The following is a 54,836-nucleotide window of genomic DNA, read 5'->3' on the forward strand; positions in this document are numbered from 1 at the left end:
CCGTATCGAGCGAGACGTCCGCCTCGAAGCCACGGGGGGAGCCTCGCGGGTCGTCGTGACCACGACGGTGACGAACATCGGGGGGCGTGCCGTGCGCTTCGGGTGGGCCGAGCACCCGGCATTCGACGCGACGCTGTTCTCGGACTCCTGCGTGGCGCTGGCCGGAGGTCCGGTCTCCATCGTCGACCGCGGTTCCGGTCGGTTCGATGACCTCGACAACCCCGCCGGATCCGCCGTGCTGACCAGTGCGTCGACGGGCTACGAAATCGCACTGGAGTGGGATGCCACGCTCTTCGCCCGCACCTACGTGTGGCAGGAGCGCGGCGCGGTGCTCGGCTTCCCCTGGCACGGTCTCGTCGACGCGGTCGCCGTCGAACCGGCGTCGCAGCGGCACGACCACCCCACCGACGAGCTGGGCGAGATCGCGCTCGATCCGGGCGCGGCCCGGCAGACGGCGGTGACCCTCACGGCGCGCGAGCGCCCGTGAGCGGGGTCGCCCCCGGGCGCGCGGTCCCTCGGGCGCGGCGCGACGGCGGCCCCGCGCGTCAGAGAGCGTCCGGCACCCCGCTCAGCCCTGCAGCACCGGGTAGTCCGTGTAGCCGCGCTCGCCGCCGCCGTAGACCGTGGCCTGGTCCACCGTGTTCTCGTCGGCGCCCTTCTCCCACCGCTCGACCAGGTCGGGGTTGGCGATCGCGGGACGGCCCACGGCCACGAGGTCGGCGATGTCGTCCTCCACGACCGACACCGCCTCGTCGCGCGTGGTGACGCTCGAGAAGCCCGAGTTGATGATGAAGGTGCCGCCGAACGCGCGGCGGAGGTCTTGGATGAGCTCGCCGGCGGGGTCGGCGTGCAGCACGCTCAGATACGCCAGACCCAGGGGAGCGAGACCGGCGATGAGCGCTTCGTAGGTGGCGCGGGTCTCGGCGTCATCCGTCTCGAGCACGTCCTGGATGTTGTGGGCCGGAGAGATCCGGATGCCGACGCGCTCCGCGCCGACCTCGGCGGCCACGGCTCGCGCGACCTCGATGACGAAGCGGGCGCGGGCCTCGGGCGAACCGCCGTAGGCGTCGGTGCGCTGGTTGGAGGCGGGGGAGAGGAACTCGTGCAGCAGGTAGCCGTTGGCGCTGTGCAGCTCGACGCCGTCGATGCCGGCATCCACTGCCTTGCGGGCGGCGGCGACGAACTCGTCGCGCACGGTCGCGAGCTCCGCGGTCTCGAGGGCGTGGGGCGTGGCGTAGGGCACCTTCGAGCCGTCGGCCAGGCGGGTCTCGCCGTCGATCGCGATGGCGGAGGGGGCGACGATGCGGTCGGTGCCGGTGATGTCGGGGTGGGTGACGCGTCCGCCGTTCATGAGCTGCATGAAGACGACACCGCCCTCGGCGTGCACGGCATCCGCGACCTTCGCCCACCCGGCGGCCTGCGCGTCGGTGACGATGCCCGGCTGACCCGGGTACGCCTTCGACTCGTCGCTGGGGTAGACGCCCTCGGTCACGAGCAGGCCGATGCCCGCGCGCTGCGCGTAGTACTGCGCGACGATCGGGCCGGGGACGCCGTCGGCTCCCGAGCGGAGGCGGGTCATCGGGGCGAGCGAGACGCGGTTGCGGACGTCGACGGCGCCGACGGTGGTGGGGCTGAAGAGGCTCATGGGAGTCCTTTCGTGGGGAACGAGGGGCACGCGGGTGCAACTCGGGGCGCGGGGTGTGCATTCCGTGAATGCACGTCTTCTCACCGCACTCATGGTGCGAACGCGATGAGGATCCGAGACGTCTCGGACGGGTTGCCGCCGCGCGCCCGTGACGTACGCATGGCCGAAGCGGCCGCGCCGTGAGGAGGTCACAGGATGACCAGGACGCACGGGCCGTGCAAGCGGAGTCCTCGGCTCTGACTCTCGCCGACGTCGGCGGGATGGAACAGGTCAAGGAGCGGTTGACGGCGTCATTCATGGCTCCGCTGCGCAATCCCGAGCTGCGACGCCTTTGCGGGAAGCATCCCCGCGGCGGGCTGCTGCTGTACAGACCCCCGGGTAGCGGCAAGACCACGCCCTCCGGGCGTCCCTGACCTTCACGGGTGGTTGGGTGCCGGGGCGTTTCGCTTTTCCCGCCCGGTCGACAGAATGAGCGGCATGAATCGCTACATGCTGCTGGATGGCCCGCTACGAGGCCGCGCTGTCGACGAGCTACCTGAAGGCTACGAAGTGTCCGAAACCTCAGATCGGATCGGGGTTTGGATCAAGACCCGAGAGGATTTCGACGAGCTGCACGCCATCCTCGAGCTGATGACCTCAGCGCAGGCGCGTCTGGACACGCAGACTCGTGGAGAGGCTCCGGATGGCACGCCCATCGTGGCGAACAATGACGAAACTCGTCAGGCAATCAGCGACATGCGCGAGGCTAACGCACGGCAAGACCGTCTGCTGCGCCGGATGGCACCCGATCTCTACTGACCTCGCTCGCCCCCGGGGTCCCTCACCTTTGGGTGGGCGGACGCCGGGGCCATATCGTCATTTCGGCCGTACCTAGTGGGAATCTCATAGGCTGACCGTTATGCCGCAGGACGCATCCAAACAACGCAAGAAGGCGTTGAAGGACGCGCAACGCGCAGTTGACGCAGAGCTCACGCGTGAGAAGGGTGACTACGTACCCCCAGATCGGACCGAGTGTGTCGAGAAAGAGTGGCATCAGTCGCTAGACGACAGTGGAGACATTCGGATTGAGATCCGCGTGTGGCGGCACGAAGGTCGAATGGTGGACTTCGTCCTGCTGATTCAGGTCGGTGACTGGAGTCAAGACGGCTCATGGGAACAGGTCGCCCGAGTAGACTGCAGTGGAGGTCGCTGTCACATCCACCCGCCGGAGAGTCCCGATGAGCACAAGCTCATTCATCGGCTCGACACGGTGAACGACGTAGAAATCGCATACCGCGCTGCTAACAGCATCGCCATGACGGTTGCGGCTATGATCCGGGATAGGAGGTCGTGAACATGGAAATCGCGTCCGAACTCGACAAGTTCCGAAACTCGATCAACATCAACCTTGCCGTCGGCGCACTCGCCGACGAAGAACTTCCGGTCGTCAACAACGACGGACACCACCCTGTCGTCGCCGCCCTCAGCGACGAGCTGCTCGCGGTGCTCCTCGGGCGGATCGAGAAGGTTGGTGGGTACGCCAACGTCTTCGTGAGCAGCGAGAACAGAGTCACGATGCTGGCCTTCATCGATTCTTCGTGCGCTATCGGTGCCGCTGAAGCCGAGGATCTCGCCTCCGACGGGGAGCGGCCTGGCGTTGATGCGACCGTCGAGACGTTCCTCGACTACCTAATGATGAAGCCGAATGGCGTTCGCCTACCCGCGCGTCTGGACGATGAGCGGCCCTACATTCCGGCACCGAAAGACATCCAGTTCGCTTCCGTCTGACGATCGACAGGAGCCCTCGACTACTTCACTACGAAGCGGCCGGGGCTTCTCGCCCGAGTGTCAGCGGCCCCCTGTTCGCAGTCGACGCCGCAGACACCAGGGCGGCAGTCCCTCAAGATGTGCTCGTGCGATGGTCCGCAGGGGAGGTCCCGTCCTCCCGGGCGCTGACCGAGTTCGACCGTCGTGTAGCTGTGAACACCGCTACAGACCGCCTACCGCCCTCTTCCCTCTCCCCGGCGCCGGGCGGCCCGATGTCCGGGGTCGGTTGTAGCGCCACTCTTCACGAGCGGGCAAACGCTTCGCATTCTCTCGGACGGAAAAGGGCCCCGACCGAGTAGGAACGAACAGACTCTACGCCGACGCGATCGACCGCCCCATGGGCGACAAGATCTCCGTGACGATCTCCCGCAGCGGAACCTGCAGGAAGACCAGGTCGTCGGGGGAAAGGGGCCATGGATCGTATGCTCTCACAGGTGGTGAGATCGTCGGTCATCCTGCGTCTGAAGGGAGCAAGTCACCGCCCCCTTGGTCATCGACGAACAGCTGCGCCGATCGCGACCGTGTTGAGCAGGATGAGAGCGAGCATGATGATGGCAAGCTCCACGAGAACCTCCCTTCGAGAGGTGGGGATTGATGAGGACGGAGAGAAGACCGCCTAGGTAAGGGCGAGTGCCCACGGTCTTCTTTCCCTGGAGATACCGCCCCGCTCCCAGGGCTGCTCGCCCTGCTCGCGAATCACACCGACCTGTACGGACGGGTCAGGGTTCCATCGGTCGCACATCAAACCCGGCCTCGCGTGCTCTTATGACGGCTCGCTCCGCGTCGAGCTGCACCTGTCATCGCCCGGTCCTACGACATGTCGCCCAATCACCGGCCTTTCTACTCCAATCGTCCTGACCCAGCGGTCACTCAGACATCTGGGTCGGATCTCAGCCCCCATACGCCCGTACGCTCGCCGCGCCGTCCGAGCGCGGGTCGCTCCCGGCATCCAGGCCCCCGTCGGGAGCCACGACGACGAGGTTGGCGTGGCCGACGAGCTCGTCGGCATCCGGAGTCTCGATGACGTGCAACGGCGTCTCGGCCAGCGCCTCGCGCGCGGGTGCGGGCAGGTCTCTCTCGACGTAGATCACCGACGGCCTGTCGCCGTCGCGCTGCGGGCCCACGATCGCGCGCGGAGCCGACACCGCCTCCTGCGCCGTCGCCCCCGCCATCGCCCGGAGCAGTGTCTGGGCGTGGATCTGCGGCTGCCCCTGGCCGCCCATCGTGGCCGAGACGAAGCGTAGGCCCGATGCGTCGGTGACCATCACCGGCATGAGGGTGTGGAGGGGACGCTTGCCCGGGGCGAGGGCGTTCGGCGACGACGAGTCCAAGGAGAAGCCGGTACCGCGGTTGTGCAGGAGGATGCCGGTGGACGGCTCCACGACGGCGGCACCGAAGGCGTGGTACACGCTCTGGATCAGCGAGATGGACCATCCCGACGAGTCCGAGACCGCGATGCCGACCGTGTCGCCTCGGGGGCGGCGGAAGCCGGGCAGCACGGGTTCGTCGCCGCGCGACGAGGCGTCGCCGTCGAGCAGCTCGGCGATGTCTCCCGAGGTCACTCGGGGGTCGGCGAGGAGCTCGTCACGGACGAGGTTCGCCGCGAGGAAGCGCTCCATCATGCGTCCGAAGTCCGCGCCCAGGGGGTCGGTGATCCCCTGGTGCTCCAACTCCCTGAGCACCCGGAGCAGGACGAAGCCATGCGTGTTCGGCGGGCTCGTCAGCACGCGATACGACCCGAATGAGGTCGTCAGCGGCTCGACCGACTCGGGGTGGAAGAGAAGCAGGTCCGCCGTCCCGATGCGCGAGCCGAGGCGCCCGAGGCCGTCGACGAACGCGGCGGTCAGCTCGCCGTCGTAGAGCGCGGCCGCGCCCCCGTCGCGAATCGCCTCCAGGGTGCGGGCGAGCACCGGCTGCACGAGCGCGTCACCCTCGACCGGGAGGCCGTCGGCGAGGAACGTCTCGCGGAAGCCTGCGTCGAACCCGATCGCGCCCTCCTCCTCGCGGAACGCGGCGGCGAGCGAGCGCGACACGGCGACCCCCTCGCGCGCGGCGACGATGGCGTCGTCGAAGATCTCGCCCCACTCGCGCTGACCGCCCATCCGGCGCAGCGTCTCCCACCCGCGGACGGCCCCCGGCACGGTGACGGTGTCGATGCCGCGGTACGGGAGCATCTCGCCGTGGGCCTCGCGCATCGCGTCGCTGTCGACGGTGGATGCCGCGGGGCCCGAGGCGTTCACGCAGCGCGTGCGCCCCGAGGGATCGCGGACGAGCGCGATCAGGTCGCCGCCGATGCTGACGTTGTGCGGGTAGACCACGCAGAGGGTGGCGGCGGCCGCGAGGGCGGCGTCGATCGCGTTGCCGCCGCGCGCGAACGCTCGCTCGGCGGAGCGGGTGGCGTCGGCGTGCGGGGTGGCGATGGCGCCGGTCAGGGGCGTGCGAGACATGGGGGTTCCTCAGTGGATCGTGCGGGGAGGGGGAAGGGTCAGAGGATCTTCGAGAGGAAGGCCTGCGTGCGGGGGTGTTCGGGGGCGGTGAACAGCCGGCTGGGCGGGGCGACCTCGATGATGGTCCCGGCATCCATCACCACGACACGATCGGCGACCTCGCGGGCGAAGCCCATCTCGTGTGTGACGACGACCATGGTCATGTGGTCGCTGGCGAGCTCCTTCATGACGTCGAGCACCTCGCCGATCATCTCGGGGTCGAGGGCGCTGGTCGGCTCGTCGAAGAGCATGAGGCGGGGCTTCATCGCGAGCGCTCGCGCGATCGCGACGCGTTGCTGCTGACCGCCCGAGAGCTTGCTCGGACGCGCGTCGGCCTTGTCCCCCAGCCCGACGCGCTCGAGGAGCGCCTGCGCTTGGGCGACGGCTTCGCGCTTGTCGACCCCGCGCACGCGCACGGGAGCGTGCCAGATGTTCTCCAGCGCAGTCATGTGCGGGAAGAGGTTGAAGTGCTGGAAGACGAAGCCGATCTCCTGCCGTTGCTGTCGCAGCATCGACCGGAGCGCCGGAACGCGTCGACCGTTCGGCGCGATGCGGTAGCCCATCGACTGGCCCGCGACGGTGAGCTCGCCGGTATCGATGGTCTCGAGGCCGTTCATCGTGCGCAGGAACGTCGTCTTGCCCGCGCCCGAGGGGCCGACGAGCACGACGACCTCACCCTGCTGCACGTCGAGCGAGACGTCGTCGAGCACCTGGCGTCCGCCGAGGGCGCGGGTGACGTTCTTCGCGCGGACGATGGGGTCGGTCATTTCAGGACTCCCGAGTCGGAGAGGGCGGTGACGGGGGTGAGGGGAGCGGAGCGCCGCCCCCCGAACAGTCGCTGCCAGGGCGACGCTGTGGTGACGATGCCGACCCGGGCGTTCAGCTTCTTCTCGATCGCACTCTGAATCACCGTCCAGATCGTGGTGAGCGCGAGGTAGTAGATCGCCACCACGGCGAAGATCTCGAAGGTGCGGAAGGTCGCGGCGCTGATGCTCTGGGTGACGAGGAACATCTCGGAGACGCCGATGACGCTCAGGATCGACGTGCTCTTCATGAGCCCGTTGAAGGAGTTGCCCAGCGGCGGGACCATCAGACGCAACGACTGGGGCAGGATGATCCAGCGCATCGCCGACATCCCCGACATCCCGAGAGCCTGCGCCGCCTCGGTCTGGCCGATGGGGACCGAGTCCAAGACCCGCGCGGATGATCTCCGAGATATAGGCGCTCTCGTTCATGATCAGCCCGACGATCGCCGCCTGGATGGCGGCTTTCACCAGGATGCCGCCGAGGTCGACGTCTTGGAAGCGGAACACGTTCGCCGCGGCGAAGCCGGTGTAGATGATCACGAGCTGCACGAGGAGCGGGGTGCCGCGGATCAGCCAGATGTACAGGCTCGCGATGACGCGCAGCGGCGCGAACGTCGAGCGTCGCATCATGGCGATCACGAGTCCGACGACGAGCGCCCCGGCCATCGCGAGCACCGAGATGAGGACGGTCAGCGCGAGACCCTGCAGGAACGGCGGGCCCGGGGTGAGCAGGTTCTTCCAGAAGAAGCCCCAGTCGAAATTCATCGTCAGTTTTCCCCGGTGTAGGCGAGCGAATCCTGTCCCCACGCGCTGAGGATCTTCGTGTAGTCGCCGGTGGAGACGAGGTCGTCGAACGCGGTCTGGATGGCGTCGTGGAGGGCCGTGTTGTCCTTCAGCGTGGCCGCACCGATCTCGATCGCGTCCGTCGGGTCTCCGACCATCTCGATGCCCGCCGTGCCCTGCTTCTGGTAGTAGCCGATGAGCTCTGCGGCGTCGAGGTAGGCGTCGAGCTGACCGCTGACCAGCTGCTGGAAGCCCACCGTCGCCTGGTTGTTCGTGCTGATGTCGAGAGCCTTCTTGCCCTCGGACGTGCACGTCGTCGACTGCTTCTCGGCGAGATCCTGCGCCGTCGTGCCGACGGTCACCATGACCTTCTTGCCGCAGAGCGAGTCGTCCAGACCCGTGATGCCGTCATCCGCGCCCTGCTTGACGGCGACACCGGTGGCCGAGGTGAGGTACGGCACGAAATCGACGACCTCTTTGCGCTCGGGCTTGATGTAGAGCGAGGCCATGATGACGTCGCACTGCTTCGCCTGCAGGCTCGGGATGAGCGCGGCGAAGTCCACGGTGACGAAGTCGGGCGTGAGACCGAGGCGACCCGCGACCGCCTTGGCCAGGTCGATCTCGCTGCCGATGAGGGTGCCCGACTCGTCGGTGCTGATGTTGGGGGGCGACCCCAGGTTCGTGGTGCAGACCGACAGCGTGCCCGCCGACCGTAGGGCGGTGGGGGCGACGGTGGCGATGGCGGATGCCGTGTCTGCTGCCGGAGCCGGGCTCGAGGAGCACGCGGCCAGACCGAGGGCTGCGATGCCGGCGACCGCAGCGACCGCGGCGATGCGAGTGGTGGTGTGCATGAAATCTCCGTCGATGCTCGATGCTCCGTCACCTCGGGAGCGACGTGAGGAGCAGGCTATCAATTGATAGGTAGTGCGTCTATCAATTGATAGATGGCGCGTGTTGCGACCGCATTTCACGACGGTGTCGCGCCCGAGAAGAGTCGAGCGAGACGGGCGGACGCGACGGCTACTGCGAGAAGGAGACGGCCCCGTCGAGGCGGAACTGGGTGGCGGCACGCACGGCGTCGAGACGGAAAGGGTCGACGAGGACCGCGCGGAGGATGAAGTCCGACACCTGCAGGGGGCGGTGGGCGACCGGCGCCGACGCGTTCGTCTCGCGCTCGCGCATGCCCTCGAACTGCAGGCCGGTGATCGCCCGCTGGACGAACTCGGCGTCCACGTCCATGAACTCGCCGGCACGGATGCCCTCCACGACGAGGGCTCTCACTTCTTCGTGGAAGCGCGAGATCTCCTCGCGCTGACGCTCGAACTCCGGTTCCGTGAAGATCGCATCGCTGTAATACCCGCGCGCGTCGTACGGGAGCGTCAGGTAATCGTGCGAGCTGATCGTCAGGAAGTAGTGGAACCGCTCGGCCCACGGGGCGTCGAGGGCGCGGGCCTCCTGCAACCGACCGAATGTCTGCGCGAGGTCTGCGTCGACCAGCTCCGACAAAATGACGTGCTTGGCGGAGAAGTGGTAGAACAGCGACGGCTGTCGGATGCCGACGGCATCCGCGATCTCTCTCGTGGTGGTGCCGTGATAGCCGTGTCGGCCGAAAAGGCGGGCGGCGTGCACCAGGATCTGCTGCCGCGTGCCCCCTTCCTCCATGCGGCGATCCTATCGGCCGATCGGCCGGGCCCTCGCGCGGCCCCGGCGCGCGGGCGGCGTCACATGAGACACAGATGAGAACGCCGCGGAACCCCTGGCATCCCGTTCTCTGTCTGACTAGCGTTGACTCCCGTTCGCGAAGCAGCGCAGGGGGGAACGCATGCCAACATCGTCGACGCCGGCCGGCAGCTACTCGATGAACACGGAGTCGCTCCGTGCTCTGCAGTCGTCGCTGGCCGAATCCGTCGCCTCGATCGAGCGCGAGCTCGGCTCGCTCGGTGAGCGGCTCGATGCGCTCAGCGGCGAATGGTCGGGCGAGGCCTTCGACGCGTACCAGCGTGCCCAGTTCCAGTGGGGGGCGTCGATGCGGCGGCTCAACACACTGCTCGACAGAGCGGGCGGGCTGGCCGGGGCCAGCGTCGACCACCACCTGGCTGCCCGGACGGAGGTGGCGGCGCTATGGACGTGAACACCGACCGTCAGGCGAGGATCGCCGGGCTCCGTGCCGGGGCCTCATCTCTCCGGGAGTCCGCAGAGCGACTGGGCGCGGCTCTCGCCGACGGGCTGCCCGCCGAGGTGCCCGACCCGGGAGTGCGCCTCTTCTTCGGGGCTGACGGCGTCGTGGAGTCCGTTCAGATCAACGATGAGACGCGGGCGTCGTCTACCGGTGCCGAACTGCTCCACAAGGTGACCCTGGCGTTCGCTGCGGCACCCGTGCCGGCGGCCATCACGCGCCGTCTGGTGCGTGACCCCGAGGCGCTTCGGGCCATTCGCGAACGAGGGGTCGCAACGGTGCCGGCGACGTACACGAGCGTGGACGGCGCGCTGACCCTGGTCGCCGTGCTCGGTCGGCCCGTCGAGGTCCGCGGGGTGGAGGGAGCGGTCCTCTCCCGCCCCATCGCAGACCTCAGCGCATCGATCGTGGCGCTCGCGCGACGGGCGGCGACGGAAGAGGGGGTCGTCGACGCATGAGCGATGTGGTCGTCAACATCGACGTTCTGACCGGCGACGCCGAGGGTGTCTGGGAAGACGCGAGCGAGCGTCTGATCACGGCGAAGGGAGCGTGGCCCGACATCGCCACCCCTGATTTCTCCGCGCCGTTCGGCGCGGCCGCCATCGCCGAGGCGTACCGCTCGGCGCAGCAGTCTCTCTCGGCGTACCTCGACGGTGGGAGCGAGGAGTTCCTCCGCTTCGAGGAGAAGCTGCTGCGCGCTGCGATCGTCTACGGACAAGCACACGGAATGTCGGCCGCGGAGATCACGGCACTGGAGGCGGAGATCGACGGATGAGTTACGTTGACGACATCAAGCACGACATCGAGGACTTCTTGCGCCAGGCGGATGAGAATCTCGACTGGATCAGCACGAACGGGCCGGTCATCATCGACCACCTGCTGAACATCTACCTTGCGGCCTGGCCGATCGCCGGGCCTGTGGTCAACCCGATCGCCGACCAGGCCAAAGAGGCTCTGGCCGAGTACGTCACCAACGGCAAGGCCGCCGTGGCGGCGCTGCGCATCGAGGTGCAGTTCGTCGGCAGCCCCGACACCCTCCGCGCCGCCGCGGACAAGATCGACAGCGCCATCATCGCTCCCGCCCGCGAGCTCGCCGATCGGTTGGTGCTCGGCAACATTCCGTCGGCTCTGCCCTCGAACTACGATGACGGCGTGGCGAGCGAGACATACCGCGCCAAGATCGACGGGCGAGACGCTGCGGTTCGCGACATCGACACCTACGCGGCGCCCATCGGACAGAGCCTGCGCGACCTCGCGGACGGGATCGAGGACTACTACCGGAGCCTGCGCGACTTCGTGCTCAGCCTGCTCGGCGCCATCGTGTCTCTCGTGCTCATCATCGTCGGGTGGGAGACCATCGTCGTCGGGGTCATCGGCGTCATAGGCTTCGTCATCTCCCTCGTCGGCCTCATCAGTAGCGGAGCGGATCTCATGAATTCCACAGACAAGACCAGGGATGACGTCATCGGGGCGTTCACCGCGGCGATTCCCGCGTGGCCGGCGGTGCTCCGGTGATGCGTGCGCCCTGGGATCGTCCCGGCGAGTCGTCGAAGCAACGCGCAGCCCGGATCGTCCTGTTCAGCGTCACCGTGGTCTGCGTCGTGGTGATGGTGTCGTTTCTGGTGTACTTCGTCACGCGCTCCGCCGAGATCGCGGGGTTCTGAGCGCGATGCCGTCTCTGCCTCGCTGATGGCGCGCGCCCCTGAGAACCGGCCCGCCGATCCCACGTCGTCGGCATCCGCGCTGACCCACCGGATCGACTACGCCCTCGACGAGCTCGACGACAGCGCCCTCTCGGCCTCTCCGCTCGCGCTCTTCCAGCGGTGGCTCGCCGACGCCGCCGATCTGCCCGAGCCGAACGCGATGGTCGTCTCGACCGTGGATGCCACCGGCTCACCGACCTCGCGCACGGTCCTGCTGCGCGGGATCGACGACGACGGCGCGCTGTGGTTCTTCACCAACCGCCTCTCGCGCAAGGGGCGCGCGCTCGCCGCGAACCCCGCCGTGTCGATCCTGTTCCCCTGGTACGCGCTCCAGCGCCAGGTGATCGTGCTCGGCACGGCGACCCCGCTGCCGCCCGAGCGTGACAACGCGTATTTCGCCTCGCGTCCGCGCGGTTCCCAGCTGTCGGCCTGGGCGAGTCGCCAGTCGGAGCCGGTGGCATCCCGCGCTCTTCTCGAGCAGCAGATGACCGAGATCGGCGCGCGGTTCGCCGGCGGCCAGCCCGTGCCGCGACCGCCCCACTGGGGCGGATACCGCGTGGAGCCGCGCGAGATCGAGTTCTGGCAGGGCCGTCCGTCCCGGCTGCACGACCGCATCTTCTTCACGCGCGACGGCGACGGGTGGGCGGCGCAGCGGCGGCAGCCGTGACACACGTGTCGTTCCGCCGTGAGGTCGGGGCGCTCTGACCCACGCGCGGGCCACTGTCCAGAGGCAACCGAGGGGCGACCGCGAGTGCGACACTGGCGAGGACACTGACCACCGAGGGGGCGCGATGGCGAAGAAAGACGCGAAGAATCCCGCGATCGACGAGAAGGCGTTCGTCGACGCGACCTCCGAGGCGCGCTCGCGGTACGGCCGCTTCAACCTGGCCATCGTCGGCAGCTCGGGGGTGGGGAAGTCCTCCCTCGTGAACGCCGTGTTCGGCCGCGACTGGGCGAAGGTGGGCCGGGGGCTCCCGGTCACGCGCGGCGTGCAGTTCTACAGCGACGACTCGCTCGGGATCTGGGACGTCGAGGGCTTCGAGATCGGATCACCCGTTCCCCCGGACCAGCAGCTGCGGAACCACCTCGACGCCATCGCCGTGCAGTCCGGCGACCAGCAGATCTCCGTGGTCTGGTACTGCGTGAAGGCCAACGACGACCGCCTCACCCCCGCCGACATCGCGATGATCCGCGAGCTGGACGCGCGGGGGCTCCCCGTCATCCTCGTGCTCACCAAGGTCGACTGGATCAAGAACCCCGTCACCGGGCAACGCGGCGTCGCGAAAGACGTGCAGGCTTTCGTCGACTGGCTGAACGACCCGGTGGACACGGCCACCGGCCAGCGGCTGCACGTGCCGTATCGCCGCGTCATCCTCACGTCGACCCGCGACAGGCACGGGAAGGGCAAGGGACACGGTCTCGGTGACCTTGTCACGGAGACGTTGAGCCTCGCCCCCGAGAGCGACAAGGACGCCTTTCGCATCGCGCAGCGCCTCAACCTCCCCTGGAAACGCGAGATGGCGCGGCCCATCATCGCGACGGCGGCCGCAGCCGCCGCGGGAGCGGCGACCGTTCCGCTTCCTGTCTCGGATGCTCTCACTCTTGCGCCGATCCAGCTCACGATGATGGGGCGGATCGCCGCCATCTACGACCTCGAGGTCAAGACGATGCTCTCGGCGGGTGCACTCGCCCAGTTCGGCGTGCAGGTCGCGGGGCGGGCCCTGGCGACCAGCTTCCTCAAGCTCATCCCCGGCGCCGGAGTCGTCGTGAACGCCGCGGTGGCCGGGGCCCTCACCGCAGCGACCGGCGAGAGCTGGATGAAGATCTGCGAGCTGCTGCACACCGGCAAGATCGATGTACGAAAGCTCGACCAGGAGTGGGCGAAACACGCGCCGAGCTTCCTGGACGTCGCGAAGAAGATGCTCGAGCGGCGAGTCACGAAGCGCTGAGCCACACCCGCTGCACGCGCCAGTCGGCGTCCCACGCGACGAGGTCGGCGCGCATCCCGGGCGCGAGGAGCCCGCGGGTCACGTCTCCCAGCACAGCGGCGGGCACGGCCGTCGCCGCCCCCACGGCATCCGAGGCGCTGAGGCCCAGATCGACGATGGCCGTTCGCACGGCGCGGTCCAGCGTCAGCGTGGATCCCGCGATCGTGACGCCGTCGTCGAGCAGCGCCCGCCCGTCGCGCACGCGCACGTCGAGCTCGCCCAGCCGGTAGGCGCCGTCGACATGAGCGGCGGCGGCCATGGCATCCGTGATCAGGGCCACCCGGCCCGGCGCCGCGGTCAGCAGCATGCGCGCGACCGACCGGTGCACGTGCACGCCGTCGAGGATCAGCTCGAGCGTCACGCGCTCGTCCTCGAGTGCGGCGGGTACCGGGCCGGGCTGACGGTGGCCGATGGCGGGCATGGCGTTCAGCGCGTGCGTGAGCAGCGTCGCGCCCCGGTCGATCGCCTCACGGGTGAGGGTGTAATCGGCCTCGGTGTGCCCGAGAGCGACGCGGATGCCGTTCGCGGTAAGGAGCGGGATCGCATCGAGCGCTCCGGGAAGCTCGGGCGCGAGGGTGATCTGGCGGATGAGGCCGGGCTCCGCGGAAAGCACCATGTCCACGAACGGCCCCTCGGGCATACCCAGCGCTGCGGGGTCGTGCGCCCCCCGCCGGGCCGGCGAGAGGCACGGCCCCTCGAGATGCACGCCCAGAATCCCGGGGGTGGACCGGCGCGCGACCTCGATGGAAGAGAGCTGCCGCCGCAGCACCTCGAGCGGAGACGTGACCAGGCTCACCAGGGTCGCCGTCGTGCCGTGGCGGCGGTGCGCGGCGACGCCGGCGGTGATGGCATCCGCTCCGTCGTCGAAGGCGTGCCCGCCACCCCCGTGCACGTGCAGGTCGATCAGGCCGGGGGTCACGGTCGCCCCGCCCAGGTCGACCCGCTCGGCCGCGCGCGGAGCGGACCCCGTGCCGACCTCGGCGATCAGGCCGTTGCTCACCCGCACCCAGGCCTCCGGCAGGTCGCGCCGGGCGTCGACCACCCGGGCACCGGTGAGCAGCAGGTCGGTGGTCATGCCGTGGCGATCTCGCGATGGTCCCAGGCGAACCGGTAGTAGTCGCGGTGCTCGAGCTGCGACGCGGCCGCCTCGTCGACGATCACCACGGCCCGGCGGTGCAGCTGTATCGCGGATGCGGGGCACGACGAGGTCAGCGGACCCTCGACCGCCGCGGCGACCGCGGGGGCCTTCGACTCGCCGAACGCGAGAAGCACGAGCACTCCCGCGTCGAGGATCGTGCCGATGCCCTGCGTGAGGCAGTGCGTGGGGACGTCATCGATGCTGTCGAAGAAGCGCGCGTTGTCGGCGCGGGTGGCAGGGGTCAGCGCCTTGAGACGCGTGCGCGAGGCCAGCGAGGAGCCCGGCTCGTTGAAGCCGATGTGCCCGGTGCGGCCGATGCCCAGGATCTGCAGGTCGATACCGCCGGCCGCGGCGATCGCGGCCTCGTAGCGCTCGCCCGCCTCGGCCAGCGGACCCCCGTCGTCGCCCGGAACGCGCACGCGCGCCGGGTCGAGTCCGAGGGGGCCGACGATGTCGCGGTCGACCACCACGCGATAGCTTTCGGGGTGCCCGTCGGGCATGCCCACGTACTCGTCGAGGGCGAAACCGCGCACGGCCGAAAGGTCGAGCGACCGCTCCGCCAGGGCCGCCCACACCGGCAGGGGCGTCGATCCGGTGGCGAGACCCAGTGTCGGGTCGGTGCGGCGACCCAGCGCGGCGACGATCAGGTCGGCGGCGATGCGGCCGGCATCCGCCTGGTCGTCGACGATCGCGATCTCGGTCATATGCGGGTCTCCGTTTCGAGGGTGGTCGGCTCCGCCAGGATGACAGGCGCCGTCCAGGAGCGGGTGACCTCGGGCCGCTGCGCCGCCTCGAAGGCCAGCATCGCGGCCCCGATCCGGCCGGCGTGCGTGCCGAGGGCAGCGGTCGTCAGGCGCGGGGCCTCGCGCCAGGCGAGAGCCGCGGACAGTCGCTCGCGCAGCGGTTCGAGGAACGCGTCTCCGGCCTGCGCGACGCCGCCGCCGAGCACGATCACCTCGGGGTCGACGAGCAGGGTGAGGGTCGCGAGCCCCGTGGCCAGGGCGTCGAGGCCTTCCGACCAGACGCGGGCGGCGACGGGGTCGGTCTCGACGCGGGCGATGACCGCCGCGGCATCCGGAGTCTCTCCGTCGGTCGGCGGGGCGCTCGCCGCGTACCGCCGGGCCAGACCCGCGCCCGAGAAGTACACCTCGAGGCAGCCGCGCTGACCGCACGCGCAGCGCTCGCCACCGGGGACGACCGGGATGTGTCCGAGCTCGCCGGCACCCGAGATGGCCCCCTCGATCGCGCGTCCGTCGGAGGTGAGGGATGCCGCGACGCCGGTGCCGATCGCGGCGAAGACGACGTTGCGCGAACCGGCGGCGGCACCGTACGCCCCCTCGGCCGCACCCGCGGCGCGCACGTCGTGGTCGACCGCGACGGGAAGGCCCGTGGCATCGGAGAGCAGCCGCGCGAGGGGCACGTCGGTCCAGCCGAGCGTCGAAGCGTAGCGGACGGTCCCCGTGGCGCCGTCGATCAGGCCGGGGCTCACGACGCCCGCGCCGACGACCGAGCGGCCCAGGTCCTCGGCCCCCGCGACGAGGTCGGTGAGCAGTTCCGCGATGCGCGAGACCGTCTCGGCACCCGACCCGCCGGTCGCGAGGCGCGAGCTCTGCAGCACGTGACCGTCGATGTCGACGAGTGCGCCCTTGGCCGAGGTGCCGCCGATGTCGACGGCGATCACGGCCGGGTGCGGCGCGCGCTCGCTCACGGCGAGCACCGTGTCGCGGATCACCGACTCGTCGGTGACGAGGTGCCCCCGGTCGGAGGCGAGCTGCGCACGCAGGTGCACCTCGCGGGCCCCCGTGCTCTCGAGAAGCGCTGCGACGTTGTGGGCCCGGACCGAGCCGCCGACGAGCACGGCCGGCATGCCGGCGCCCTCCGATCGCGCCTGCAGGGCCGCGAGCACGTCGGCGCCCTCGCGGGCCGTCGCTCGTCCGCCCGAGGTGAGGACGCGGACGACGCCGTGGTGCGCGAGGGTGTCGTACGCGGCGAACAGGTCGACGGTGTCGTCGAAGGCCTTGTGGAAGGTGACCGGCACCTCACCCGCGGCCGCGCGGATCGCGTCGAGGGCCCGCTCGTCGACGTGCCCGTCGGCGGTGAGCGCGCCGAAGACGATGCCCACGGGCACCCGACTGGTGCGGGCGAGGGCCGCGATCGCGCGTGCGTCGGCCTGCATCACGCGCAACTCGTCGTCGGAGTAGACGAAGTCGCCGCCGCGCGAGCGGACCATGACCTGCACGCCCACGTGCTGCACCGTCGCGAGGACCACTTCGATCAAGCCGCGGCTGGGCGTCGTGCCGCCCTCGAGCAGATCGGCGCACAGCTCGACGCGATCGGCGCCCGCGCGCTCGGCGGCGAGCACCCCCGCGAGGTCGTCGACGCAGATCTCCACGAGGGCGCGGACGCCGGTGGAGGACTTCTCGGCGAGGGATGCCGGGTCGGCGGCTGTCGTCACGGTGCGGCGCTCGCTGCCGAGGCGTCGAGCCACGCGCGCACGTCGCGACCCACCTCGATCGAGCCGACGGGGACCCCGCCGCCGAGGATCGGCAGCTCGACGAGGTCGCCCGCGCTCGAGATGTCGGCGCCGAGCGCCTCGAGGACGGCGAGGGCGACGAGCGTCGTCGCGCGGGGGTTGCCGTCGAGGATCTTCATCGACACCGCGGCACCGTCGGCCGTGGCCATGCCGATGACGCCCTCGGCGCCGCCCTTCGACAGCAGCCCCGGCACGCGCAGCATGGCGTCGGTGTTGGCATGGTGGTCGCCGCCGACGAAACGGGGGAAGGAGCGCATGGCATCCGCCACCTTCCGCTCCGGCGTCCCGGGGCCGGCCGTCACGAGGGCGCGGAAGATGCGGGCGATGCCGAGGGGGGAGACGCTGAAGAGCGGAGCTCCGCACCCGTCGACGGCGTCGTACGCGACCGTCTCGCCGGACAGGCGCTCGAGCGTCGACCGCACGAGTCGCTGCAGGGGGTGCGAGGGGTCGAGGTAGGTCGCGGTGTCCCACCCGTTGACCGCGCAGGCCAGCAGCATCGCGGCGTGCTTTCCGGAGCAGTTCATGCGCACGCGGGTGCGCTGCTCGCCGTCGCGGATGAGGCGCTCGCGCGTGGGCTCGTCCTCGGGCCAGTCGACGGGGCACGCGAGGGCGCTCTCGTCGAGACCCGTACGGGTCAGCAGATCGCGTACGACGTCGACGTGCACGTCTTCGCCCGTGTGGCTGCCCGCGGCGATGGCGAGGTCGGCTCCGTCGAGGTCGGCCCCGGCGAGCAGGCACGCGAGGGCCTGCACGGGCTTGACGGTGGAGCGGGGCAGGATCTGCTCGCCGCTCCCGGTCTGCCAGGCCACCGAGCCGTCGGCGGCCAGAGCGGCGATCGACCCGAGGTGGCGGCTCTCGACGACACCCGAGCGGATGACGACGGCGAGGTCGGCCAGGGGGGAGGGGACGGGGGGAAGGGACGTCATGGGTGGTTCTTTCGAGGCCGGGGCGAAGAGGCGGGTCAGCGGTCGACGGGGGCGTTCGGGGTGGTGAGGCCGGCCGGGGCGACCTCGGCGGGAGTCGCGAGGCTGCGGCGGCCCGGTCGCTTCTGCAGGCGGGCGGCGAGACCCGAGAGGCCGCCGTTGAGCGCGAGGAAGATCACGGTCACGACCACGAAGGTCTGGATGAGCAGGCCATTGAAGCTCGACAGCACCTGCCCGCGGTAGAGCAGCTCGGTGAACGCCACGATGTAACCCAGCGACGTGTCCTTGAGCAGGCTCACCAGCTGCACCACGAGCGAGGGGGCGACGAAGCGCAGCGCCTGGGGCAGGACCACCTTGCGGTCGACCTGCCAGCGGGTCATGCCGAGGCTGAGACCGGCTTCGGTCTGCCCGCGGGGCAGGGCGAGGACGCCCGCGCGGATGATCTCGGCGAAGGCCGCGGCGTTGGCGATCGTGAGCGGGATGACGAGCTTCCACAGCACCGGGAAGTTCAGTCCGAGCTGGGGGAGGCCGAAGAGCATCAGGTAGATCAGCAGCAGCACCGGGACGGTGCGGGCGATCTCGATGTACGCGGTGCAGATCCAGCTGATCCAGCGCACACGGCTGAGGCGCCCGAGAGCGAGCAGCAGGCCGAGCACGAACCCGAAGACGGCGGTGAGGGCCGCGGCCTGCAGCGTGCCGAGCAGGCCGACGCCGAGGTACTCCCAGATCGCGATGTCGAGGAACGGCAGCCAGCGGTCGCTGTCGAGCTGGCCCTTCGACGCGAACTGCACGAGGGCGAGGGCGATGAGGCCCAGGATGACGACCGCGCTGACGATCGACCAGATGAGGATGCGGCGGCGGGTGCGTGGACCGGGCTCGTCGTAGAGCGAAAGGGGGGAGGTCATCGGCGGATCCTCAACTTCTTCTCGAGGCGGCCGGCGGTCAGGCCGATCGCCAGCGCGAGCACCATGTAGATGAGCCCCGCCGCGGTGAAGATCAGGATGGGCTGAGCCTCGACGAGGTTGAGCTTGTTGGCCGCGCTCGTCAGCTCGACGACGCCCACCGCCGCGGCCAGGGCGGTGTTCATGGTGAGGGCGATCATGACGTTGCCGATGGGCTGGATCGCGGCCCTCAGCGACTGGGGGATGACGAGCACGCGCAGGGTCTGCCCGAGCGAGAAGCCCAGCGCGCGGCTGGCCTCGATCTCGCCGCGGCTCACGGTGTTCACGCCGCTGCGGACGGCCTCGGCGACGTAGGCCGCTTCGTAGAGGGTGAGCACGATGATGGCCGTCGGCGTCAGCGGCAGCAGGAATCCGGCATCCGGCAGGGCGAACACCGCCAGCACGAGGAGCACCAGAAGCGGGACGTTGACGAAGAACTGCACGTAGGCGAAGGCGGCCCACCGCAGCACCGGCACCGGGCTGATGCGCGCGGCGGTGACGAGGGTGCCCAGCACGATGGATCCGACACCGGCCGAGACGGCCAGCAGGATCGTCGTGCCGAGCGCTTGCGCGATCGGCCCGGCGCTCGAGGCGAAGAAGTCCATGGGGTCCTCAGAAGAGCGGGAGGGGAAGAGGCAGACCGACGCCCGTCATGTGCGGAGCGGGCGCCGGTCGGTCGGGGGGATCAGGAGCCGGGGACGCTGCCGATCGCGGGGGGAGTCGGAGCGCTCGACTCGACGGCCGAGCCGAGGGTGGCGTCCCAGATCTTGGCCCACGAGCCGTCATTCTGGATCTTCTTCAGCCACTCGTTGATGAACGACTTGAACTGCGCGTCGTCCTTCTTCAGGCCGATGCCGTACGCCTCGCTGGTGAAGGGCTGGCCGACGACCTTGATGCTCTTGTCGTCGATGGCGTGGCTCGCGAGCAGGGTGAAGTCCTGCACGTACGCGTCGCCGCGGCCCTGGGTCAGAGCCTGGAGGGCCTGCGGGTCGGTGGCGAAGCTCACGATGTTCGCGGTGGGCTGCTTCTCGGGCACGGCCGTGACGGCGGGGGTGTTCGCGCCGACGATGACGGTCTTCCCACCCAGGTCGTCGATGCCGTTGATGTCGGTGTTGTCGCTGCGGACGGCGACGGCCAGACCCGACTCGAGGTAGGGGCCGGCGAAGTCGACCTGCTCGGCGCGCTTCTCGGTGATCGTGTACGTGTTGAACACGACGTCGACGGTGCCGTTGGCGAGGAGGGCCTCGCGGGTCTCGGAAGCCGGCGGGACGATCTCGACGTTGGGCTCGCCGAGGATGTAGATGGCCAGCATCTTGGCGAGGTCGGCGTCGAAGCCCTGGACGTCCTCGGGGTTGGTGGGGTCCTGCTGCGAGAGCAGGGGAGCGTCGAGGGCCTCGGCGACGATGAGCTTGCCGCGCGCCTTGATCTTGGCCATCGTCGAGTCGGAGATGAGGGCCGCGGCGTCGGCGACGGGCGCGTTCGCGTAGACCTCTTCGAGGCTGCTGGCCTTGGCCGAGGCGCTGGGGTCGGAACCCGGGACGGCCGCGGTGCCGGACGAGCACGCGGCGAGGGACGCGACCGTGGCCGCGGACGCCAAGAGGACGAGGCCTCGGCGAAGGATCGAGCGAGAGGAGATCACGGGTACTGCCTTTCGTTTGCGAGTGCGTGCGGAACGAGCCGCGTCGGGGGTGGGGAGGATGTCAGTGGGCGAGGATCTTCGACAGGAACATCCGAGCGCGGTCGCTCTCGGCGTGGGTGAAGAAGCGCTCGGGGGTGGTGTCTTCGACGATGCGGCCGTCGTCCATGAAGATCACGCGATCGGCTGCGCGACGGGCGAAGCCCATCTCGTGCGTGACGACGACCATCGTCATGCCCTCTTCGGCGAGCGAGGTGATCACATCGAGCACCTCGCTGACCATCTCGGGGTCGAGGGCCGAGGTCGGCTCGTCGAAGAGCATGAGCTTCGGCTTCATGGCCAGAGCGCGGGCGATCGCCGCGCGCTGCTGCTGACCGCCGCTGAGCTCGCCGGGGAAGCGGTCTGCCTTGTCGGCGATGCCGACGCGGTCGAGCAGGGCGAGTCCCTCTTCGCGCGCCTTCTTCGGCGGCACCTTCGACACGATGCGCGGGGCGAGGGCCACGTTGTCGAGCACGGTGCGGTGCGCGAAGAGGTTGAACGACTGGAAGACCATGCCCACCTCGGCGCGTAGGTCGGCGAGCCCGCGCCCCTCGCTCGGCAGGGGTACGCCGTCGATCGTGATGGAGCCCGAGGTGATGGTCTCGAGGCGATTGAGGCAGCGGCAGAGGGTCGATTTGCCCGAGCCCGAGGGGCCGACGATCACGACGACCTCGCCGCGGGCCACGTCGAGATCGATGTCTTTGAGCACGTGGTGGTCGCCGAAGTGCTTCTGCACCTCGCGGACCGTGACGAGGGGGGCGGGCGTCGACACGGGGTGGATCCTTCCCGCGGACTCGCCGCGATATCGGTACAGCCGACGTGGGAGGTGATTCCCGCGTCCTTGGTGAAATCAAACTAACGAGGCCATGTTACAGAGACAATTCGAGACAGAAACTCCAAGTTTGGATTAAGCTGGCGAGGTGAAGCCTCCCCGCGCGGCCCTGCCGACCTTCAGCCCGCAGACACTCGCCGTGCTGACGCCGCTGCGCACGGGCGCCGCTCGATCACGAGCAGAGCTCGCCGCGCATACCGGTCTGTCGCCGTCGACGGTGACCGCGCGCATCGATCCGCTGATCGCCGCCGGTGTGATCGTCGAGAACGGCACCGACGACTCGCGCGGCGGTCGCCGGCCCCGGCGTCTCGCCATCCGCGGCGACCTCGGTACGGTGGCCAGCGTCGACCTCGGGGTCGAGCGCAGCACGATCGGGCTCGTCGACTACGCCGGCACCTCCCTCGCCCATCGCCACCTCGTCCTCGATCTGGCCGAGGGTCCCGATGCCGTCCTGCGCCGCGTCGCAGAAGAACTCGCCGCTCTGGCGGCGGCGAACGGCGCGCCCACGGTGACGGGTGCGGCGATCGCGCTGCCCGGGCCGGTGTCGGCAGAGACAGGCCGGCTCGTCGCGCCGTCGCGCATGCCCGGCTGGCACGACGTCGACGTCGCGGCCCTGCTCGCCGACATCCTCGGGGTGCCGGCGCTCGCGAGCAACGACGCCAACTGCATGGCGGTCGGCGAGCTCGTGGGGGGTGACTCCGAGGCCCTCAACCAGGTGTTCATCAAGGCCGGATCCGGCATCGGGTCGGGTGTCGTCGCCGGCGGCCGGCTGTATACGGGCCGCAGCGGAGCGGCGGGGGACATCAGCCACGTCACCGTGCCCGGTGCGGCCCCCGTGCCGTGCTCGTGCGGCCGCGTCGGCTGCCTCGACGCGGTGGCGAGCGGGTCGGCCCTCACCCGCGCGGCCCAGGAGGCCGGACGCGACGTCTCGGATGTCGAGACGGTGATCGATCTCGCCCGCAACGGGGATGCCCTCGCCACCGGCCTGCTGCGCGAAGCGGGCAGCATGACCGGCGGCGTGCTGGCCACGATCGTGAACTTCTTCACGCCCGACCGGCTCGTGGTCGGCGGTTCGTTGAGCGCATCCGACGTCTTCATCGCGGCGATCAAGTCGAAGCTGTGGGCCGATTGCCTGCCCATGGCGACCGAGAACCTCGAGGTCGCCGTCCCCCGGCATCCCCGCGTCGGCGGCATCCTGGGCGCGGCCCGCCTCTTCCTCGACGCGGCTTTCGGCCCCGAGACCGCTCGTTCGGCTCTGCGGACTTCGGCTCGCTCTTAGCCCGTCGGGAGCATGCGAGACAGGGACCGCGCTCGGGACTCCGAGAGGGAGAGGGGCGGACGCGGCGATGTCCGCTCCCGGACCCTCACCGCCCCACCGCGTGAAACCCTGGAGCCGCGTGGCGCGCGCCACCGCGATCGTCATGGACGATCCGGATGCCGACTTCGCCGAGGCGGTCGTCGAGGCTCGACGCCTGGTGGCGCAGCGGGCGTTGCCGGGGGTGTGACCTTCAACCCAGCGCATGCGTCGCCGTCGATCAAGGCGTGTGTCCCGCGTTTCGCAGACGTAAATTCCCGGCCCCTGAAGAGGTGATCGGGACGCGCGCATGGGACACTGGTAAACGATTACCCAGGAGGTCAGCCCATGCGCGTCGCCGTCGGTCAGGTCGAGCCCGTCTTCGGCGACGTCGCCGCGAACATCACAATGACCGAGGCGGTCGTCCGTGAGGCGGCGGCTCAGGGGGCCGACCTCGTGGTGCTGCCCGAGCTCGTCTCGTCGGGGTACATGATGTCGTCACGCGAGGAGGCGTTCGCGCTCGCCGAACCCGCCGGCGCCGGCCCGGCGACGAGCGCATGGAAGAACCTGGCCGCCGAACTGGGCGTGTTCGTGGTCGCGGGCTTCCCCGAGAACGATCGAGGGCGTCTGTTCAACGCCTCGATCCTGTGCCTGCCCGACGGTACCCATGCGGTCTATCGCAAGGTGCACCTCTGGGACGAGGAGGCGCTCTACTTCGAGCCCGGCGACCTCGGGTTCGCGGTCGTCGACACCCGGTTCGGGCGCCTGGGCATGATGATCTGCTACGACGGCTGGTTCCCCGAGAGCTACCGCTCGCTGGCGCTGCAGGGCGTCGACGTCGTCTGCGTGCCCACCAACTGGGTGCCCATCCCGGGCCAGGCCGAAGGACAGCCCGGTATGGCGACGATCCTCACGATGGGTGCCGCGCACAGCAACGGCGTCATCGTCGCGGCGGCCGATCGCGTCGGGGTGGAGCGGGGGCAGGAGTTCATCGGCCAGAGCCTCATCGTCAGCCACACCGGCTGGCCGCTCGCCGGACCGGCTGCAGCGACGGGCGCTGCGCTGCTCGTCGCAGATGTCGACGTGGCGGCGGCGCGCCGCAGTCGTGCGTGGGGCGCTTTCAACCACCCGGTGCGCGACCGCCGCCCCGACGCCTACCGGCTGCACCCGGCACCGTGACGGGTCGGCGGCCGGATGTCATCGCACTGACACAGCAGCTCGTGCGACTCGACACCGCCGGTCACGACGAGGACGTAGCTCTCGCTCTGCTGGCCCCGCTGCTCGACGACGCCGGCTTCGACGTGGCGCTGATCCCGTGGCATCCCGGTCGCTCGAATCTCGTCGCCAGCTGGCGTGGTGGCGGGCCACTCGTCCTGAGCGGTCACGTCGACACCGTGCCCGTGGGTGCTGCCGCCTGGGCCGCACACCCGCTCGGGGGCGATGTCGACGGCGACCGGCTGCATGGGCGCGGCGCGAGCGACATGAAGGGTGGGGTCGCCGCCATGACCGTTGCAGCCCTCGACGCGGCTGCTGCGGATGCCGCGCCTTTCCGCCTCGTGTTCACCTCGGGCGAGGAGACCGGATGCGGCGGAGGAGCCGCGGTGGCCGCCGCAGGGAGATTCCCCGCCGACGGCATCCTCATCGTCGGGGAGTCCACGGGCAACGATGTGCGGCTCGGGCACAAGGGTGCGACCTGGCTCCGGCTGGACGCGAGCGGCCGGGGTGCGCACGGCTCCCGGCCCGAACTCGGCGAGAACGCCATCGAGAAACTGGCCGACGCGATGCGGGCGCTAGGCGCGCTGCCTCCGCGGCCGCCGCACCCGCAACTGGGCTCGCGCACGACGAACATCGGGACGATCGCGGGTGGGACGCAGACGAACCTCGTCCCCGACGCCGCGTCGATGACCGTCGACGTGCGAACGGTTCCCGGGGCAGGAGCCGAAGAGGTCACCTCGCTGCTCGAGATCTACGGAACCGTCACGCCCACCCTCGACATCCCAGCGGTGTGGAGCGACCCCACAGCGGAGCTGACGGACAAGATCGTCGAGGTCGTGGCATCCGTTCGCGGTTCGCGTGCCTCGATGGACGGGGTCAGCTACTTCACGGACGCCGCCGTGCTCGACCCCACGCGCGCCCGGTCGTACATCGTGGGTCCGGGAGACCCCGACCAACCGCACACCACGGACGAGTCGGTCTCCGTGCGCATGCTCTCGGAGGCAGTGGAAATCTATCGCGCGCTCATCGGCGCGCGGCTGGCGTGAGCCGCGTCAGGCGCTGCCGCGGACGATGAGCTCGACCGGCAGGAGCGTCTCCTTCGCCGAAGCGTCGTCCCCGTCGATGAGCGCGAGTAGCGTCGCCACCGACGTCGCGACGATGTCGGCGACCGGCTGACGAACCGTCGTCAGCGTCGGGCGGCATGCGGTCGCCACCGAGATGTCGTCGAATCCGGCGATCGCCAGCTCGATGGGGACTTTCCGGCCCAGCTCGGTCGCGGCATCCAGGGCACCCAACGCGATCAAGTCGTTCGCGCAGACGAGGGCATCGATCTCGGGATCACGACTCAGCAGGTCGTGCGCCGCGGCGCGACCGGACTCGCGACTGAAGTCGCCGAGCGCGACACGGGCCGCGGCCCGGGGGTCGTTGTCGTGGGCCCATTCCCGGAACCCCGCAACACGTCGACCTCCCGACCAGTTCTCGGGATCGGCTCCGACGAAGGCCAGTCGTCGACGGCCCGTGGCGATGAGGTGTCCGATCACGGCGGCGATGCCGGCGGCGTCGTCGATGCCGACGAACGGTGCGGCGACACCGGTCGCGCGCTGATCGACCTGGACGAGTGGGATCGAGGCGCGTGTCGCGTCGAGCGCGGGCGCCGAAGCGGTCTGCGTGCACGGGACCACCAGGATGCCGTCGACCTGGCGCTCGGCGAGCAGGTCGAGGCGACGACTCTCGGTGTCGGGGTCGTCGTCGGAGCTGCAGAGGAAGAGGGCGAGGTCATGGACCTGAAGGGCCCGCTCGACACCGCTGACCACCTGTGGGAAGAACGGGTTGTCGATGCGCGGCACGACCATGCCGACCACGCCGGTGCGCGCACGTCGCAGCGCCCGTGCCACCGAATGAGGGCGATACCCCAACTCGGTCGCGGTGCGCATGACCAGCTCGCGATGTTCGGGCTTGACGGCACGGGCTCCGGACAGCGCCCTCGACACGGTGGCGACCGAGACCCCGGCGGCGTCGGCGACATCTCGTACCGTCGGACGCCGCGCCATAGAGCTAGCCTACGACCGCGTCCGCGGCAGCATGCGCCGGCGGCGGGGCACGATGCTCGCCCGGCGCCACGGCGTGCTGGCCGACTCCCACAGCGAGATGAGCAGGAAGGCGAGCAGGCCGATGGATGCCAGGACGATGATCGCCGCGAACACGCCCGCGGTATTGAATCGGCCCTGCATCGTCGACAGGTACACGCCCAGGCCGCCGGTCGTCGACGCGAGCGACTCGGCGAGGATGGCTCCCGTCACCGAGAAGGTCGCCGACATCTTCAACGCCGAGAACAGCGGGGTGTAGGTCGCGGGAAGCGCGATGACGACGAAAGTGCGCCACCGGGAGGCGCCCATCGCCCGCGCGAGGTGCACGCTGTCGGGGTCGACCGAGCGCAGGCCGTCGAGCACGTTGACCAGTACCGGGAAGAACACGATCATCGCGACGACGACGAGCTTGGGAGCCAGGCCGAAACCGAGCCAGATGACCAAGGCCGCGCCGATGGCGACGACGGGGATCGCCTGGCTCACGATCATGATCGGGTACAGCAGCCGGAACAGCAGCGGCGAGGCCGACATCACCAGCGCCAGCAGGAACCCGAGTGCGGCGCCGATCACGAAGCCCAGGGCGAAGACCTGGCCGGTCGCGACGATACCTCGCCCGATGGCATCCCGATCCTCCACGATCGCGGCGAAGGCCGCCCACGGGGATGGCAGGACGTAAGCCGGGATCGCGAAGAGCTGCACGGCGAGCGCCCAGATCACGAGCAGCCCCAGGATCGAGACGATCGGAGTGATCAGCGTCACCCAGCGCCGGCGGGAGGGGGAGAGCGCGTCGATGCTCATGCGGGGGTCCGCCTTTCGTCGAGGTCGCCGCGCGCGCGGCCGTAGATGAGGTCGACCGCGCGCTTCTTCAACGCGGTGAAGCGATCGCTGGTCAGCACGTCGACATCGCGCGGGCGCGGGAGGTCGACCGTCAGGATCTCGCTGATGCGACCCGGCCGCGGCGACATCACCACGACACGGTCGGCGAGGAAGATCGCCTCGTCGATGTCGTGGGTGACGAAGAGCACCGTCGAGCCGGTCTCCCCCCACACCCGTAGCAGCCACTGCTGCATGTCGAGGCGCGTCTGGCTGTCCAAGGCGCCGAAGGGCTCGTCGAGCAGCATGACGTCCTTCGCGAACGCGAGGGTGCGCATGAGGGCGACGCGCTGGCGCATCCCGCCGCTCATCGCGTGCGGGAAGTGATCGAGGAAGTCGCCCAGGCCGTAGTGGGTGGCCATCTCGGCGGCCTGTTGCTTCTGCTCCCGGGTCACGCGGCCCGTCAGGCGGGCGCCGAGGGTGATGTTCTCGAGCGCGCTGAGCGAGGGCACGAGCAGGTCCTTCTGCAGCATGTATCCGACGGTTCCGGGGCGGCCGGTGGTGTCGGTGCCGTCGATCGTGACGGTCCCGCGCGTGGGACGCAGGATGCCGGACACGATGTTGAACAGCGTCGACTTGCCGCACCCGCTCGGCCCGATCACCGAGACGAACTCGCCCGCCGCGACCGAGAGGTCGGTGGTGGCGAGCGCCTCTGTGCTGCCGAAGCGCTGCTCGACGCCGCTCAGCACGACCTTGGGCGTGCTCACGAGATCACCGTCACGCGGCGGGGACCGAACCACACGACGTCCTCGCGCTTGACCCCGTAGAGGTGGGTGCCGATGAACGGTTCCACCGCCCACGCGCCGGTCATGACCGTCTCGTTGTACGCATCGATGTACCCGTCGTCGTACGAGGAATCGCGCGAGAGCGAGTGCCCGATGTTCTGCAGCCGGTCCAGCAGGAGCAGCCCCGTCCCGGACAGGGCGTCCTGGAAGTGGGCGAACCAGTCGCACGCCCGCATTCCGGGTCGGGCGGCCGCCAAGAGGCCCGCGTGGATCTCCTCGACGGCCTCGAGGGCGCGCCGCTGGGGCACGTTCTCGCCGCGGATGAGGGTGCGCGTGCAGTCACCCCACCAGCCGTCGGTCGTCACCGGATGCACGTCGATCGTGCCGAGGTCGATGTTCCACAGCACCCGTTCGGACGGCACGTCAGTGGGAAAGCAGCTCAACGTGCCGACGCCGAACCCCACGACCGTGGGCGTCCATACGCCGGCCCCGCCGAGCTCGACGACCCGCCGATCGATGCGGTCGCGCACCGCGCGCTCCGATTCGCCGGGCTCGATGTCGCGGGCGAACTCCTCGGCGATCCGGATCGCGAGTCGTTGCGCCCGGACGAGGCCCTCGGGTGGTTCGTCGGTGAGAGACCGATCCGTCATCGTTCCGTCTCCGTCGCCCCGGCCCGCGTGAGCCACTGCGCGAGCTGGTTCCACAGGCGGGCGTACCCGGGCCACTCGACGAAGGGCGAGGTCAGCCAGTGCGGACCCATGTCGGTGGTCACCGCGGCGACACGGCCGGCACCGTGCTGGCCCACGACGACGAGCGGGTGGCTGCCGACCGTTGCGACGACCTCCGCGCCAGGCGCGGGTGTCATGCGCTGAAAGCCCAGGATGCCGGGCCAATCGCCCTCGAGTCCGCGGGTGATCTCGTGCCCGCCGTCGGCGTGCGGGACGATCGCCTCCGGCGTCTCCTCGCGGTCGTCGCCGATCTCCATGACGACCGGCAGCACCTCAGCGAGCGCGGTCGAGCGGTAGTTCGCCTTGCCCTCGATGCCCTGGAAGGACAGGTACCCACCGACCATCAGCAGGGATCCTCCGCCGGCGACCCATGCGGCCAGCGATGCGAGGCGGTTGGCGGGCGCGGCCCGTCCGCCCGTGAACACGGCGTTGGTCAGCAGCAGGGTGTTGGCGCCGATGTCGCTGAGTACCACGAGGTCGTAGACGGAGAGCTCTTCCACCGTGTAGGGGAACTTCTCTGCGGCGACGTGGTTGGGCTGGAACTCGACACTCCATCCGCCCGCTTCGAGCGCATGGATGAAGGGCCATGCCCCCTCTTCGTAGGTGGACGTGTGGAACGTGTCGAACCCCTTGGTGTGGACGGACGTGGTGCTCCACGACTCGCCCGCGAGCAGGATCCTGCGCCCGCCGCTCACTCGCCCAGCGCCGAGTTCGTGTAGAGGTCGGAAACGGGGATGCTCTGGTCGATGAGCCCGTAGGTCACCGCCACGTCGACGAGCGACTGCCACGTCTCGGGGGATTGCTTGAGGTCGTCGGCCGTGACCTCCACGCCCGCGTCGCCGAAGAGGGCGGACGTGGCCTCCCACTGCAAGGTGGTGAAGTCGAGCGACTGCGCGTCCGGATACGCCGCCATGAAGATGTCCACGGCCTTGTCGGGGTTCTGTCGCGCCCAGTTCAACCCGCGGATGGTCGCGGTCATGAACGCCGAGGCTGCGTCAGGGTGCTCGTCGAGCCACTGCGAGTTGCCCGCGAGCATGAGGACGGGAGCGTCCGGAGCGCCGTAGTCCTTCGAGTAGCTGATCGAGTAGTCCTTGCCGAGGGACTGCAGCTCGCTGCCCTCCGCGTTGGTGATGCCGGTGATGGCATCCACTTTCCCGTCGACGAGAAGCGGGACCGTGCTCGAGTCCGCCGTGACGAGGGTGACATCGTTGATGGTCTTGCCGACCGAACCGAGCATGATCGACAGCTGGGCGTTGGACCACGCGTCGTTGTAGGTGCCGATGAGCTTGCCGGAGAGCTCGTCCGGCTTGATCGGCTCGCCCGAGGTGGTCATGAGGCCCCAGTTGTTGTTCGTGCCGTAGGTGCCGATGCCGACGACGGGGACGCCCTGTGAGCGGGCGGTGACGATGTCGACGCTCGTGGTGAAAGCCAGGTCCGCCTGCTGTGTGCCCAGGTACTGCATCGTGGCCGAGGTGTTGGGTGGGGTCATGATGTCGACGTTGAGTCCGGCCTCTTCGTAGAACCCCTGATCCTTTGCGACCAGCCAGGGAATCCAGAAGCCGTCGGCGACGGGCCACTCCTGGATGAACCGGATGTCGGTGGTGCCGCCATCGCCGGACGCCTCGCCCGAGCCGCCCGCGCAGGCGGTGAGGGTGACGGCGAGGGCGACGCCGCACGCGGCGGCGACGACTCGGCGGATGTGGCGTGCGGCTGTGCTCATGGTCGGGTCCTTTTCATCGACGGGTAATCGATTACCAAAGTATCCGCGTCCGATGCGGCGCGTCATGACGCGAGTGTTACCGTCCCGTAAAACGTGGCGAGGCCGCCGGCGATCGGCGCGACCTGCCACCGCCGCCCTCGGGCCGTCACCCTCCGGCCCTTTCAGGCGATCCCTCACTCTCACCGTGTACCGTCTCTTCCGGTCTGCGCGACTCCACGTGCTCAGGTCGACTCCAGGGCGGCGTCGTCGACGAGCGGGTGGGCGCGCGCGAAATGACAGGGGAGGCGATGACCATCAGCACGATGACCGTCCCCCTCTCGACGCCCATGGCGAAGACCCCGGGGCCCCTCGACACGGTCCGGACCCTGCCCTCGCTGACGGGCCTGCGCTGGGCGACCGCGATGCTGATCTTCGGCCACCACCTCATGGCCGTGAACTACTTCGGCGGGACGGCCGGCGACGTGTGGGGGTTCCTCTTCGAAGCGGGCAAGACCGGGGTGACGCTGTTCTTCATCCTCTCGGGCTTCGTCTTGGCGTGGGGCTTCAAGCCGCAGCAGTCGGCCCGGTCGTTCTGGTGGCACCGCATCGCACGCATCTATCCGTTGCACCTCGTGGGCGTCGGCCTCGCCCTTCTTGCCGCGGCGACGCTGGTGCCCGAGATTCGCAGCAACGGCGCCGCGCCGGTGGTGGCCAACGTCCTCCTCGTCAACGGCTGGGTGCCCGACTGGTGGCAGGCCGGCAACCCCGCCAGCTGGTCCCTCGTGTGCGAGGCGTTCTTCTACCTGACCTTCCCCTTCCTCATCCGCCCGCTGGCCCGCGCGTCGAACCGGGCGCTCGTGATCGTGGTCGTGGCATCCCTCGCGCTCGCCGCACTGGCTCCCCAGATCGCCGCCGTGTCACCCGTGCCGATGTCGGCCGCGTCGACGCCGCTGCTGCGGCTGCCCGAGTTCGTGCTCGGCGTGGCGCTCGCGCTGTTGATGAAGAGCGGGGCCTGGATGCCGATGAGGCTGCGCTTCGCGCTCCCGCTCGCCGTCGCGGGGTACGCGCTGTCGGAGGCGCCGACGCTGCCCGGCACCGAGGTGCACGTGGGCCTCGCGGCGACCGTCGGCGGTTTCGCCCTGCTCGTCGCCGCGCTCGCGAACGCCGACGCGCGCGGGCGCTCGACCTTCCTCGCGCGTCCGCTGTGGCAGGAACTCGGGCGGGTGTCGTTCGCGTTCTACCTCGTGCACCTGCTGGTGATCGCCTCGGTGTCGTCGTCGTGGCCCGACGGGCACCCGCAGCTGCCCTGGCCGCGGGCGGTGCCGCTCGCGCTCGCCGCGTTCGGCATCGCGCTGGCTCTGGCGTGGGTGCTCCACAAGGCGGTCGAGATCCCGGCCCAGAGGTGGCTGCTGCGGTACGAGCGGTCGCGAGCGCGCGTGCGGCCCGCGGCGGGCGACGTGCGGTCCTCCCCCGTCGCGGGGGCGGGAGTCGGCGCATCCGGCGTCTCGGCCGAGGCTCTGGTGGGGCAGCGCACCCGCAGTTAGGCTCGCCGGATGTTCTCGGCTGTCGGCGGTACCCACCTGCTCATCCTGCTCGTCACCTGGGGCATCAGCCTCGCGGTCGTCGGGGCCGTGCTCTACGTCGTGGTTCGCTTCGCCGTTCTGCACGCGCTGAAGGCCCACACCCGCTGGGTCGACGGCGGGAAGAGCTGACGCCGCCGCCCCAAAACAGGGGATCGTGCGAGAACAGGCGCGATCCGCGCCGCGGCGCCCTGTTCTTGCGCGATCCCCTGTTCTCGTGCTGCCGACCCCGCGGCAGATGAGCTGCGACACACCCGCTCCACCCGTCGTTCAGCGAGCCCCCGGTACACTGCCCCGTGCCCGAAACACTGCTGAATCCCGATCGTGAGGCCAAGGCCGTGGCATCCATCGATCCCACCGAGCTCGAGATCGCGCTGCGCGTCATCGACGCCGCCTCCGCGCTCGACCACGATGACCCCGCCTACATCGCCCTGCGCCGCCAGACCGGCAAGCTCTACAAAGACGTCAAGCGGCAGTCGCGTAAAGAGAAGCGGCAGCGCATCGCCGACGCCGATCGCGCCGTCGTCGCCGCCACCGCCACCGGCGCCCCCGACCGCATCGACGACGAGACGCGCGGCATCCCGCTCGCGACGCGCGTCGAGACGCCGTACGCCGGAGAGCTGATCAAGGCCCGCGCCTGCTACATCTGCAAGCAGGACTACACCCTCGTCGATGCGTTCTATCACCAGCTCTGCCCCGACTGTGCGGCGATGAGCCACGCCAAGCGCGACGCCCGCGCCGACCTCACCGGCAAGCGCGCCCTGCTCACCGGCGGTCGCGCCAAGATCGGCATGTACATCGCGCTGCGCCTGCTGCGCGACGGCGCCCACACCACCATCACCACGCGCTTCCCGCGCGACGCCGTCCGCCGATTCTCGTCGCTCCCCGACAGCGCCGACTGGCTCCACCGGCTCAAGGTCGTCGGCATCGACCTGCGCGACCCCGCCCAGGTGATCGGACTCGCCGAGTCGGTGGCATCCGATGGTCCGCTCGACATCCTCATCAACAACGCAGCCCAGACCGTGCGGCGCTCGCCGGGGGCGTACAAACCCCTGGTGGATGCCGAGTTGGCACCGCTTCCAGACGGACCGCTGCCCGAGCTGGTCACGTTCGGCCACACGAACGATGCGCACCCGCTGGCGCTCGCGCAGTCGGTGTCGGCGCACCCGATCCTCGCGTCGGCGGCGCGCACGGCCGAGGAGCTGACCGCCGAGGCGATGGCCGCGGGCTCGTCGTCGCTCGAGCGTCTCATGACCGGAACCGCGATCGACGCCGGCGGCCTCATCCCCGACGAGGACCGCATCAACAGCTGGACGCAGCACGTCGACCAGGTCGAGCCGCTCGAGATGCTCGAGGTGCAGCTGGCGAACATGACCGCGCCGTTCCTGCTGGTCAGCCGCCTGCGCCCGGCGATGGCGGCATCCACCGCGAAGCGGAAGTACATCGTCAACGTCTCGGCGATGGAGGGCGTGTTCGGCCGTGGATACAAAGGTCCCGGCCACCCGCACACGAACATGGCCAAGGCCGCGCTGAACATGCTGACGCGCACGAGCGCGCGCGAGATGTTCGAGTCGGACGGCATCCTCATGACCGCCGTGGACACCGGCTGGATCACCGACGAGCGACCCCACTTCACCAAGGTGCGCCTGGCCGAGGAGGGCTTCCACGCTCCGCTCGATCTCGTCGACGGCGCGGCGCGCGTGTACGACCCGATCGTGCGCGGCGAGGCCGGCGAGGACCTCTTCGGCATCTTCCTGAAGGACTACCGCAAGAGCTCTTGGTGACCCGGCGCCCCGCTACCCGTTGAGTGTCCAGGACACGCCGCATCGGGGCCCGGCCCGACGGCGTGTCCTGGACACTCAACGGGCGGATCAGGCGGGCAGGAAGAACTCGCGCGCGAGTGGGGCGATCTCCAGACCGGATGCCGTCGCGGCGGTGACCCAGCGGAGCTCGGCGATCTCAGCATCCGGCACGGGCTGCTGGTCGCCGATGTCGACGCGGAACACGTCGGCGACCACGTCGAAGCCCGGCTCGTTGGCCGCGGTGGCGGTGAACTCGCCGAGCGCCTCGAGGTCGGCGGGATCCAGGGCGAGGCCGAGTTCCTCCCCGAGCTCGCGGGCAAGAGTCTCGCCCGGCGTCTCACCCGGCTCGGGCTTGCCGCCGGGCTGCATGAACGCAGTCGTCCCGGCCTTGCGCACCAGCAGAAGGCGTCCGGCGGCGTCGGTGATGACCGCGGCCGAGACGCGGATCCGGCGCGGGGCAATGGCATCCGTGGTCACACCGGCACGGTAGCACCCGGGGGCGTGTGGGTGTCGGCGCTGTCGAGTGTCCAGAACACGCCGCTGGGCGTGGGGCGGCTGCGGCGTGTCCTGGACACTCAACGGGGGAGAGGGACGGGGGAGAGGGACGGGGGATCACGCGGTGCGGCGGATGCCGGTCACGATCGGTCGCGTCGACGCCAGCGCCGTGGCGACCAGCGCGAATCCGCCGGCGAAGGTCGCCGCGATCGTCAGCACCGCGAGCGGGGCGACGAGCAGGCTCATCCCGACGATGGGGAACGCCAGCAGCAGTCCGAGTGCGGCTCCGCCCACCGCTGCCCACCGCAGCGGGACCATGACCGTCAGGCGGCGTGCGCGGCGGAGTTCGCCGTCCGGGATGCCGAGGCGATCGAGGCCCACGATCAGCTCCCGTTCCTCGAGCACCGACGCCGCCTGGGTGACGCCTACGGCGCAGGCGAGGAGAACGAAGGCGATGCCGAGGGTGACCAGCACGCCGGTGCGGATGTCACCCATCATCGGCCCGGCCTCGTCGGAGGCGACATCGGCGATCGCGAGGCCCGAACCCGCGACGACCGCGATGAACGACACGATCGCCATGCCCGACACGCGGCGCCACGCAGGACCCGCGTGCGCGGCGAGCTCGCGCCCCGCGACCAGTTCGGCGGCGGTGCGGGCGCGGCGGGCGATCGCGCGGCCGCGGGCGGCGATGACCGGGGCGCCGATGACATTAAGCAGGCCCATCGCGGCGCCGAACAGTGCCAACAGCACGGCGAGGCTCACGGCGGGGCCGACAAGCTCACCCACGACCTGGAAGTTCATCACCAGCGCCACGACACCGACGAGCAGCACGCCGCCGATCACGATCGCGGCGGTCTTCTTCGGCGGCGCGGCGCGGCGCGTGCGCACACCCAGCGGGGTCACCGCGACCCGGCGCAGACCCACCGCCGAGCTTGCCGCGCCGATCAGCACGACGGCGACCACCACGCCGGCGCCCAGCAACGGGTCGACGGCCACCGCGCCGACGCCGACGGGACCGCCGAAGAAGGGCAGCAGACCGACGAGCGGAAGCAACGCACCGAAGAGCGCGATACCGGCGACCGCGCCGGCCGCGGCGACAGCGGTCGCCTCGAGCACGGTCAGCGTCCACAGCTCCCGCGTGCTCGCGCCGAGCAGGCGAAGAGTCGCCAGACGATCGGTGCGGCGGCGACTCGTGAGGCGCGCCGCGGCGGCCCCGAGGGTGACGAGCGGCACGGTCAGCAGCACCAGGGCGAGAACGGCCAGGATGCCGTAGAGCCCGCCCGCGACGGTCGCGCGCGGATCCACGAGGAACATGCGCGCGCCCCCGGTGACCACCAGCAACAGGGCCGTGGTCACGGCGAAAGCGACGACGGGGAGCGCGATCGCCGCGCGCCCCTGGCGGGCAGGGCGCGAGAGCAGTCGGGCGAGGGGCACGACGGCGCTCACCGGGAGGCTCCCGTCGAAGGGGAAGCCGGTGCGGCATCCATCGCCGAATCGCCCACGATGCGACCGTCACTCACCCGCACGATGCGCGAGCAGCGGCGGGCGACGTCGGCGTCGTGCGTGACCATCACCAGCGTGCGCCCCTGACCGGTGGTCGCGTGCAACAGCGCGGCGAGCACCTCGGCCGAGGTCGCGGAGTCGAGCGCGCCGGTCGGCTCGTCAGCGAACACGACCGGGGCGCCGGTGACCTGGGCCCGGGCGATGGCCACGCGCTGCGCCTGGCCGCCCGAGAGCTGGCCGATGCGCCGGCCTTCGACGCCGGCGAGTCCGAGGGCGGCGAGCCAGGCGGCGGCGTGGCGCTCGGCATCCGGTCGCCGCATCCCCGTCAGCAGCAGGGGCAGGGCGGCGTTCTCGACGGCGGTCAGCTCGGGCAGCAACAGATGCTCTTGGAAGACGAAGCCCAGCGACTCGCGGCGCACGCGGGCACGCCCGCCCTCGTCGAGGCCGACCAGCTCGCGCGGGGCGGTGCCGGGAGCGCTCAGCACGACCGACCCCGCGTCGGGGGCGATCACGGCCGCGAGGCAGTGCAGCAGCGTCGTCTTGCCCGAGCCCGAGGCCCCCATCACGGCGACGGACTCGCCGGTGCGGATGGTCAGCGAAACGTCGTCGAGGGCGCGGAGCTCGCCGTATCGCTTGATGAGACCGGTGGCGGTGAGGACGGGGGAGGATGTCATGACTCCATCCCAGCGAGCGGCGACGGCCGGGTCGTCAGCCCGGGGAGGTATCCGTGTCGATCGAGCGGACGATCTCGCTGGATGACAAGATGCGAGCGCCCTCCGACCGGCACGGCCGCGGCGGGCGCGCCCCCTGTCCCGGCCGGTGAAGCCGTGCGACGATGTTCGCCGTCCGCTCATCTGCGCGTCGCCCGCTCCTCACCTCGGGCGGCCAGGATCGCGGCAGGAGGTACGGTCCATGATCCCCATCACGGTCTCGGTGCTGTTGGCATCCGCTCTCTGTGTGCCGGCGGCGGCCCTGAGCGACCCACCGCCCGACGGATCGATGATCATCCAGGTCGAGGTGCCGGAGCGGTCGGCGACGCCGGCGCCGGCCGCTGCGGACGACCGCGCTCCCGGCACACTTCCTGCAACCGGCGGCGAGCTCGCCCTGTGGGGCGGCGCGCTCGCGCTCGCCGCGCTCGCGGGGGGAGCGGCGCTGCGCGCGTGGCGCCGGAGGGCCTGACGCCCCCTCAGTCGATCCAGAGCACGACGCCGCGCAGCCCCGTGAGCACTGCGGCGACTCCCGCCCGTACGGCCGACGCGGCGCGGGCGGGGGTGAACGAGGCGGGGTCGTACGCGGCCGGTGTGCCCAGGCCCTCGCCGCGGTAGGCGGCTCCGGTCCAGTCGACCGCGGTGACGTTCTCGGTCGGTTCGGCGAGCTCGGCGCCCACGATGAGGAACTGGCGGTCGAGATGGTTGGCCGTCACCGTCGCGAGCGGATCCACGAGGGCGTCGCCCGCGCTGACGATGAGGTCGGGGTTCAGCTCCATCGCGCGCACGGCCCCGTCGATCATGTCGTCGTCGGCGTGCACGACCTCGAGGTCGGCCCCGGTGTCGGCGGCCCACGCCTCGACCGCGTCGACCAGGGTCCGGGTGGGGGCGTCGTCGCCGACGGTCAACAGCACCACGCGATACCCGGAGGGCGCGCTCACCCCCGCCCAGGAGCCGGGCGCGGGCGAGTGGGTCGACTCGGGAGCAGCAGGCGGCGTCGCGGGTGCGAAACCGGGGGCGGGTGTGCCGAGGGCGGCGGGGGCCGGTCGCGGCGCGTCCCACCCGGGGCCGGTCGCACACCCGACGAGAAGACCCAGCATCGCCACCGACACCACGAACAGCACACCGCGCCTCACCCCCTCACTATGGGGAGGCAGGGTGAACGCGGAGCGGACGTTTCGTTTCCGTTTTCCGCATCGCGGCGAACCGTTCATGACGTCGGAGCACCCTCTGCGCAGAAAGGTGTTCATGTTTGCTTCTCTTCGGCGCCGGCTCTCCGGCATCCTCCTGTTCCTCGCCGCGGGAATCGCGGCCCTGCTCTCGGCCGCCGCTCCCGCGTCGGCGCACGGCATCCTCTCGGTCGTCTACGCCGACATCCACAGCGGCGGCCCCGGCGTCGTGCGTGCGCAGCTGCAGCTCGAAGACGATCTGCTCGTCGTCTCGGTCGCCGACGCTCAGCACGACGACCCCCTGTACCGCGCGGGCATGGCCGCGTTCGAGGCCGGCGACGCCGCCCAGCAGGCTGCCGTCCTCGTCGAGCACCGGGACGCCGTCGCCGCGTACGTGGGCGAGCGCTTCCGCGTCTCCGCCGGGGGGACGGCGTGCTCACCCTCGCTGGCCGACGACGTGTCGATGACGCAGCAGGACGGCGTGCCCTACGCCGTGCTCACCGTGGACTACGCCTGCCCGCCCTCGGACGACGGCCACGAGATCACCTCGACCCTCTTCCCCGACGGCGAGGGCTTCGTCACCGACACGAAGACGATCCTCACCTACGCGCTCGACCTGCACGAGGGCAGCACCGTCTTGGATGCCGAGCACCCGGCGTTCACGACCGCCCAGACGACGCTGGAGCGCTTCTGGGAGTTCTTCCGTCTCGGCGCCGAGCACCTTCTCACCGGCATCGACCACATCCTCTTCCTCGTCGCGCTGATCATCGGCTCGCGTCGGCTGCGGGAGGTCGTGATCGCCGCCTCGACGTTCACGCTGGCGCACTCGGTGACCTTCATCCTCGCCGCCACCGGGGTGGTCGCGGCCCCGCCCGAGCTGGTCGAGCCGACCATCGCGTTCTCCATCGCCGTCGTCGGCGCCTGGTATCTCTGGCGCCTCTGGCGCGGCGACCGGGTCGATCAGGACCTCTCGCACGCGCACGGCTTCCTGCGTCTGGACCGCGCGGGCTGGCTGCGCGTGGGTGTCGTGTTCGTCTTCGGCCTGGTGCACGGGCTGGGCTTCGCGTCGGCGCTGGGCATCGACGAGCCGTGGTCGTGGACGCTGCTGTGGTCGCTGCTGGTGTTCAACCTCGGTATCGAGGCGGTGCAGATCGGCATCATCCTCATCGTCTTCCCGCTGCTGGTGCTGCTGCGGCGACGCTCCCCGCGCGCGGGCATGTGGGTGAGCGCTGTGCTCGCGGTCGTGGTCACCGTGGCCGGATTGGTGTGGTTCGTCCAGCGCATCCTCGGCATCGAGTGACGGGTGTTGCCCCTTCCGATAGATGCCCTGAATCAACCATTCACGTGGACGTCACCCACGCGGCGGAACGTGGAGGGGCTCGCGACCGGCGAGCCCGCACCACATCCTCACGAAGAGAACGGACCTCCATGTTCCTCACCGCATCGACGTCGCACGGGGCGCACACGCGCCGCCGTGTCTCGTGGATCGCAACCGCTGCGATCGGCGCCTCGCTCGTGCTCTCGGGCACGGCGGCGGTCCCCGCGGCGATGGCCGACACCTCGGCGACGCTCTCCGGCGTCATCCTCGGAGTCGGCGCCGACGAGACGCAGCGCATCGTCACCTGGTACTCCTCCGCCGACACCGCGCAGGTGGTGCAGGTCGCTCCGACCTCGGCACTGGTGAACGGGCAGTTCCCCTCGTCTGCCACGACGTTCTCGGCATCCGGGACCGCCAACATCGCCTCGAGCGGGGGCTTCAACCGGCACGCCACCATCACGGGTCTCGCCGAGAACACGGCGTACTCGTACCGTGTGGGCTCCGACGGCAACTGGTCGTCGACCTCCGCGTTCAAGACGCAGTCGTTCGAGGGCGACTACGACTTCCTCTTCTTCGGCGACCCCCAGATCGGCTCCTCCGGCGACCTCGCCAAGGACCAGGCCGGCTGGCAGGACACCATGAACGTGGCGGTCGGCGCCAACCCGAACGCCGAACTGCTCGTGTCGGGCGGCGACCAGGTCGAGACGGCCAACACCGAGGCGCACTGGAACGCCTTCCTCGCCCCCGACCAGCTGCGCCAGTACCCGTGGGTCGCGACCATCGGCAACCACGACGTGGGCGGTAAGGCTTACGAGCAGCACCTGTACACGCCCAACACCGATCGCTCCGGCGCCTATTACCGCAAGGGATCGGGCAGCATCGGCACGGAGTCGGGCGGCGACTACTGGTTCGTCTACAAGGACGTGCTGTACATCGACCTGAACAGCAACAGCTACAGCACCTCGCAGGGCGGCGGCGGAGACGACGCGCACATCGCCTACGTCACCGACGTGGTGAACAAGCACGGAGCGGATGCCAAGTACACGGTGCTCGTGTACCACCACGCGATCTACTCGCCGGCGGACCACGCGAAGGACGCCGACAACAAGGTCCGCCGTACCGACTTCCCCACGGCTTTCTCGAAGCTGGGCGTCGACCTCGTCCTGCAGGGTCACGACCACAGCTACTCGCGCTCCTACGAGATCAAGAACGGCGCCAAGGCCAACGCCGACGAGAAGCCCGGTCAGGACGAGGTCTTCGAGGGTCCCGGCGGCGTCGTGTACGTCACCGCGAACTCTTCGTCGGGGTCGAAGTACTACGACATCACCTCGCCCGACGACAGCGGGACCAGCGGTGCCGGAAACGGTGCCGACCCGCTGAACCCGGCGAACTACTGGTACAACTCCGTGCAGAACCAGGAGCACGTGCGCTCGTACGTCAAGGTCCAGGTCAAGAAGGACCAGCTCGTCGTGCAGAACATCCGCTCCGGAACCTGCGACGCACCCAACGCGGCGGTGGAGCTGAAGAAGGTGCTGTGGTGCGGCCCCGAGAACGGCTCGAAGCCGGCCGAGGCTGTGGGCACCATTCAGGACGAGGTCACCATCCACCCCAACCACGGCGACGGCCAGGACATCCAGGTCGACGTGCCCACCAGTGCCCCCGGTGAGTTCGGCTGGACGATCAACGGCCACAACGGCCTCGTCGACCTCGGCACGGCCCAGGAGAAGAATCTGCAGTACTTCGAGGCCACCGGACAGATCAACCCGATCACCGTCACCGACACCCGCACGAGCATGTCGCCGTGGTCGGTCTCGGCGTCGGTGGGTGACTTCACCGACAACGGCAAGACCTTCAACGGTTCGTTCCTCGGCTGGACGCCCAAGATCGTCACCCCGGGTGCCGGAGCCGTCGCGGGCGCCGCGGTGAAATCGGGCTATGACGGCGGCGACGGCCTGTCGGTCTCGCGCCTGCTCGGGTCGGCTCCCGTGGGCCACGACCGCAGCGCCGGCGTCGTCGGTGCAGACCTCGACCTGAAGATCCCCAACACCACCGACAAGGGAAGCTACCGCGCGACCCTGACCCTCACCGCGCTGGCCGGCTGACCAGCGAACAGCGCCGGCGGGGAGCGTGTCTCCCCGCCGGCGTCCCCTCCCGAAGGATCCCCATGTCTCCACTGAGCTCTCTCCCGCGGGTCGCCGCGGTCACCCTCGCCGCCGCCCTGATCGCCGGGGGTGCCGTCAGCGCATCCCCCGCCCTGGCCGCGACCGATGACGTGACCTGGACCGTGCGCACCGCCTCGAACTCCCTCGGCGCCGAGCGGACGAACTACAGCTACACGCTCAACCCGGGGGCGCATCTCGACGATGCCCTGGTCATCGCCAACCGCGGCACCGAGAACCTCGAGCTCGACGTGTACGCATCCGACGGCTACACGACCTCGACCGGCGCCCTCGACCTGCGCGTCGCCGGCGAGCAGTCGGTCGGCGTGGGCGCCTGGGTCACCGTGCCGCAGCGCCACGTCCGCGTCGCCGCGGGCCAGAGCGTCGAGGTGCCGTTCGCCGTCGACGTGCCGCAGAACGCCACCCCCGGCGACTACGCGGGCGGGGTCGTGACCTCGCTGACGGTGGCCGATGCCAGCGCCAACGTCAACGTGGACCGGCGCCTCGGCATCCGCACCGCTATCCGGGTCGGAGGAGACCTCGCACCCGCCCTCGCCGTCGACGACCTGCGCGTGGACTGGGACGGCGGCGTCATCCCCTTCCTCGTGGGCGACGCCACCGTGCACTACCGACTGCACAACGCCGGCAACGTCGCACTCAGTGCCGAGGAGTCCGACGCCGTGAGCGGGCCGTTCGACCTCGCGCGTGTCGACGCCGACCCGACCGAGGCGGCTCCCACGCTGCTGCCGGGCGAGTCCTGGCAGCGCGACGTCCGGGTGCCGGCGGTGGCGGCGATGGGCGTGCTCGTCGCCTCGGTCGCCGCGACCCCCGTCGTCACCGATGCCGCCGGCACCATCACGACGCTCGACCCCGTCGCAGCCTCCGCGCTCGGGTGGGCCGTTCCGTGGCCGTTGCTGCTGCTGGTGGTGCTCGCCGTGGCCGCCGCCGTCTTCGGTCCCCGGCTGCTGCGCGAGCGTGGCCGTCGCCGCCGGGAGGCCGAGGACGCACGCGTCGCCGCTGCCGTGGAGCGCACGCTGGCGGAGCAGGGACGCGAACGCGAGCTCGTCGACTGATTCGGCATCGAGCTTCCCCCGGAGGCGCACAGGCGGCGAGGAATAGACTGGAGACATCCATTCCGCCTCTCCGGGACGCTCCGTGACCACTCGCTCCTCCGTGCCGTCGTTCGACCTGCGCCACGTGCAGCTCGCGCGCGCTCTCTTCGCGGCGCTCGCCGCCGTCATGGTGACGTTCTCATCCGATCACTCCGCGCCTCTCGGACTCGGCGTGTTCAGCGGCTTCGCCCTCGCGACCGGGCTCGTGCTCGGGCTCTCGGCGTGGCTGGTCTTCCCCCGCACCGAGCGCGCGACGCCGGTTCTGCTGGCCGTGGTCTCGGTGCTGGCGGGGCTTGCGAGCAGTGTGCCGGCGTGGCGCACGACCGGCTTCTTCTTCGGCGTCGTGGTCTCGTGGGCGCTGCTGTCCGGAGTGATCGAACTCATCGGCGCCCTGCGCGATCGTCGAGCCGGCCGTACCGAAGGCGTGCGCGACGGGGTGCTCGTCGGCATCCTCGGCATCGTCCTCGGTCTCGTGCTGCTGCTGCCGATCCAGCAGTACGCGCTCGATTACAGCATCGCCGGGGCGGGCTCGTTCACGCTCACCGGGATCACCATCGCCGTGGGACTGTTCGGCGGATACGCGGCGGTCGTCGCCGTGTTCCTCGCGATCGCGGGCTTCTCGCCCCGCCGCCCCGAATCCGTTCCGGCCGTACCCTCCGAGGAGGCCGCGTCATGACCGACAAGCCCACCACCCGTAAAGACCTGATGAAGCCGATCCAGCTGCTGGGGCTCGCGTTCGTCGCCGCGCTGTTCGCCGGGTTCGTCACGCTCATGTCGATGGGGTTCTTCCAGACCCGGCCCGCCGACGAGATCCAGCGTGCGCTCGTCGTGGCCGCGGTGGCGGCGGGAGCGACGTTCATCGTCGTTCTCGTCAGCGTCGCCCTGATGCTCCTCGTCGTCGACCCCTCGAAGGTCACCGCGACCGTCGACCGGCCGCTGCTCCTGCCCCAAGATGCTCCGGATGCCGACGCCCCCGCCGCCGCGGCAGAGTCCGGCGATCCGTCGACGACGGCGGAATCCGACCGTTCCAGCGACCCCGACGACGGCCCCGCCGCGCCGAAGCCCTGACGCCACGGCATCCCGTCCGGCGTACGCGTGGGGACGCCGGGGTCGGGAGCCGGGGTCGGCGCGTTCTCGTGCCCTGGCGTCTGTGCGTGCTGGTGTCTGTGCGTGCTGGCGGGAGGATCTGGGGTGAGCGAAGGACGTGCCGGGAGTTCTCACCTCCCGTCGCTGCATCTCCTCCGCTGGTCACCGGTCAGCCGACCGTGAGGGGCCGGGCGTGCCAGGTGCAGGTCTGGCGCTCAGGTCTGCCGCTCAGCTCCGCCGCGGGTCGATCATCGTCATGCCGGCCGGCGAGGCGGCATCCATCCCCGGGAGCAGAGCCGCCGCCTCGCCGAGGCCGACCACCCGTTCGATGAGGTCCTGCGGTCGCAGCGCTCCGCTCTCGATGAGCGACAGCATCTCGGGGTAGTCCACCGCGGCCATGCCGTGGCTGCCGAGCAGGTCGAGCTCCCAGGCGATCACGCGCGCCATGGGCATGGCGCTCATGCCGTCGGGGGTGGGAAGCAGGCCGATCTGCACGTGGCGACCGCGGCGTCGAAGGCTCAGGATGCCATCGCGCGCCGTCTGCGCGCTGCCCACCGCGTCGACCGACACGTGACTGCCGCCGCCGGTGAGCTCGTGCACGGCGGCGGCGATGTCGGAGCCGTCGGCGAGGAGCGTGTGCTCGGCGCCGAGACGTCGGGCGATGTCGAGGGCGGCGGGGGTGCGGTCCACGGCGATGACGCGCGCGCCGAGGGCCGCGCCGATCATGACGGCGCTCAGGCCCACGCCCCCGGCGCCGACGACCGTGACCCACTCGCCAGCTTTCACGCGGGCACGGCCGGTGAGGGCGCGGTAGGCGGTGGCGAAGCGGCATCCGAGGGCGGCCGCTGCCTCGAACGAGACGCTCTCGGGGATGCGGACGACGTTCGTGTCGGCGGCGTGCAGCACCACCCGCTCGGCGAACGAGCCCCACTGCGTGAAGCCGGGCTGCTGCTGGTCGGGGCAGACCTGTGCGTCGCTGCTCAGGCACCATTCGCAGGCGCCGCACCCCATGACGAAGGGCACGGTCACGCGCTCGCCCACCGCCCAGCGCTGCACGGCCGTGCCCACCTCGACGATCACGCCCGCCAACTCGTGTCCGGGAACGTGGGGGAGGGCGATGTCGTCGTGGCCCACCCACGCGTGCCAGTCGCTCTTGCACAGGCCGGTGGCGAACACCTCGACGACCACGCCGTCGGCGGGAGCACGCGGCGCCTCGACGTCACGCACCTCGGGCGACTCGGCCAGGGCGTCCATGATCATTGCGCGCATGGCATCCATTCTCGTCTGCGGCGACGACCTGCCCGCCGCCCGCCTCCCGCTAGAAGTCGGCCGCCCCATCCTGGCTGTTGAGTGTCCAAGACACGCCGCTGGCGCGCGGGCTCACGCGGCGTGTCCTGGACACTCAACAGGGGCGCAAGGTGCTGAAGCGTCGGGGGTGCGCGCCGGGCGACGCGCCGGGAGGTCGAGTGTCCAAGACACGCCGCTGGCGCACAGGCCCCAGCGGCGTGTCTTGGACACTCGACAGGGGGTGGCACCGCGCCACCCCACGCCTACAGCGAGTCGACCACCCGCGACGCGAGCCCGGCGTAGGCCGCGGGCGTCAGAGCGAGCAGGCGTTCCTTTGCGGCATCCCCGATGTCGAGGCCGCGCACGAACTCCGCCAACTCGGGGGCACCGACGCGGCGGCCCCGCGTGAGGTCCTTCAGCAGGGCGTAGGGGTCGGTGATCTGCGAGCGGCCGGCGGCGATCTCGGCGCGCACCACGGTCTGGATGGCCTCGGCGAGCACCTCCCAGTTCACGTCGAGGTCGGCCAGCAGCACGTCTTCGGCCAGGGAGATCTCGGTCAGGCCCCGCTGCAGGTTGTCGAGCGCGAGCAGCGAGTGGCCGAAGGCGACGCCGATGTTGCGCTGCGTCGTGGAGTCGGTGAGGTCGCGCTGCAGGCGGCTGGTGACGAGGGTGGATGCCAGGGTGCTGAACAGCCCGCCCGCGATCTCGAGGTTCGCCTCGGCGTTCTCGAAACGGATCGGGTTGATCTTGTGCGGCATGGTCGACGAGCCGGTGGCGCCGGCGACGGGGATCTGCGTGAAGTACCCGAGCGAGATGTAGGTCCAGATGTCGGTGGCGAGGTTGTGCAGGATGCCGCCCGCGTGGCGCGCGCGGTCGTACAGCTCCACCTGCCAGTCGTGCGACTCGATCTGGGTCGTGACCGCGTTGAAGCCCAGGCCCAGCGACTCGATGAACTCCCGCGTCAGCGACGGCCAGTCGACGTCGGGCTCGGCGGCGACGTGCGCCGACCAGGTGCCGGTCGCGCCCGAGAACTTCGCGAGGTACTCCCCGGCATCCAGTTGACGGATGACGCGCTCGAGGCGCCACGCGAAGACACCGATCTCCTTGCCCATCGTCGTGGGGGTGGCGGGCTGGCCGTGGGTGCGCGAGAGCATCGCGGCGTCGCGGTGCTGCACGGCGAGCTCGGCCAGGGCGGCCGTCACCGCACGGAGCTTCGGCAGCCATACGCGCTCGACCGCGCGCTTGACGGTGAGGGCGTAGGCGGTGGAGTTGATGTCTTCGCTCGTGCACGCGAAGTGCGTCAGCTCGGCGAGGGCGGTGAGGCCCAGGGCGTCGAGACGGTCGCGCACGAGGTACTCGACGGCCTTGACGTCGTGACGTGTGACGGCCTCTTTGGCGGCGAGCCACGCGATCTCGTCGGCGCCGAAGTCCTTGTACAGTGCGCGCAGCTTCGCGCGGTCGGCGTCGGACACCGGCGACGTGCCGAACAGCGAGCGGTCGGTCAGTGCGAGCAGCCACTCGACCTCGACCTCGACGCGAGCGCGGTTCAGGCCCGCCTCCGACAGGTAGTCGCCGATCTCGGCGACGGTCGCGAAGTAGCGACCGTCGAGCGGGCTGAGGGGCTGCGGAGGCAGAGAGGACACGGGTCTCCCGGGGGTCGCGCGAAAAGGTCAGCCCGCGGAGCGGATGGCGGGCTCGAGCTGCCGGAACAGAGCGCGGCTGGCGCGTTCGATCATACCGAGCACCTCGTCGAACATCGGGGGGCCGGCGTAGTACGGGTCGGGAACGTCGAGGGTCTCGGCATCCGGAAGGAACGACTGCAGCAGGGCGATCTTGTCGGCGTCGTCGTCGCTGCGCGCCCACCCGCGCAGCACGCGCTCGTGACTGCGGTCCAGCGCGACGACGAGGTCGTTGCGGGCGAAGTCGACGACGGAGAACTGCCGGGCGCGGTGCGCGGCGCCGTCGTATCCGAGGCGCTCGAGGGCGGCGAGGGTGCGGTGGTCGGCCCGCTCGCCGACGTGCCAGTCGCCCGTGCCGGCCGAGCTCGACGCCACGTGCGCTCCGAGACCCGCGTCATCGGCGAGACGGCGGAAGACCACATCGGCCATCGGCGACCGGCAGATGTTGCCGCTGCAGACGAAGACGACGCGGAAGGGAGCGTCGGCACTCGCGGTCATCCCCCCATCATGGCGGGGAAGCGCCTGCCGCGCATCAGCGGTGTGCGCGTTCTTCCCGGCGCCGGCGGAGCAGTCCCCCCAGCACGGCGTTGATGACGCCGATGAGCAGGGCCGCGACCACGGTCAGCCAGAACTCCCCCGTGCGCAGACCCCAGTCCCCGTTCTGCGTGACGGCGGCGGTGAGCCACAGCAGGAACCCGTTGATGATGAGGGAAATGAGCCCGAGGGTGAGGATGTAGAGGGGGATCGCGACGATCTTCACCACGGTGCCGACGATGGCGTTGACGAGCGCGAAGATCAGACCCACCAGCAGCAGGGTCAGCAGCACTTGCAGCCCCTCGCCGGGGGCGAAGGGGATGAGTCGCACCTGCAGAGCCGGCAGCAGCGTGACGATCCAGATGGCGAAGGCGTTGACGGCGACGCGGACGACGAAGCGCATGCGTCCACCCTGGCACGCAGCCGGTGGCCGTGGGGCTCGCACCGCGAATCGGCTCTGACATCGACGGGCCCCGCGCGGTTAGGCTCGCGGGGTGAGTGAAGAGCCGACCCTGCCCCGTATCCGCCCCGAGATCGCCGCGCTGCCGGCGTATCGCCAGGGTCGGCAGGCCAGCGCCGACGCCTTCAAGCTGTCGAGCAACGAAAACCCCAACGAACCGCTCCCCGGTGTCATCGAGGCCGTCGCCGCCGCCGGCGCCTTCAACCGCTACCCGGATGCCACGGCCGCACGGCTGCGAGAACGCCTCGGCGCGCGCTACGGCCTCTCACCCGAGGAGGTCCACATCGGCGCGGGGAGCGTCTCGGTGCTGGCCCAGCTGCTGCTCGCGACGTCGGGACCCGGCGACGAGGTCGTGTACGCGTGGCGATCGTTCGAGGCGTACCCCTCGCTCGTCGCCGTGACCGGTGCGACGAGCGTGCAGGTGCCGCTGACGGCCGATGCCCGTCACGACCTTCCCGCGATGGCCGCCGCGGTCACCGACCGCACCCGGGTCGTCATCGTGTGCAGCCCCAACAACCCGACCGGCCCCACGGTGGGATACGACGAGTTCGTCGCGCTCGTCGATGCGGTACCGAGCGACGTGTTGATCGTGCTCGACGAGGCATACGCCGAGTTCGTCACCGACCCGGCTGCGGTCGAGGGCGGCCGCGTGCGCGCGGTGCTCGAGCGCCCCAACGTCGTGGTGCTCCGCACGTTCTCGAAGGCGTACGGTCTCGCGGGTCTTCGCGTCGGCTACGCGGTGGGTCACACTCACGTGCTGGATGCCGCCCGCAGCACCGCCATTCCGCTCTCGGTCACGGCGGCGGCGGAGGCCGCGGCGCTGGCGAGCCTGGATGCCGAGAGCGAACTGCTGCACCGCGTCTCGGTGATCGCCGCGCGGCGTGATCGCCTCGTCGAGCGCCTGCGTGAGGTCGGGTGGGACGTTCCCGACGCGCAGGGCAACTTCGTCTGGCTCGCCGCCGGGGAGCGCACGCTCGAGATCGCCGCGGCATTCGAGGAGGCGGGACTCATCGTCCGCCCATTCGCGGGTGACGGCATCCGGATCTCGATCGGCGAAGAGGAGTCGCTCGACCGCGTCGTCGAGGTGGCCCGGGCGGTCGCCCCGCGCTGACGCCGCGTTCCCCTCTTCGCTGCTTCCTCTCCGTTGACTTCCTCTCCGTTGACTTCGGCGTTATGTACGCGCGGGACGCTTCCTCGCGTACATTTCCCCGAAGTCAACTTCACGCGGCGCGGCGCGTGCGCGAGAGCACGCCACGCGGCGGGGTTGTTGAACATCGACGCCGAATCGCGGCATCCGTTGTGCACCTCATGCGGTCCGGCGCATGGGCTGCGCGTTAGCGTGGGTTCATGACCCCGCTCGACGACCCCGCTCTCGTGCGCGTTCTGGCAGCCGACGGCACGCTGGCCCCCACGCCCGCCGCCGAGCGCTACCTGCCGCTCATCGACGCCCTCACCGACGCCGAGCTCGAGACGTTCTACCGCGACATGGTCTCGATCCGCGCGTTCGACGTGCAGGCAACCAACCTCCAGCGCCAGGGCCAGCTGGCCCTGTGGCCGCCGTCGTTCGGCCAGGAGGCGGCCCAGGTCGGCTCGGCCCGCGCGGCCCGCGCGCAGGACCACATCTTCCCCTCGTACCGCGAGCACGTGGTCACCCGCATCCGCGGCGTGGATCCGCTCGACATCATCCGCCTCATGCGCGGGCTCACGCACGGCGGGTGGGACCCGACCGACCCGAAGAACGGCAACACGCACATCTACACGCTCGTGCTCGGCGCGCAGACGCTGCACGCCACGGGCCTCGGCATGGGACTCGTCTTCGACGGCAAGTGCGGCACGGGCGACCCCGAGCGCGACGAGGCCGTCATCGTCTACTACGGCGACGGTGCGTCCAGCCAGGGCGACGTGCACGAGGCCATGGTCTTCGCCGCGAGCTTCCAGACCCCCGAGGTGTTCTTCCTGCAGAACAACCAGTGGGCCATCTCCGTCCCCGTCGCCACGCAATCGCGCTCGCCGCTGTACAAGCGGGGTGAGGGCTATGGCATCCCGAGCACCCAGGTCGACGGCAATGACGTTCTCGCCAGCTACGCCGTGTCGAAGCTCGCCCTCGACGAGGCCCGTGCCGGTGGCGGCCCCCGCGCGATCGAGGCGATGACCTACCGCATGGGGGCGCACACCACGAGCGACGACCCCACCAAGTACCGCACCTCCGACGAGGAGAAGGCGTGGGCCGGGCGCGACCCGATCGCCCGCATGCGCGCGTTCCTCGAGGCCCGCGGCGCCTCGCGGCAGTTCTTCGACGACGCGGATGCCGAGGGCGCCGCGCTCGCCGACGACGTGCGCGTGCGCACGAACGAGCTGGGCTCGATCCCGCGCGCGCACATGTTCGAGAGCGTGTACTCCGAGGCGCATGCGCTGATCCAGGAGGAGCAGCGCTGGCTCGACGACTACGAGGCGTCGATGGAAGGGGGCGCCGAGTGAGTGAGAACCTCCCGATCAGCCGGGCGCTGAACGCGGGCCTGCGCCGTGCGCTCGAGACGAACGACCGCGTTCTGCTCATGGGCGAGGACATCGGCCCGCTCGGCGGCGTGTTCCGCGTGACCGAGGGACTGCAGAAGGACTTCGGGCCGCGCCGCGTGATCGACTCGCCGCTCGCGGAATCGGGCATCGTCGGCACCGCGATCGGCCTGGCGATGGGCGGGTTCCGCCCCGTGCTCGAGATCCAGTTCGACGGCTTCGTCTTCCCTGCGTTCGATCAGATCACCTCGCAGCTGGCGAAGATCACGAACCGTCACGAGGGCGCGGTGCGCATGCCCGTCGTCATCCGCATCCCCTACGGCGGGCACATCGGCGCGGTCGAGCACCACCAGGAGAGCCCCGAGGCGTACTTCACGCACACCGCAGGGCTCCGGGTCGTCAGCCCCTCGAACGCCAACGACGCGTACTGGATGATCCAGCAGGCGATCGACTCCCCCGACCCGGTGGTCTTCCTCGAGCCGAAGGCGAAGTACTGGCAGAAGGGCGAGGTCGACCTCGAGGCCCCCGCGCTGCCGCTGCACGCGAGCCGTGTCATCCGCCGCGGCACCGACGTGACCCTCGTCGGCCACGGTGCCATGGTGACGACCCTGCTGCAGGCCGCCGCGCTCGCCGAGAGCGAGGGCACGAGCTGCGAGGTCATCGACCTGCGCTCGCTGTCGCCGGTCGACTACGGCCCCCTGCTCGATTCGGTGCGCCGCACCGGCCGCATGGTCTACGCGCAGGAGGCGCCGGGCTTCACCTCGCTCGGCTCCGAGATCGCCGCGACCGTCATGGAGAAGGCGTTCTTCGCGCTCGAGGCGCCCGTGCTGCGCGTGTCGGGCTTCGACGTGCCCTTCCCGCCCGCGAAGCTCGAGGGCACCTACCTGCCCGACGCCGACCGCATCCTCGAGGCCGTCGACCGGTCTCTCGCCTACTGACCTGCTTTCGTGACCGCGAGCGGCGTCGGTGAGATGCTGGTCGCGAGCAAAGGACACACCGTGACCGACCAGACCTTCGTGCTCCCCGACGTCGGGGAAGGCCTCACCGAGGCCGAGATCGTGCAGTGGCGCGTCGCGCCGGGTGACAGCGTCGCCGTCAACGACGTGATCGTCGAGATCGAGACGGCCAAGTCGCTCGTCGAGCTGCCCTCGCCCTACGCCGGAACGGTCGGCGAGCTGTTGGCATCCGAGGGGTCGACCGTCGAGGTCGGCGCGCCGATCATCACGATCGGATCTTCGGATGCCGCGGCCCCGGCGCCCGCGGAACTCGCCACGGTTCCCGAGCCCAGCGACCCCGGCGGGGCCGTGCTCGTCGGCTACGGCACGGGCGGCGCGGTGTCGTCGCGGCGTCGCAAGCCCGCTGAGCGTCCCGTCAAGGCATCCGTTGGCGTGGTGGCGAAGCCTCCGATCCGCAAGCTCGCGCGCGACCTGGGCGTCGACCTGTCGGCCGTGACCCCGAGCGGGCCCGCCGGCGAGGTGACGCGTGCCGACGTCGTGAAGCACGCCGAACAGGCCAGCGTGTTCCGCAACATCGAGACGCCCGAGTGGGGTGCCGTGCGCGAGGAGACGATCCCGGTGCCTGCGCCCGCTTCCGCCGCGCCGGCCGCCGATGCCCGCGAGGAGTCCATCCCCGTCCGCGGCGTCCGCAAGGCGACCGCCAACGCCATGACCTCGAGCGCCTACTCGGCCCCGCACGTGTCGGTGTGGGTCGACGTCGACGCCTCGCGCACGATGGAGCTCGTCAAGCGCCTCAAGGCCTCGCCCGACTTCGCCGACGTGAAGATCTCGCCGCTGCTGATCATGGCGCGCGCCGTCATCTGGGCGCTCCGCCGCACGCCGATGATCAACGCCGCCTGGGTCGACACCGAAGACGGCGCGCAGATCTCGGTGCGCCACTACGTGAACCTCGGCATCGCTGCCGCCACCCCGCGCGGCCTGCTCGTACCCAACATCAAAGACGCGCAGAGCATGAACACGCGCGAGCTCGCGAAGGCGCTCGAGAGCCTCACGCTCACCGCGCGCGAGGGCAAGACGAGCCCCGCAGACCAGACCGGCGGCACGTTCACGATCACGAACATCGGCGTGTTCGGAGTGGATGCCGGAACCCCGATCATCAACCCCGGTGAGGCCGGCATCATCGCGCTCGGCGCGATCCGCCAGAAGCCGTGGGTGGTCGACGGCGAGGTGCGCCCCCGCTGGGTGACCACGGTGTCGGGGTCGTTCGATCACCGCGTGGTCGACGGCGACGGCATCTCGCGGTTCATCGCCGACGTGGCATCCGTTCTGGAGGAGCCGGCGCTGCTGCTCGACTGAGTGGTCAGCCCAGCCTCAGTCGACCTCGGGAATGTCATACCGGAGGGCGAGGCTGTCGGCGACGTTTCCCAGCCGTTGGTCGAAGGTCGCGAGGGGAACGCCGCGGTGCACGGCCGCGGCGAGGGCGCAGGTGTCGGGCATTTTGAGCCCGTGATCGGCGCGGAGTCGCGCAAGCAGCAGAGGTTCCGCCGGGCCGATCGCCGCGAGCTCCACTCCGAGTGCTTGCAGTCGCGCCCACATGGCGGCATCTCGACCTGACTTCGCGGCGCCGACGAGGGTCTCGGCTGCGGTGAGAGGGTGCATGAGGAACGGCCCCGGCTCGACGGCCAGGAGGTTCTTCGCTGCTGCATGGTGTGCGTCGTCAGGGGTGAAGAGGGCGATCACCACACCGGCGTCGAGGCAGATCACTCGGGCCATTCGTCGCGGAGGTCGTCGAGGTAGCCCGGAGGGTAGATCCCGGCGAACTCGTCGACGGCCGCGTCCACTTCTCGTCGGCGGGCCGCAGAGGCGATGTCATCCGACGCTTTCAAGCTCTTCGCGCCCTCAGCTGCGAGGCGGGCAAGAAGCACGGCCGGCTTCTCGTTCGGCCAGACCTTGTGTGCGACCTGTAACGCCTCCTCGACCTCGAGGGTGTGCGTCACCTGCGTGCGCTTCTTGGTGGTCGGCATCGCTCGAGTGTACCACCGTGATAGAGGTGACACACCTGGCGTCTATGTCGCAACGGGTGGTTTGTCCAGTCGATTACTCTGCGTGACGACCCGTTACCAGCCGTAACGGTTCGACTTTGGCATCCGCCATGCCCGTGATCGTGTGGAGCTATGACTTCACGCACCACCGCACGCCTGGCCACGATCCTCAGTGCATCCGCAGCTGCCCTTCTCTTCACCCTCACCGGTTGCGCCGGTGGATCCAACGCGGGAGACGCTTCGTCCCGCATCGTCATCGGCGCCGACGACGGCAACGAAGCGCACTGGACGGTGCTGAAGCAGAAGCTCGCGGGCGAAGGCATCGACCTCGAGGTGCGCACGATCAACGACGGCGTGCAGCTCAACCAGGGCGTGCAGGACGGCGAGCTCGACGTGAACCTCTTCCAGCACCTCATCTACCTGTCGCAGTTCAACGTCGAGAACAACGGCACGCTCGTGCCCGTCGGTGCGACCGCGGTGTACCCGCTCGCGCTGTACTCGGAGCAGTACACCGACGTGAAGGACCTGCCCGAGGGCGCGAAGATCGCGATCCCCAACAACCCCACCAACCTCGCGCGCGGCCTGCTCAACCTGCAGACCGCAGGGCTCCTGACGCTCAAGGACGGCGGCAACGCCCTGTCGACCCCGGCCGACATCGAGACGAGCAAGATCGAGCTGCTGCCCGTCGACAGCAACCAGACCGTCACCGCCCTCAAGGACGGCAGCGCGCAGGCCGCGATCGTCAACAACACGCAGGCGCAGAAGGGCGGGCTCGGTGACGAGCTCATCATCTTCAAGGAAGACCTGAACAACCCGCAGCTCGCGCCCTACATCAACGCCTTCGTCACGCGCGATGACAAGAAGGACGACCCCCGCTGGGAGAAGCTCGTCGCGGCGTACCACTCGCCCGAGGTCGAGGCCGCGGTCACCGAACTGAACCAGGGCAACCTGCAGTTCAAGACCGAGTGGACCGCCGCCCAGCTGCAGGACGAGCTGACGAGTCTCGAAGACGCCCTCAAGGCCCAGAAGGGATGACCGCGGTCATCGAGCTGCGGGGGGTCACCAAGAGCTTCCGCGCCGATCGCCGCACCACCACCACCGCGGTCGACGACGTGTCGCTGACCGTGGAGGAGGGGTCGATCGTCGGGGTCATCGGGTACTCCGGCGCCGGCAAATCGACGCTCGTGCGCCTGCTGAACGGCCTCGAGCAGCCGACGTCGGGCACCGTCGAGGTGCTCGGCGTCGACGTGGGCGCGGCGTCAGAGGCGAAGCTGCGCGATCTGCGACGGCGGGTCGGCATGATCTTCCAGCAGTTCAACCTCTTCACCTCGCGCACGGTCGCGGCCAACGTCGCCTACCCGCTCAAGGTGGCGGGCTGGAAGAAGACCGACCGCGACAAGCGCGTCGCCGAGCTGCTCGACTTCGTCGGCATCGGCGACAAGGCGAAGCAGTACCCGCGGCGCCTGTCGGGCGGCCAGAAGCAGCGCGTCGGCATCGCCCGCGCGATCGCGACCGACCCGCGCATCCTGCTCGCCGACGAGGCGACGAGCGCCCTCGACCCGCAGACCACGGCCGAGGTGCTCGACCTGCTGCGCGAGATCAACCGGCGCCTCGGCATCACGATCGTCGTGATCACGCACCAGATCTCGATCGTGCACGAGCTGTGCGACCAGGTCATCGTCATGGAGGGCGGCCGCGTCGTCGACAGCGGCGACACGTATCGCGTCTTCGCGCACCCGCGCGCCGAGCTGACCAAGCGTTTCGTCGCGGCCGTGACCCAGGGCGTGCCGTCGGGCGAGGCGCTGTCGGCGCTCGCCGCGGGCGGCGGCGACCTCGTGAGCGTCGAGGTCAACGAGTTCACCAGCGAAGACGTGTCCGAGGTGTTCCACCGCCACGGCGCGCGGCACTCCGTCGTCTACGGCGGCGTCACCGACGTGCTCGGCAAGCAGCTCGGCACTCTCACCTACCGCGTACACGCCGACGACCTCGACGCCATCGTGGCCGAGCTGCGCGCCCACACCGACGTCGTGCTGCCGAACGCCGAGGAGGCCCGCGCATGAACAAGTGGGACACCCTCACCCCCGTGCTGCTGCAGTCCATCGGCGAGACGGTCTACATGGTGGCCGTGTCGCTGCTCATCTCGGGTGTCGCTGGCCTCGTCATCGGCGCACTGCTCTACGCCACCCGGCCCGGCAACCTGTTCGAGAACCGCGTGGTCTTCGCCGTCGCGAACCTCGTGATCAACGTCATCCGCCCGATCCCGTTCATCATCTTCCTCACCGCCGTGGCCCCGGTCACGCGCGCGGTGACGGGAACGACCCTGGGAACGGATGCCGCGATCGTCCCGATCACGATCATGGCCACGGTCGTGATCGCC

General features: G+C 70.2%; 60 protein-coding genes and 2 pseudogenes (2 of these 62 only partly in view). 31 read left to right on the forward strand and 31 right to left on the reverse strand.

All coding sequences use genetic code 11. The features are described from left to right. Positions 1–487: the 3' portion of a hypothetical protein gene (locus tag QE412_RS12925; protein ID WP_307484405.1), read on the forward strand. Its footprint begins 362 nt before the window's first position; 487 of the gene's 849 nt are visible here — the last part of the coding sequence; the start codon falls outside the window, past its left edge; its stop codon occupies positions 485–487. Between the two features lie 81 nt (positions 488–568). Here QE412_RS12925 and QE412_RS12930 read toward each other — a convergent pair whose 3' ends face one another. Beyond that, positions 569–1,645 (reverse strand): alkene reductase, encoded by a 1,077-nt coding sequence (locus QE412_RS12930; protein ID WP_307484408.1) that lies wholly within the window; start codon positions 1,643–1,645, stop codon positions 569–571. Positions 1,646–1,860: 215 nt separating this feature from the next. Between QE412_RS12930 and QE412_RS12935 the strand changes: the two genes are divergently transcribed. The 4 genes from QE412_RS12935 (at position 1,861) to QE412_RS12950 (ending at position 3,412) form a co-directional block, all read left to right on the forward strand. After that, entirely contained in the window at positions 1,861–2,058 is a 198-nt protein-coding gene (locus tag QE412_RS12935; RefSeq protein ID WP_307484411.1) for a hypothetical protein, read from the forward strand. 64 nt (positions 2,059–2,122) lie between these two features. Beyond that, complete coding sequence (locus QE412_RS12940; RefSeq protein ID WP_307484414.1) at positions 2,123–2,443, forward strand: hypothetical protein; 321 nt, start codon at positions 2,123–2,125, stop codon at positions 2,441–2,443. A gap of 100 nt (positions 2,444–2,543) precedes the next feature. After that, a complete protein-coding gene (locus QE412_RS12945) occupies positions 2,544–2,978 on the forward strand; it encodes a DUF7718 family protein (protein ID WP_307484417.1) in 435 nt (144 codons plus the stop codon). Then, positions 2,975–3,412: a hypothetical protein gene (locus tag QE412_RS12950; RefSeq protein ID WP_307484420.1), complete on the forward strand. Its 438-nt coding sequence runs from the start codon at positions 2,975–2,977 to the stop codon at positions 3,410–3,412. The genes QE412_RS12945 and QE412_RS12950 overlap by 4 nt, the downstream gene beginning before the upstream one ends. Positions 3,413–4,341: 929 nt before the next feature. Here the strand turns inward: QE412_RS12950 and QE412_RS12955 are convergent. From QE412_RS12955 to QE412_RS12980, 6 genes and pseudogenes are all read right to left on the reverse strand, one after another. Continuing rightward, positions 4,342–5,898 carry a gamma-glutamyltransferase family protein gene (locus QE412_RS12955; protein ID WP_307484421.1) on the reverse strand — a complete coding sequence of 519 codons (1,557 nt, stop codon included), beginning with the start codon at positions 5,896–5,898 and terminating at the stop codon, positions 4,342–4,344. 38 nt (positions 5,899–5,936) lie between these two features. Beyond that, on the reverse strand, positions 5,937–6,704 hold the full coding sequence (locus QE412_RS12960) for an amino acid ABC transporter ATP-binding protein (RefSeq protein WP_307484423.1): 768 nt from the start codon (positions 6,702–6,704) through the stop codon (positions 5,937–5,939). Then, positions 6,701–7,129 (reverse strand): ABC transporter permease subunit, encoded by a 429-nt coding sequence (locus QE412_RS12965; protein WP_307484428.1) that lies wholly within the window; start codon positions 7,127–7,129, stop codon positions 6,701–6,703. Before QE412_RS12965 ends, QE412_RS12960 begins: the two co-directional genes overlap by 4 nt. A gap of 64 nt (positions 7,130–7,193) precedes the next feature. Then, a pseudogene (locus QE412_RS17760) lies at positions 7,194–7,508 on the reverse strand (ABC transporter permease subunit); the annotation flags it as partial. Between the two features lie 2 nt (positions 7,509–7,510). After that, a complete protein-coding gene (locus QE412_RS12975; RefSeq protein ID WP_307484431.1) occupies positions 7,511–8,377 on the reverse strand; it encodes an ABC transporter substrate-binding protein in 867 nt (288 codons plus the stop codon). A gap of 169 nt (positions 8,378–8,546) precedes the next feature. After that, entirely contained in the window at positions 8,547–9,188 is a 642-nt protein-coding gene (locus tag QE412_RS12980) for a TetR/AcrR family transcriptional regulator (RefSeq protein ID WP_307484435.1), read from the reverse strand. A 160-nt stretch (positions 9,189–9,348) separates the two neighbouring features. On the opposite strand from QE412_RS12980, the gene QE412_RS12985 reads away from it, so the two are divergent. From QE412_RS12985 to QE412_RS13015, 7 genes are all read left to right on the forward strand, one after another. After that, positions 9,349–9,657, forward strand: coding sequence for a WXG100 family type VII secretion target (locus QE412_RS12985; RefSeq protein WP_307484439.1), 309 nt, complete (start codon positions 9,349–9,351; stop codon positions 9,655–9,657). Beyond that, the gene (locus QE412_RS12990) at positions 9,648–10,160 is read left to right on the forward strand and encodes a hypothetical protein (RefSeq protein WP_307484442.1); all 513 of its coding nucleotides are present in this window, start codon (positions 9,648–9,650) and stop codon (positions 10,158–10,160) included. Before QE412_RS12985 ends, QE412_RS12990 begins: the two co-directional genes overlap by 10 nt. Then, entirely contained in the window at positions 10,157–10,477 is a 321-nt protein-coding gene (locus QE412_RS12995) for a hypothetical protein (RefSeq protein ID WP_307484444.1), read from the forward strand. Before QE412_RS12990 ends, QE412_RS12995 begins: the two co-directional genes overlap by 4 nt. After that, positions 10,474–11,217, forward strand: a complete 744-nt coding sequence (locus QE412_RS13000; protein ID WP_307484447.1) for a hypothetical protein — start codon at positions 10,474–10,476, stop codon at positions 11,215–11,217. The genes QE412_RS12995 and QE412_RS13000 overlap by 4 nt, the downstream gene beginning before the upstream one ends. Further along, positions 11,217–11,366 (forward strand): hypothetical protein, encoded by a 150-nt coding sequence (locus tag QE412_RS13005; protein WP_307484450.1) that lies wholly within the window; start codon positions 11,217–11,219, stop codon positions 11,364–11,366. The genes QE412_RS13000 and QE412_RS13005 overlap by 1 nt, the downstream gene beginning before the upstream one ends. Before the next feature lie 25 nt (positions 11,367–11,391). After that, positions 11,392–12,072 (forward strand): pyridoxamine 5'-phosphate oxidase, encoded by a 681-nt coding sequence (gene pdxH, locus QE412_RS13010; RefSeq protein WP_307484452.1) that lies wholly within the window; start codon positions 11,392–11,394, stop codon positions 12,070–12,072. Between the two features lie 124 nt (positions 12,073–12,196). Further along, a complete protein-coding gene (locus QE412_RS13015) occupies positions 12,197–13,354 on the forward strand; it encodes a GTPase family protein (RefSeq protein WP_307484456.1) in 1,158 nt (385 codons plus the stop codon). On the opposite strand, the gene nagA is transcribed toward QE412_RS13015, so the two are convergent. The 8 genes from nagA to QE412_RS13055 all read right to left on the reverse strand — a co-directional run bounded on the left by nagA (position 13,341) and on the right by QE412_RS13055 (position 21,375). Beyond that, on the reverse strand, positions 13,341–14,468 hold the full coding sequence (gene nagA / locus QE412_RS13020; protein WP_307484458.1) for an N-acetylglucosamine-6-phosphate deacetylase: 1,128 nt from the start codon (positions 14,466–14,468) through the stop codon (positions 13,341–13,343). The two genes, QE412_RS13015 and nagA, sit on opposite strands and share 14 nt — an antisense overlap. Further along, entirely contained in the window at positions 14,465–15,235 is a 771-nt protein-coding gene (locus QE412_RS13025; RefSeq protein WP_307484460.1) for a glucosamine-6-phosphate deaminase, read from the reverse strand. The genes nagA and QE412_RS13025 overlap by 4 nt, the downstream gene beginning before the upstream one ends. After that, positions 15,232–17,019, reverse strand: coding sequence for a copper homeostasis protein CutC (locus tag QE412_RS13030; RefSeq protein WP_307484462.1), 1,788 nt, complete (start codon positions 17,017–17,019; stop codon positions 15,232–15,234). Before QE412_RS13030 ends, QE412_RS13025 begins: the two co-directional genes overlap by 4 nt. Continuing rightward, positions 16,983–17,990 carry an asparaginase gene (locus tag QE412_RS13035; protein ID WP_307484465.1) on the reverse strand — a complete coding sequence of 336 codons (1,008 nt, stop codon included), beginning with the start codon at positions 17,988–17,990 and terminating at the stop codon, positions 16,983–16,985. The genes QE412_RS13030 and QE412_RS13035 overlap by 37 nt, the downstream gene beginning before the upstream one ends. A 35-nt stretch (positions 17,991–18,025) precedes the next feature. After that, complete coding sequence (locus QE412_RS13040) at positions 18,026–18,892, reverse strand: amino acid ABC transporter permease (protein WP_307484469.1); 867 nt, start codon at positions 18,890–18,892, stop codon at positions 18,026–18,028. Next, the gene (locus QE412_RS13045; RefSeq protein WP_307484472.1) at positions 18,889–19,533 is read right to left on the reverse strand and encodes an amino acid ABC transporter permease; all 645 of its coding nucleotides are present in this window, start codon (positions 19,531–19,533) and stop codon (positions 18,889–18,891) included. Before QE412_RS13045 ends, QE412_RS13040 begins: the two co-directional genes overlap by 4 nt. An 80-nt stretch (positions 19,534–19,613) precedes the next feature. Next, a complete protein-coding gene (locus QE412_RS13050) occupies positions 19,614–20,567 on the reverse strand; it encodes a glutamate ABC transporter substrate-binding protein (protein ID WP_307484474.1) in 954 nt (317 codons plus the stop codon). Between the two features lie 61 nt (positions 20,568–20,628). After that, positions 20,629–21,375 (reverse strand): amino acid ABC transporter ATP-binding protein, encoded by a 747-nt coding sequence (locus tag QE412_RS13055; protein WP_307484476.1) that lies wholly within the window; start codon positions 21,373–21,375, stop codon positions 20,629–20,631. 148 nt (positions 21,376–21,523) lie between these two features. On the opposite strand from QE412_RS13055, the gene QE412_RS13060 reads away from it, so the two are divergent. The 3 genes from QE412_RS13060 to QE412_RS13070 all read left to right on the forward strand — a co-directional run bounded on the left by QE412_RS13060 (position 21,524) and on the right by QE412_RS13070 (position 24,990). Further along, positions 21,524–22,714, forward strand: coding sequence for an ROK family transcriptional regulator (locus QE412_RS13060; protein WP_307484477.1), 1,191 nt, complete (start codon positions 21,524–21,526; stop codon positions 22,712–22,714). 363 nt (positions 22,715–23,077) lie between these two features. Beyond that, positions 23,078–23,908, forward strand: coding sequence for a nitrilase family protein (locus tag QE412_RS13065; protein ID WP_307484481.1), 831 nt, complete (start codon positions 23,078–23,080; stop codon positions 23,906–23,908). 41 nt (positions 23,909–23,949) lie between these two features. Then, positions 23,950–24,990: a M20/M25/M40 family metallo-hydrolase gene (locus QE412_RS13070; RefSeq protein WP_307484484.1), complete on the forward strand. Its 1,041-nt coding sequence runs from the start codon at positions 23,950–23,952 to the stop codon at positions 24,988–24,990. A gap of 6 nt (positions 24,991–24,996) precedes the next feature. Here the strand turns inward: QE412_RS13070 and QE412_RS13075 are convergent, their stop codons facing one another. Genes QE412_RS13075 through QE412_RS13100 form a run of 6 tightly spaced genes read right to left on the reverse strand, consistent with a single transcriptional unit; the run spans position 24,997 to position 30,077 of the window. Beyond that, the gene (locus tag QE412_RS13075) at positions 24,997–25,995 is read right to left on the reverse strand and encodes a LacI family DNA-binding transcriptional regulator (RefSeq protein ID WP_307484487.1); all 999 of its coding nucleotides are present in this window, start codon (positions 25,993–25,995) and stop codon (positions 24,997–24,999) included. A gap of 9 nt (positions 25,996–26,004) precedes the next feature. Next, positions 26,005–26,829: an ABC transporter permease gene (locus QE412_RS13080; protein ID WP_307484491.1), complete on the reverse strand. Its 825-nt coding sequence runs from the start codon at positions 26,827–26,829 to the stop codon at positions 26,005–26,007. Beyond that, positions 26,826–27,611, reverse strand: coding sequence for an ABC transporter ATP-binding protein (locus tag QE412_RS13085; RefSeq protein WP_307484494.1), 786 nt, complete (start codon positions 27,609–27,611; stop codon positions 26,826–26,828). The genes QE412_RS13080 and QE412_RS13085 overlap by 4 nt, the downstream gene beginning before the upstream one ends. Continuing rightward, positions 27,608–28,279: a M24 family metallopeptidase gene (locus QE412_RS13090; protein ID WP_307484496.1), complete on the reverse strand. Its 672-nt coding sequence runs from the start codon at positions 28,277–28,279 to the stop codon at positions 27,608–27,610. Before QE412_RS13090 ends, QE412_RS13085 begins: the two co-directional genes overlap by 4 nt. Then, positions 28,276–29,052 (reverse strand): glutamine amidotransferase, encoded by a 777-nt coding sequence (locus QE412_RS13095; protein WP_307484499.1) that lies wholly within the window; start codon positions 29,050–29,052, stop codon positions 28,276–28,278. The genes QE412_RS13090 and QE412_RS13095 overlap by 4 nt, the downstream gene beginning before the upstream one ends. Next, positions 29,049–30,077: an ABC transporter substrate-binding protein gene (locus QE412_RS13100; RefSeq protein WP_307484501.1), complete on the reverse strand. Its 1,029-nt coding sequence runs from the start codon at positions 30,075–30,077 to the stop codon at positions 29,049–29,051. The genes QE412_RS13095 and QE412_RS13100 overlap by 4 nt, the downstream gene beginning before the upstream one ends. 302 nt (positions 30,078–30,379) lie before the next feature. On the opposite strand from QE412_RS13100, the gene QE412_RS13105 reads away from it, so the two are divergent. From QE412_RS13105 to QE412_RS13115, 3 genes are all read left to right on the forward strand, one after another. Then, on the forward strand, positions 30,380–31,600 hold the full coding sequence (locus tag QE412_RS13105) for an acyltransferase family protein (protein WP_307484504.1): 1,221 nt from the start codon (positions 30,380–30,382) through the stop codon (positions 31,598–31,600). A 9-nt stretch (positions 31,601–31,609) separates the two neighbouring features. Beyond that, on the forward strand, positions 31,610–31,768 hold the full coding sequence (locus QE412_RS13110) for a hypothetical protein (RefSeq protein WP_307484506.1): 159 nt from the start codon (positions 31,610–31,612) through the stop codon (positions 31,766–31,768). A 164-nt stretch (positions 31,769–31,932) separates the two neighbouring features. Next, a complete protein-coding gene (locus QE412_RS13115; RefSeq protein WP_307484509.1) occupies positions 31,933–33,420 on the forward strand; it encodes an SDR family oxidoreductase in 1,488 nt (495 codons plus the stop codon). An 87-nt stretch (positions 33,421–33,507) separates the two neighbouring features. On the opposite strand, the gene QE412_RS13120 is transcribed toward QE412_RS13115, so the two are convergent. The 3 genes from QE412_RS13120 to QE412_RS13130 all read right to left on the reverse strand — a co-directional run bounded on the left by QE412_RS13120 (position 33,508) and on the right by QE412_RS13130 (position 36,110). Next, entirely contained in the window at positions 33,508–33,915 is a 408-nt protein-coding gene (locus tag QE412_RS13120; protein WP_307484512.1) for an NUDIX hydrolase, read from the reverse strand. Between the two features lie 135 nt (positions 33,916–34,050). Beyond that, positions 34,051–35,379 (reverse strand): FtsX-like permease family protein, encoded by a 1,329-nt coding sequence (locus QE412_RS13125; RefSeq protein ID WP_307484514.1) that lies wholly within the window; start codon positions 35,377–35,379, stop codon positions 34,051–34,053. Continuing rightward, positions 35,376–36,110 carry an ABC transporter ATP-binding protein gene (locus tag QE412_RS13130; protein ID WP_307484517.1) on the reverse strand — a complete coding sequence of 245 codons (735 nt, stop codon included), beginning with the start codon at positions 36,108–36,110 and terminating at the stop codon, positions 35,376–35,378. The genes QE412_RS13125 and QE412_RS13130 overlap by 4 nt, the downstream gene beginning before the upstream one ends. Positions 36,111–36,348: 238 nt before the next feature. On the opposite strand from QE412_RS13130, the gene QE412_RS13135 reads away from it, so the two are divergent. Next, positions 36,349–36,615 carry an LPXTG cell wall anchor domain-containing protein gene (locus tag QE412_RS13135; RefSeq protein ID WP_307484519.1) on the forward strand — a complete coding sequence of 89 codons (267 nt, stop codon included), beginning with the start codon at positions 36,349–36,351 and terminating at the stop codon, positions 36,613–36,615. Positions 36,616–36,622: 7 nt separating this feature from the next. On the opposite strand, the gene QE412_RS13140 is transcribed toward QE412_RS13135, so the two are convergent. Next, complete coding sequence (locus QE412_RS13140) at positions 36,623–37,279, reverse strand: hypothetical protein (protein ID WP_307484523.1); 657 nt, start codon at positions 37,277–37,279, stop codon at positions 36,623–36,625. Positions 37,280–37,391: 112 nt separating this feature from the next. On the opposite strand from QE412_RS13140, the gene QE412_RS13145 reads away from it, so the two are divergent. From QE412_RS13145 to QE412_RS13165, 5 genes are all read left to right on the forward strand, one after another. Continuing rightward, positions 37,392–38,612: a HupE/UreJ family protein gene (locus QE412_RS13145; protein WP_307484526.1), complete on the forward strand. Its 1,221-nt coding sequence runs from the start codon at positions 37,392–37,394 to the stop codon at positions 38,610–38,612. 128 nt (positions 38,613–38,740) lie between these two features. After that, positions 38,741–40,732 (forward strand): purple acid phosphatase family protein, encoded by a 1,992-nt coding sequence (locus QE412_RS13150; RefSeq protein ID WP_307484529.1) that lies wholly within the window; start codon positions 38,741–38,743, stop codon positions 40,730–40,732. Positions 40,733–40,794: 62 nt separating this feature from the next. Then, complete coding sequence (locus QE412_RS13155; RefSeq protein ID WP_307484531.1) at positions 40,795–41,862, forward strand: WxL protein peptidoglycan domain-containing protein; 1,068 nt, start codon at positions 40,795–40,797, stop codon at positions 41,860–41,862. A gap of 82 nt (positions 41,863–41,944) precedes the next feature. After that, positions 41,945–42,577, forward strand: a complete 633-nt coding sequence (locus tag QE412_RS13160) for an acyl-CoA synthetase (RefSeq protein ID WP_307484534.1) — start codon at positions 41,945–41,947, stop codon at positions 42,575–42,577. Beyond that, positions 42,574–42,969 carry an amino acid transporter gene (locus QE412_RS13165; protein WP_307484536.1) on the forward strand — a complete coding sequence of 132 codons (396 nt, stop codon included), beginning with the start codon at positions 42,574–42,576 and terminating at the stop codon, positions 42,967–42,969. The genes QE412_RS13160 and QE412_RS13165 overlap by 4 nt, the downstream gene beginning before the upstream one ends. Before the next feature lie 246 nt (positions 42,970–43,215). Here QE412_RS13165 and QE412_RS13170 read toward each other — a convergent pair whose 3' ends face one another. From QE412_RS13170 to QE412_RS13185, 4 genes are all read right to left on the reverse strand, one after another. Beyond that, positions 43,216–44,256 carry a zinc-binding dehydrogenase gene (locus QE412_RS13170; RefSeq protein WP_307484538.1) on the reverse strand — a complete coding sequence of 347 codons (1,041 nt, stop codon included), beginning with the start codon at positions 44,254–44,256 and terminating at the stop codon, positions 43,216–43,218. Positions 44,257–44,537: 281 nt separating this feature from the next. Further along, positions 44,538–45,917 carry an adenylosuccinate lyase gene (gene purB / locus QE412_RS13175; RefSeq protein WP_307484540.1) on the reverse strand — a complete coding sequence of 460 codons (1,380 nt, stop codon included), beginning with the start codon at positions 45,915–45,917 and terminating at the stop codon, positions 44,538–44,540. A 27-nt stretch (positions 45,918–45,944) separates the two neighbouring features. Then, on the reverse strand, positions 45,945–46,451 hold the full coding sequence (locus tag QE412_RS13180) for a low molecular weight protein-tyrosine-phosphatase (RefSeq protein ID WP_307484542.1): 507 nt from the start codon (positions 46,449–46,451) through the stop codon (positions 45,945–45,947). 34 nt (positions 46,452–46,485) lie between these two features. After that, a complete protein-coding gene (locus QE412_RS13185; protein ID WP_307484545.1) occupies positions 46,486–46,890 on the reverse strand; it encodes a phage holin family protein in 405 nt (134 codons plus the stop codon). Positions 46,891–46,981: 91 nt separating this feature from the next. On the opposite strand from QE412_RS13185, the gene QE412_RS13190 reads away from it, so the two are divergent. The 4 genes from QE412_RS13190 to QE412_RS13205 all read left to right on the forward strand — a co-directional run bounded on the left by QE412_RS13190 (position 46,982) and on the right by QE412_RS13205 (position 51,773). Further along, complete coding sequence (locus QE412_RS13190) at positions 46,982–48,058, forward strand: histidinol-phosphate transaminase (RefSeq protein ID WP_307484546.1); 1,077 nt, start codon at positions 46,982–46,984, stop codon at positions 48,056–48,058. 236 nt (positions 48,059–48,294) lie between these two features. Continuing rightward, complete coding sequence (locus QE412_RS13195) at positions 48,295–49,425, forward strand: thiamine pyrophosphate-dependent enzyme (protein ID WP_307484548.1); 1,131 nt, start codon at positions 48,295–48,297, stop codon at positions 49,423–49,425. Beyond that, positions 49,422–50,399 carry an alpha-ketoacid dehydrogenase subunit beta gene (locus tag QE412_RS13200; protein ID WP_307484551.1) on the forward strand — a complete coding sequence of 326 codons (978 nt, stop codon included), beginning with the start codon at positions 49,422–49,424 and terminating at the stop codon, positions 50,397–50,399. The genes QE412_RS13195 and QE412_RS13200 overlap by 4 nt, the downstream gene beginning before the upstream one ends. A gap of 60 nt (positions 50,400–50,459) precedes the next feature. After that, complete coding sequence (locus QE412_RS13205) at positions 50,460–51,773, forward strand: dihydrolipoamide acetyltransferase family protein (protein WP_307484553.1); 1,314 nt, start codon at positions 50,460–50,462, stop codon at positions 51,771–51,773. Between the two features lie 15 nt (positions 51,774–51,788). Here QE412_RS13205 and QE412_RS13210 read toward each other — a convergent pair whose 3' ends face one another. Together QE412_RS13210 and QE412_RS13215 are read right to left on the reverse strand one after the other, a co-directional pair. Next, positions 51,789–52,181, reverse strand: a complete 393-nt coding sequence (locus QE412_RS13210) for a type II toxin-antitoxin system VapC family toxin (protein WP_307484555.1) — start codon at positions 52,179–52,181, stop codon at positions 51,789–51,791. Beyond that, a complete protein-coding gene (locus QE412_RS13215) occupies positions 52,178–52,441 on the reverse strand; it encodes a hypothetical protein (protein WP_307484558.1) in 264 nt (87 codons plus the stop codon). Before QE412_RS13215 ends, QE412_RS13210 begins: the two co-directional genes overlap by 4 nt. A 150-nt stretch (positions 52,442–52,591) precedes the next feature. Between QE412_RS13215 and QE412_RS13220 the strand changes: the two genes are divergently transcribed. From QE412_RS13220 to QE412_RS13230, 3 genes and pseudogenes are all read left to right on the forward strand, one after another. After that, the gene (locus tag QE412_RS13220) at positions 52,592–53,494 is read left to right on the forward strand and encodes a MetQ/NlpA family ABC transporter substrate-binding protein (RefSeq protein ID WP_307484561.1); all 903 of its coding nucleotides are present in this window, start codon (positions 52,592–52,594) and stop codon (positions 53,492–53,494) included. Next, positions 53,491–54,519 (forward strand): methionine ABC transporter ATP-binding protein, encoded by a 1,029-nt coding sequence (locus QE412_RS13225; RefSeq protein WP_307484565.1) that lies wholly within the window; start codon positions 53,491–53,493, stop codon positions 54,517–54,519. Before QE412_RS13220 ends, QE412_RS13225 begins: the two co-directional genes overlap by 4 nt. Continuing rightward, positions 54,516–54,836: pseudogene (locus tag QE412_RS13230) on the forward strand (methionine ABC transporter permease); it runs 340 nt beyond the window's last position. The gene QE412_RS13225 and the pseudogene QE412_RS13230 overlap by 4 nt, the downstream one beginning before the upstream one ends.

This window comes from Microbacterium trichothecenolyticum (assembly GCF_030818955.1).
GTDB lineage: Bacteria > Actinomycetota > Actinomycetes > Actinomycetales > Microbacteriaceae > Microbacterium > Microbacterium trichothecenolyticum_B.

Bases quoted from the DNA above. Each gene is read 5' to 3' on its own strand.
- QE412_RS13005 (WP_307484450.1), top strand. From the start codon at position 11,217: ATGCGTGCGCCCTGGGATCGTCCCGGCGAGTCGTCGAAGCAACGCGCA.
- QE412_RS13065 (WP_307484481.1), top strand. From the start codon at position 23,078: ATGCGCGTCGCCGTCGGTCAGGTCGAGCCCGTCTTCGGCGACGTCGCC.
- QE412_RS12995 (WP_307484444.1), top strand. From the start codon at position 10,157: ATGAGCGATGTGGTCGTCAACATCGACGTTCTGACCGGCGACGCCGAG.
- QE412_RS12940 (WP_307484414.1), top strand. From the start codon at position 2,123: ATGAATCGCTACATGCTGCTGGATGGCCCGCTACGAGGCCGCGCTGTC.
- QE412_RS13110 (WP_307484506.1), top strand. From the start codon at position 31,610: ATGTTCTCGGCTGTCGGCGGTACCCACCTGCTCATCCTGCTCGTCACC.
- QE412_RS12955 (WP_307484421.1), bottom strand. From the start codon at position 5,898: ATGTCTCGCACGCCCCTGACCGGCGCCATCGCCACCCCGCACGCCGAC.
- QE412_RS13170 (WP_307484538.1), bottom strand. From the start codon at position 44,256: ATGCGCGCAATGATCATGGACGCCCTGGCCGAGTCGCCCGAGGTGCGT.
- QE412_RS13075 (WP_307484487.1), bottom strand. From the start codon at position 25,995: ATGGCGCGGCGTCCGACGGTACGAGATGTCGCCGACGCCGCCGGGGTC.
- QE412_RS13100 (WP_307484501.1), bottom strand. From the start codon at position 30,077: ATGAGCACAGCCGCACGCCACATCCGCCGAGTCGTCGCCGCCGCGTGC.
- QE412_RS13225 (WP_307484565.1), top strand. From the start codon at position 53,491: ATGACCGCGGTCATCGAGCTGCGGGGGGTCACCAAGAGCTTCCGCGCC.
- QE412_RS12975 (WP_307484431.1), bottom strand. From the start codon at position 8,377: ATGCACACCACCACTCGCATCGCCGCGGTCGCTGCGGTCGCCGGCATC.
- QE412_RS13045 (WP_307484472.1), bottom strand. From the start codon at position 19,533: ATGGACTTCTTCGCCTCGAGCGCCGGGCCGATCGCGCAAGCGCTCGGC.
- QE412_RS13080 (WP_307484491.1), bottom strand. From the start codon at position 26,829: ATGAGCATCGACGCGCTCTCCCCCTCCCGCCGGCGCTGGGTGACGCTG.
- QE412_RS13195 (WP_307484548.1), top strand. From the start codon at position 48,295: ATGACCCCGCTCGACGACCCCGCTCTCGTGCGCGTTCTGGCAGCCGAC.
- QE412_RS12945 (WP_307484417.1), top strand. From the start codon at position 2,544: ATGCCGCAGGACGCATCCAAACAACGCAAGAAGGCGTTGAAGGACGCG.
- QE412_RS12985 (WP_307484439.1), top strand. From the start codon at position 9,349: ATGCCAACATCGTCGACGCCGGCCGGCAGCTACTCGATGAACACGGAG.
- QE412_RS13180 (WP_307484542.1), bottom strand. From the start codon at position 46,451: ATGACCGCGAGTGCCGACGCTCCCTTCCGCGTCGTCTTCGTCTGCAGC.
- QE412_RS13165 (WP_307484536.1), top strand. From the start codon at position 42,574: ATGACCGACAAGCCCACCACCCGTAAAGACCTGATGAAGCCGATCCAG.
- QE412_RS13150 (WP_307484529.1), top strand. From the start codon at position 38,741: ATGTTCCTCACCGCATCGACGTCGCACGGGGCGCACACGCGCCGCCGT.
- QE412_RS13220 (WP_307484561.1), top strand. From the start codon at position 52,592: ATGACTTCACGCACCACCGCACGCCTGGCCACGATCCTCAGTGCATCC.
- QE412_RS12990 (WP_307484442.1), top strand. From the start codon at position 9,648: ATGGACGTGAACACCGACCGTCAGGCGAGGATCGCCGGGCTCCGTGCC.
- QE412_RS13185 (WP_307484545.1), bottom strand. From the start codon at position 46,890: ATGCGCTTCGTCGTCCGCGTCGCCGTCAACGCCTTCGCCATCTGGATC.
- QE412_RS13000 (WP_307484447.1), top strand. From the start codon at position 10,474: ATGAGTTACGTTGACGACATCAAGCACGACATCGAGGACTTCTTGCGC.
- QE412_RS13130 (WP_307484517.1), bottom strand. From the start codon at position 36,110: ATGACATCCTCCCCCGTCCTCACCGCCACCGGTCTCATCAAGCGATAC.
- QE412_RS13155 (WP_307484531.1), top strand. From the start codon at position 40,795: ATGTCTCCACTGAGCTCTCTCCCGCGGGTCGCCGCGGTCACCCTCGCC.
- QE412_RS13025 (WP_307484460.1), bottom strand. From the start codon at position 15,235: ATGACCGAGATCGCGATCGTCGACGACCAGGCGGATGCCGGCCGCATC.
- QE412_RS13145 (WP_307484526.1), top strand. From the start codon at position 37,392: ATGTTTGCTTCTCTTCGGCGCCGGCTCTCCGGCATCCTCCTGTTCCTC.
- QE412_RS12960 (WP_307484423.1), bottom strand. From the start codon at position 6,704: ATGACCGACCCCATCGTCCGCGCGAAGAACGTCACCCGCGCCCTCGGC.
- QE412_RS13135 (WP_307484519.1), top strand. From the start codon at position 36,349: ATGATCCCCATCACGGTCTCGGTGCTGTTGGCATCCGCTCTCTGTGTG.
- QE412_RS13215 (WP_307484558.1), bottom strand. From the start codon at position 52,441: ATGCCGACCACCAAGAAGCGCACGCAGGTGACGCACACCCTCGAGGTC.
- QE412_RS13090 (WP_307484496.1), bottom strand. From the start codon at position 28,279: ATGACGGATCGGTCTCTCACCGACGAACCACCCGAGGGCCTCGTCCGG.
- QE412_RS13015 (WP_307484456.1), top strand. From the start codon at position 12,197: ATGGCGAAGAAAGACGCGAAGAATCCCGCGATCGACGAGAAGGCGTTC.
- QE412_RS12980 (WP_307484435.1), bottom strand. From the start codon at position 9,188: ATGGAGGAAGGGGGCACGCGGCAGCAGATCCTGGTGCACGCCGCCCGC.
- QE412_RS13035 (WP_307484465.1), bottom strand. From the start codon at position 17,990: ATGACGTCCCTTCCCCCCGTCCCCTCCCCCCTGGCCGACCTCGCCGTC.
- pdxH (WP_307484452.1), top strand. From the start codon at position 11,392: ATGGCGCGCGCCCCTGAGAACCGGCCCGCCGATCCCACGTCGTCGGCA.
- QE412_RS13105 (WP_307484504.1), top strand. From the start codon at position 30,380: ATGACCGTCCCCCTCTCGACGCCCATGGCGAAGACCCCGGGGCCCCTC.
- QE412_RS12930 (WP_307484408.1), bottom strand. From the start codon at position 1,645: ATGAGCCTCTTCAGCCCCACCACCGTCGGCGCCGTCGACGTCCGCAAC.
- nagA (WP_307484458.1), bottom strand. From the start codon at position 14,468: ATGACCACCGACCTGCTGCTCACCGGTGCCCGGGTGGTCGACGCCCGG.
- QE412_RS13040 (WP_307484469.1), bottom strand. From the start codon at position 18,892: ATGACCTCCCCCCTTTCGCTCTACGACGAGCCCGGTCCACGCACCCGC.